The sequence below is a fragment of the Neobacillus cucumis genome, from assembly GCF_002860255.1.
In the GTDB taxonomy this organism is placed as follows: Bacteria; Bacillota; Bacilli; order Bacillales; family Cytobacillaceae; genus Neobacillus; species Neobacillus cucumis_A.
This window is the reverse complement of sequence record NZ_PGVE01000035.1, coordinates 115,344-173,014: the sequence shown is the minus strand read 5'-3', so window position 1 is coordinate 173,014 and position 57,671 is coordinate 115,344. Positions and strand designations below refer to the sequence as shown.

The 57,671-nt window shown below is 39.7% G+C and carries 56 protein-coding genes and 1 other annotated feature (2 of these 57 cut by a window edge); of the genes, 2 read left to right on the top strand and 54 right to left on the bottom strand.

From position 1 onward, the window contains the following. The 15 genes from ffh to CVD27_RS08175 form a co-directional block, all read right to left on the bottom strand. Nucleotides 1-307 carry the start of a signal recognition particle protein gene (gene ffh, locus CVD27_RS08245; RefSeq protein WP_101647414.1) on the bottom strand. The gene continues 1,043 nt to the left of window position 1, outside the view, so the window shows 307 of its 1,350 coding nt (coding positions 1-307); it begins with the start codon at nucleotides 305-307; its stop codon lies beyond the left edge, outside the window. 12 nt (nucleotides 308-319) lie between these two features. Next, nucleotides 320-652: a putative DNA-binding protein gene (locus CVD27_RS08240; protein WP_101647475.1), complete on the bottom strand. Its 333-nt coding sequence runs from the start codon at nucleotides 650-652 to the stop codon at nucleotides 320-322. A 100-nt stretch (nucleotides 653-752) separates the two neighbouring features. After that, nucleotides 753-1,739 (bottom strand): signal recognition particle-docking protein FtsY, encoded by a 987-nt coding sequence (gene ftsY, locus CVD27_RS08235; protein WP_101647413.1) that lies wholly within the window; start codon nucleotides 1,737-1,739, stop codon nucleotides 753-755. Between the two features lie 17 nt (nucleotides 1,740-1,756). After that, the gene (gene smc, locus CVD27_RS08230) at nucleotides 1,757-5,323 is read right to left on the bottom strand and encodes a chromosome segregation protein SMC (RefSeq protein ID WP_101647412.1); all 3,567 of its coding nucleotides are present in this window, start codon (nucleotides 5,321-5,323) and stop codon (nucleotides 1,757-1,759) included. 54 nt (nucleotides 5,324-5,377) lie between these two features. Then, nucleotides 5,378-6,115: a ribonuclease III gene (gene rnc / locus CVD27_RS08225; protein ID WP_101647411.1), complete on the bottom strand. Its 738-nt coding sequence runs from the start codon at nucleotides 6,113-6,115 to the stop codon at nucleotides 5,378-5,380. Between the two features lie 171 nt (nucleotides 6,116-6,286). Next, nucleotides 6,287-6,520, bottom strand: a complete 234-nt coding sequence (gene acpP, locus CVD27_RS08220; protein WP_098528750.1) for an acyl carrier protein — start codon at nucleotides 6,518-6,520, stop codon at nucleotides 6,287-6,289. Between the two features lie 70 nt (nucleotides 6,521-6,590). Further along, on the bottom strand, nucleotides 6,591-7,334 hold the full coding sequence (fabG, locus tag CVD27_RS08215) for a 3-oxoacyl-[acyl-carrier-protein] reductase (protein WP_101647410.1): 744 nt from the start codon (nucleotides 7,332-7,334) through the stop codon (nucleotides 6,591-6,593). Then, nucleotides 7,331-8,278 carry an ACP S-malonyltransferase gene (fabD, locus tag CVD27_RS08210; protein ID WP_101647409.1) on the bottom strand — a complete coding sequence of 316 codons (948 nt, stop codon included), beginning with the start codon at nucleotides 8,276-8,278 and terminating at the stop codon, nucleotides 7,331-7,333. Before fabD ends, fabG begins: the two co-directional genes overlap by 4 nt. 10 nt (nucleotides 8,279-8,288) lie before the next feature. Next, the gene (plsX, locus tag CVD27_RS08205; RefSeq protein ID WP_101647408.1) at nucleotides 8,289-9,299 is read right to left on the bottom strand and encodes a phosphate acyltransferase PlsX; all 1,011 of its coding nucleotides are present in this window, start codon (nucleotides 9,297-9,299) and stop codon (nucleotides 8,289-8,291) included. 12 nt (nucleotides 9,300-9,311) lie between these two features. Continuing rightward, nucleotides 9,312-9,875 carry a transcription factor FapR gene (gene fapR / locus CVD27_RS08200; protein WP_101647407.1) on the bottom strand — a complete coding sequence of 188 codons (564 nt, stop codon included), beginning with the start codon at nucleotides 9,873-9,875 and terminating at the stop codon, nucleotides 9,312-9,314. Nucleotides 9,876-10,054: 179 nt separating this feature from the next. Beyond that, complete coding sequence (gene recG / locus CVD27_RS08195; protein WP_101647406.1) at nucleotides 10,055-12,103, bottom strand: ATP-dependent DNA helicase RecG; 2,049 nt, start codon at nucleotides 12,101-12,103, stop codon at nucleotides 10,055-10,057. Further along, nucleotides 12,100-12,984: an L-serine ammonia-lyase, iron-sulfur-dependent, subunit alpha gene (gene sdaAA, locus CVD27_RS08190; protein ID WP_101647405.1), complete on the bottom strand. Its 885-nt coding sequence runs from the start codon at nucleotides 12,982-12,984 to the stop codon at nucleotides 12,100-12,102. Before sdaAA ends, recG begins: the two co-directional genes overlap by 4 nt. 64 nt (nucleotides 12,985-13,048) lie before the next feature. Next, complete coding sequence (gene sdaAB / locus CVD27_RS08185; RefSeq protein WP_101647404.1) at nucleotides 13,049-13,711, bottom strand: L-serine ammonia-lyase, iron-sulfur-dependent subunit beta; 663 nt, start codon at nucleotides 13,709-13,711, stop codon at nucleotides 13,049-13,051. 128 nt (nucleotides 13,712-13,839) lie between these two features. Beyond that, the gene (locus CVD27_RS08180; RefSeq protein ID WP_101647403.1) at nucleotides 13,840-15,522 is read right to left on the bottom strand and encodes a DAK2 domain-containing protein; all 1,683 of its coding nucleotides are present in this window, start codon (nucleotides 15,520-15,522) and stop codon (nucleotides 13,840-13,842) included. A gap of 15 nt (nucleotides 15,523-15,537) precedes the next feature. Next, on the bottom strand, nucleotides 15,538-15,900 hold the full coding sequence (locus CVD27_RS08175; RefSeq protein WP_101647402.1) for an Asp23/Gls24 family envelope stress response protein: 363 nt from the start codon (nucleotides 15,898-15,900) through the stop codon (nucleotides 15,538-15,540). 288 nt (nucleotides 15,901-16,188) lie between these two features. On the opposite strand from CVD27_RS08175, the gene rpmB reads away from it, so the two are divergent. Continuing rightward, on the top strand, nucleotides 16,189-16,377 hold the full coding sequence (rpmB, locus tag CVD27_RS08170; protein WP_007087786.1) for a 50S ribosomal protein L28: 189 nt from the start codon (nucleotides 16,189-16,191) through the stop codon (nucleotides 16,375-16,377). A 156-nt stretch (nucleotides 16,378-16,533) separates the two neighbouring features. On the opposite strand, the gene spoVM is transcribed toward rpmB, so the two are convergent. The 17 genes from spoVM to CVD27_RS08085 all read right to left on the bottom strand — a co-directional run bounded on the left by spoVM (nucleotide 16,534) and on the right by CVD27_RS08085 (nucleotide 34,455). Further along, nucleotides 16,534-16,617, bottom strand: a complete 84-nt coding sequence (spoVM, locus tag CVD27_RS08165) for a stage V sporulation protein SpoVM (RefSeq protein WP_098528769.1) — start codon at nucleotides 16,615-16,617, stop codon at nucleotides 16,534-16,536. A 103-nt stretch (nucleotides 16,618-16,720) separates the two neighbouring features. After that, complete coding sequence (locus CVD27_RS08160) at nucleotides 16,721-17,368, bottom strand: thiamine diphosphokinase (protein ID WP_101647401.1); 648 nt, start codon at nucleotides 17,366-17,368, stop codon at nucleotides 16,721-16,723. A gap of 52 nt (nucleotides 17,369-17,420) precedes the next feature. After that, nucleotides 17,421-18,065: a ribulose-phosphate 3-epimerase gene (gene rpe, locus CVD27_RS08155; protein ID WP_101647474.1), complete on the bottom strand. Its 645-nt coding sequence runs from the start codon at nucleotides 18,063-18,065 to the stop codon at nucleotides 17,421-17,423. Nucleotide 18,066: 1 nt separating this feature from the next. Next, entirely contained in the window at nucleotides 18,067-18,948 is an 882-nt protein-coding gene (gene rsgA, locus CVD27_RS08150) for a ribosome small subunit-dependent GTPase A (protein WP_101647400.1), read from the bottom strand. Between the two features lie 97 nt (nucleotides 18,949-19,045). Next, nucleotides 19,046-21,025: a Stk1 family PASTA domain-containing Ser/Thr kinase gene (gene pknB, locus CVD27_RS08145; RefSeq protein ID WP_101647399.1), complete on the bottom strand. Its 1,980-nt coding sequence runs from the start codon at nucleotides 21,023-21,025 to the stop codon at nucleotides 19,046-19,048. Continuing rightward, the gene (locus CVD27_RS08140) at nucleotides 21,026-21,778 is read right to left on the bottom strand and encodes a Stp1/IreP family PP2C-type Ser/Thr phosphatase (protein ID WP_101647398.1); all 753 of its coding nucleotides are present in this window, start codon (nucleotides 21,776-21,778) and stop codon (nucleotides 21,026-21,028) included. It lies immediately after the preceding gene. 4 nt (nucleotides 21,779-21,782) lie between these two features. Continuing rightward, nucleotides 21,783-22,874, bottom strand: coding sequence for a 23S rRNA (adenine(2503)-C(2))-methyltransferase RlmN (gene rlmN / locus CVD27_RS08135; RefSeq protein WP_101647397.1), 1,092 nt, complete (start codon nucleotides 22,872-22,874; stop codon nucleotides 21,783-21,785). A gap of 3 nt (nucleotides 22,875-22,877) precedes the next feature. Next, nucleotides 22,878-24,227, bottom strand: coding sequence for a 16S rRNA (cytosine(967)-C(5))-methyltransferase RsmB (rsmB, locus tag CVD27_RS08130; RefSeq protein ID WP_101647396.1), 1,350 nt, complete (start codon nucleotides 24,225-24,227; stop codon nucleotides 22,878-22,880). A 1-nt stretch (nucleotide 24,228) separates the two neighbouring features. Then, the gene (gene fmt / locus CVD27_RS08125; protein WP_101647395.1) at nucleotides 24,229-25,170 is read right to left on the bottom strand and encodes a methionyl-tRNA formyltransferase; all 942 of its coding nucleotides are present in this window, start codon (nucleotides 25,168-25,170) and stop codon (nucleotides 24,229-24,231) included. Continuing rightward, nucleotides 25,167-25,652, bottom strand: coding sequence for a peptide deformylase (gene def / locus CVD27_RS08120; RefSeq protein ID WP_101647394.1), 486 nt, complete (start codon nucleotides 25,650-25,652; stop codon nucleotides 25,167-25,169). The genes fmt and def overlap by 4 nt, the downstream gene beginning before the upstream one ends. Before the next feature lie 164 nt (nucleotides 25,653-25,816). Then, complete coding sequence (gene priA / locus CVD27_RS08115; protein WP_101647393.1) at nucleotides 25,817-28,228, bottom strand: primosomal protein N'; 2,412 nt, start codon at nucleotides 28,226-28,228, stop codon at nucleotides 25,817-25,819. After that, a complete protein-coding gene (coaBC, locus tag CVD27_RS08110; RefSeq protein WP_101647392.1) occupies nucleotides 28,215-29,438 on the bottom strand; it encodes a bifunctional phosphopantothenoylcysteine decarboxylase/phosphopantothenate--cysteine ligase CoaBC in 1,224 nt (407 codons plus the stop codon). Before coaBC ends, priA begins: the two co-directional genes overlap by 14 nt. Nucleotides 29,439-29,627: 189 nt before the next feature. Then, nucleotides 29,628-29,846, bottom strand: a complete 219-nt coding sequence (gene rpoZ / locus CVD27_RS08105; RefSeq protein WP_101647391.1) for a DNA-directed RNA polymerase subunit omega — start codon at nucleotides 29,844-29,846, stop codon at nucleotides 29,628-29,630. A gap of 1 nt (nucleotide 29,847) precedes the next feature. Next, on the bottom strand, nucleotides 29,848-30,462 hold the full coding sequence (gene gmk, locus CVD27_RS08100; RefSeq protein ID WP_101647390.1) for a guanylate kinase: 615 nt from the start codon (nucleotides 30,460-30,462) through the stop codon (nucleotides 29,848-29,850). 12 nt (nucleotides 30,463-30,474) lie between these two features. Then, nucleotides 30,475-30,738 (bottom strand): extracellular matrix/biofilm regulator RemA, encoded by a 264-nt coding sequence (gene remA, locus CVD27_RS08095; RefSeq protein WP_101647389.1) that lies wholly within the window; start codon nucleotides 30,736-30,738, stop codon nucleotides 30,475-30,477. Nucleotides 30,739-30,799: 61 nt separating this feature from the next. Then, entirely contained in the window at nucleotides 30,800-31,675 is an 876-nt protein-coding gene (locus tag CVD27_RS08090) for a YicC/YloC family endoribonuclease (RefSeq protein ID WP_101647388.1), read from the bottom strand. Between the two features lie 101 nt (nucleotides 31,676-31,776). Then, the gene (locus tag CVD27_RS08085) at nucleotides 31,777-34,455 is read right to left on the bottom strand and encodes a calcium-translocating P-type ATPase, SERCA-type (protein ID WP_101647387.1); all 2,679 of its coding nucleotides are present in this window, start codon (nucleotides 34,453-34,455) and stop codon (nucleotides 31,777-31,779) included. Between the two features lie 163 nt (nucleotides 34,456-34,618). Between CVD27_RS08085 and CVD27_RS08080 the strand changes: the two genes are divergently transcribed. Beyond that, nucleotides 34,619-36,328: an Rqc2 family fibronectin-binding protein gene (locus tag CVD27_RS08080; RefSeq protein WP_101647386.1), complete on the top strand. Its 1,710-nt coding sequence runs from the start codon at nucleotides 34,619-34,621 to the stop codon at nucleotides 36,326-36,328. An 88-nt stretch (nucleotides 36,329-36,416) separates the two neighbouring features. Here CVD27_RS08080 and pyrE read toward each other — a convergent pair whose 3' ends face one another. The 22 genes from pyrE to sigG all read right to left on the bottom strand — a co-directional run. After that, on the bottom strand, nucleotides 36,417-37,070 hold the full coding sequence (gene pyrE / locus CVD27_RS08075; RefSeq protein WP_101647385.1) for an orotate phosphoribosyltransferase: 654 nt from the start codon (nucleotides 37,068-37,070) through the stop codon (nucleotides 36,417-36,419). Continuing rightward, complete coding sequence (gene pyrF / locus CVD27_RS08070; RefSeq protein ID WP_101647384.1) at nucleotides 37,067-37,783, bottom strand: orotidine-5'-phosphate decarboxylase; 717 nt, start codon at nucleotides 37,781-37,783, stop codon at nucleotides 37,067-37,069. The genes pyrE and pyrF overlap by 4 nt, the downstream gene beginning before the upstream one ends. After that, a complete protein-coding gene (locus CVD27_RS08065; RefSeq protein ID WP_101647383.1) occupies nucleotides 37,755-38,696 on the bottom strand; it encodes a dihydroorotate dehydrogenase in 942 nt (313 codons plus the stop codon). The genes pyrF and CVD27_RS08065 overlap by 29 nt, the downstream gene beginning before the upstream one ends. Beyond that, a complete protein-coding gene (locus tag CVD27_RS08060) occupies nucleotides 38,693-39,466 on the bottom strand; it encodes a dihydroorotate dehydrogenase electron transfer subunit (RefSeq protein WP_101647382.1) in 774 nt (257 codons plus the stop codon). Before CVD27_RS08060 ends, CVD27_RS08065 begins: the two co-directional genes overlap by 4 nt. Continuing rightward, entirely contained in the window at nucleotides 39,463-42,669 is a 3,207-nt protein-coding gene (carB, locus tag CVD27_RS08055) for a carbamoyl-phosphate synthase large subunit (RefSeq protein ID WP_101647381.1), read from the bottom strand. Before carB ends, CVD27_RS08060 begins: the two co-directional genes overlap by 4 nt. Next, entirely contained in the window at nucleotides 42,662-43,753 is a 1,092-nt protein-coding gene (locus CVD27_RS08050; protein ID WP_101647473.1) for a carbamoyl phosphate synthase small subunit, read from the bottom strand. The genes carB and CVD27_RS08050 overlap by 8 nt, the downstream gene beginning before the upstream one ends. Then, the gene (locus CVD27_RS08045; RefSeq protein WP_101647380.1) at nucleotides 43,750-45,036 is read right to left on the bottom strand and encodes a dihydroorotase; all 1,287 of its coding nucleotides are present in this window, start codon (nucleotides 45,034-45,036) and stop codon (nucleotides 43,750-43,752) included. The genes CVD27_RS08050 and CVD27_RS08045 overlap by 4 nt, the downstream gene beginning before the upstream one ends. Beyond that, complete coding sequence (locus tag CVD27_RS08040) at nucleotides 44,996-45,940, bottom strand: aspartate carbamoyltransferase catalytic subunit (RefSeq protein WP_101647379.1); 945 nt, start codon at nucleotides 45,938-45,940, stop codon at nucleotides 44,996-44,998. The genes CVD27_RS08045 and CVD27_RS08040 overlap by 41 nt, the downstream gene beginning before the upstream one ends. A 161-nt stretch (nucleotides 45,941-46,101) precedes the next feature. Continuing rightward, on the bottom strand, nucleotides 46,102-47,406 hold the full coding sequence (locus CVD27_RS08035) for a solute carrier family 23 protein (RefSeq protein WP_101647378.1): 1,305 nt from the start codon (nucleotides 47,404-47,406) through the stop codon (nucleotides 46,102-46,104). Between the two features lie 169 nt (nucleotides 47,407-47,575). Further along, nucleotides 47,576-48,118, bottom strand: a complete 543-nt coding sequence (pyrR, locus tag CVD27_RS08030) for a bifunctional pyr operon transcriptional regulator/uracil phosphoribosyltransferase PyrR (RefSeq protein ID WP_101647377.1) — start codon at nucleotides 48,116-48,118, stop codon at nucleotides 47,576-47,578. 191 nt (nucleotides 48,119-48,309) lie between these two features. Then, the gene (locus CVD27_RS08025; RefSeq protein WP_101647376.1) at nucleotides 48,310-49,215 is read right to left on the bottom strand and encodes an RluA family pseudouridine synthase; all 906 of its coding nucleotides are present in this window, start codon (nucleotides 49,213-49,215) and stop codon (nucleotides 48,310-48,312) included. Continuing rightward, complete coding sequence (gene lspA / locus CVD27_RS08020) at nucleotides 49,187-49,678, bottom strand: signal peptidase II (RefSeq protein ID WP_101647375.1); 492 nt, start codon at nucleotides 49,676-49,678, stop codon at nucleotides 49,187-49,189. Before lspA ends, CVD27_RS08025 begins: the two co-directional genes overlap by 29 nt. A gap of 99 nt (nucleotides 49,679-49,777) precedes the next feature. After that, nucleotides 49,778-50,074, bottom strand: coding sequence for a hypothetical protein (locus CVD27_RS08015; protein WP_101647374.1), 297 nt, complete (start codon nucleotides 50,072-50,074; stop codon nucleotides 49,778-49,780). A 176-nt stretch (nucleotides 50,075-50,250) separates the two neighbouring features. After that, entirely contained in the window at nucleotides 50,251-53,022 is a 2,772-nt protein-coding gene (gene ileS / locus CVD27_RS08010) for an isoleucine--tRNA ligase (protein WP_101647373.1), read from the bottom strand. Nucleotides 53,023-53,100: 78 nt separating this feature from the next. Continuing rightward, nucleotides 53,101-53,338, bottom strand: a binding site (T-box leader). 50 nt (nucleotides 53,339-53,388) lie between these two features. Further along, nucleotides 53,389-53,904, bottom strand: coding sequence for a DivIVA domain-containing protein (locus tag CVD27_RS08005; RefSeq protein ID WP_101647372.1), 516 nt, complete (start codon nucleotides 53,902-53,904; stop codon nucleotides 53,389-53,391). An 84-nt stretch (nucleotides 53,905-53,988) separates the two neighbouring features. Continuing rightward, nucleotides 53,989-54,762, bottom strand: coding sequence for a YlmH family RNA-binding protein (locus CVD27_RS08000; RefSeq protein ID WP_101647371.1), 774 nt, complete (start codon nucleotides 54,760-54,762; stop codon nucleotides 53,989-53,991). Between the two features lie 31 nt (nucleotides 54,763-54,793). Then, the gene (locus CVD27_RS07995; RefSeq protein WP_101647370.1) at nucleotides 54,794-55,057 is read right to left on the bottom strand and encodes a YggT family protein; all 264 of its coding nucleotides are present in this window, start codon (nucleotides 55,055-55,057) and stop codon (nucleotides 54,794-54,796) included. 5 nt (nucleotides 55,058-55,062) lie between these two features. Continuing rightward, a complete protein-coding gene (locus tag CVD27_RS07990) occupies nucleotides 55,063-55,548 on the bottom strand; it encodes a cell division protein SepF (protein WP_101647369.1) in 486 nt (161 codons plus the stop codon). A gap of 12 nt (nucleotides 55,549-55,560) precedes the next feature. Next, the gene (locus CVD27_RS07985; protein WP_101647368.1) at nucleotides 55,561-56,238 is read right to left on the bottom strand and encodes a YggS family pyridoxal phosphate-dependent enzyme; all 678 of its coding nucleotides are present in this window, start codon (nucleotides 56,236-56,238) and stop codon (nucleotides 55,561-55,563) included. A gap of 6 nt (nucleotides 56,239-56,244) precedes the next feature. Beyond that, complete coding sequence (pgeF, locus tag CVD27_RS07980; protein ID WP_101647367.1) at nucleotides 56,245-57,063, bottom strand: peptidoglycan editing factor PgeF; 819 nt, start codon at nucleotides 57,061-57,063, stop codon at nucleotides 56,245-56,247. A gap of 70 nt (nucleotides 57,064-57,133) precedes the next feature. Beyond that, nucleotides 57,134-57,403: a YlmC/YmxH family sporulation protein gene (locus tag CVD27_RS07975; protein ID WP_101647366.1), complete on the bottom strand. Its 270-nt coding sequence runs from the start codon at nucleotides 57,401-57,403 to the stop codon at nucleotides 57,134-57,136. A gap of 88 nt (nucleotides 57,404-57,491) precedes the next feature. After that, nucleotides 57,492-57,671, bottom strand: partial view of an RNA polymerase sporulation sigma factor SigG gene (gene sigG, locus CVD27_RS07970; protein WP_040204876.1) — the 3' end only. It continues 600 nt past the right edge of the window; the window shows 180 of its 780 coding nt (coding positions 601-780); its start codon lies beyond the right edge, outside the window — the gene reads right to left on this strand; it ends in the stop codon at nucleotides 57,492-57,494.

Genomic DNA, 57,671 nt, shown 5'->3' with positions numbered 1-57,671 from the left:
CCGTCGGCGGACGATTGGAAGCAGCAATTTTGCTATGTTCGCCCCCCATTAACTCGGTTAGTTCCTCGTTAACGATTTTGATAATCTGCTGTCCAGGAGTTAAACTCTTTAGGACCTCTTGCCCTACAGCACGATCACTGACTTTTTTAACAAAATCTTTAACAACTTTGAAGTTAACGTCTGCTTCTAGTAGTGCAAGTCGGACTTCACGCATCATTTCTTTGACATCCGCTTCAGATACTTTCCCTTTTCCACGGATCTTTTGGATTGTATTTTGCAGTCGGTCGGCTAATCCTTCAAACGCCATTCATGCCGCCTCCTAATCTAATTTCTCAAGCTCAGTCACAATTTTTAATAAAGCTTCTTTTGATGGGTTCTCCTCGTTAAGCAATTGTTTCATGTCCCTGATCAGTCTGGTGCGCTCTTGAAATTTCTGAAGTAATAACAGCTTTTCCTCATACTCCTCGAGCATTGCCTCTGTCCGTTTAATATTATCATAAACGGCCTGTCTGCTGACGTCATACTCTTCAGCAATTTCCCCCAGAGAGTAATCATCTAAATAATAGAGAGACATATAGCTTTGTTGCTTTGGAGTTAACAGCGAAAAGTAAAAATCATATAGATAATTCATTCGCGTTGTCTTTTCAAGCATCATGCCAGTATTCCCTCCAATACCAATGTTAAGTGAAAAGCCTTTACAAAAAGTAGTTTACAGGGTCATATCCTATCTGTCAAGAAAATACCTTTACAACCTATTCTGTTTTTTCCACTTGATCGGCAAATAATCCGTAAACATATTTTTCTGCATCAAATTCTTGTAGATCATCCATTTTTTCACCAAGACCCACAAATTTAACAGGGATCTTTAATTCATTCCGAATGGCAAGAACGATACCGCCCTTTGCCGTACCATCCAATTTGGATAGGACAATTCCACTGACGTTTGTTGCTTCCTTAAACGTTTTTGCCTGAATCAGAGCATTCTGGCCGGTTGTCGCATCAAGAACTAAAATAACTTCATGCGGAGCACCAGGAATCTCGCGTTCAATGACACGTTTTACCTTTTCTAACTCTTTCATTAAGTTCACTTTATTTTGAAGACGTCCGGCGGTATCACACAATAAAATATCGGCATGGCGTGATTTAGCTGCTTGAATGGCATCATACATAACTGCTGCCGGGTCAGAGCCCGCTGCTTGCTTAATCACTTCGACACCAACTCTTTCCCCCCATACCTCAAGCTGTTCAATGGCACCGGCACGGAAGGTATCCCCTGCCGCCATCAACACTTTCTTACCTTCACTCTTAAACTTATACCCAAGTTTTCCGATGGTTGTTGTTTTGCCAACCCCATTCACTCCAACAAATAGAATTACCGTTAATCCATCGGGCTGAATGTTTAATTTCGATGATTGTTCTTCACCGGAATTATAAATGTCAACAAGCTTCTCGGAAATGACACTTTGTACTTCTTGAGGATCTTGAATGTTTCGGCGTTTTACTTCCATCTTGAGATCATCAATTAGCTCCATAACCGTTTCAAAACCAACATCCGCCTGAATTAAAATTTCCTCTAGTTCTTCAAAAAAATCTTCATCGACTTTTCGATATCTTGCCACAAGGTCGTTTACTTTTCCGGAAAAACTATCTCTCGTTTTCGTTAAGCCTTCTTTAAACTTTTCCGTTACTGTATCCGTAGATTTTGAGATTTTTTCTTTTAATTTTTTAAAAAAGCTCATATTTTCACTTCCTTAAATTATGATTCAACAAGTTCTTTTGTATCCTCGAGGCGGACAGATACGAGTTTTGAAACCCCTGATTCCTGCATGGTTACCCCGTACAGAACATCAGCCTCTTCCATCGTGCCTTTTCGATGGGTAATGACGATAAATTGTGTTTCTTCACTATACCGTTTTAAATATTGGCTGAAGCGGTGTACATTTGCCTCATCCAAAGCTGCTTCTACCTCATCAAGAATACAGAATGGAACAGGCCGTACTTTTAATATAGAGAATAACAAAGCAATAGCCGTTAGTGCACGTTCTCCTCCGGATAGAAGTCCAAGGTTTTGAAGCTTTTTGCCTGGCGGCTGGGCAACAATTTCAACACCAGTATTCAACAGATCTTCCGGTTCAGTAAGAACTAAATCCGCTCTTCCTCCTCCAAAAAGGGTCCGGAATGTCGGTTCAAAATGTTCGCGAATCCCTTCAAAGGTTTGTTCGAATCTTCTTTTCATTTCTGTATCCATTTCCTCAATAACCTTATAGAGAGTATCTTTTGCCTCTTGAAGGTCTGTTTTTTGTTCATTTAAGAACTCATATCGTTCAGAAACCCGTTCATATTCTTCAATTGCTCCTAGGTTAACATTGCCAAGCTCTTCAATCGCCAGCTTGATCAATTTTACTTTTTTCCTTGCTTCTTCAACCGGGATAGTTAATGGATATTGTTCTTTTGCTCCATCAAAAGAGAGGAGGTATTCTTCCCTTAGCTGCGAAAGTCGATTTTCGAGTTCCACATCCAAACGGTTGATTTTTACTTCCTCATCCTTTAAGACTACAATCATCCCTTTATGAAGTCGCTTTAACTCTTTTGCATCTAACTCCGTATTCTCAAGTGAGTCTTGCATGGATAAACGTTCTTGTCGTCTCTCCGTAATTAACTGTAAGGTCGCTTCTTTATCCTGCTGTTTTCGTTTAGCAGCAGCTTCTAATTGCTCTTCCCCTGAGGAACTATTCGTCATTTCTGATGTTAAAAGATTCAAATCCTCGGTAAAAATCGTCAGTTTTTGCTCACTGTCTCTTAAATCATCACTGAGTTGAGTCAGGCGTTCTTTTGCATGAATAAACTGCTCGTTTTTAGAAGCAAACTCTATTTTTAATTCATTGATTTCATTTGTCAACGTTTCTTTTGAGCTCAAATCATTTGTTTTTTGTTCTGTCAGCGTAGCAATTTGGGCATCCAGCTCAGCAATGGTTATTTTAAAGGATTCAAAAGCAGATGTTAATTCGCTTTTCCTTTTAAAAAGGGACTCTTTCTCTTCCGTTAATTGTCCTTTTTCAAGGTCATAAAGTGCTAAACGGTCATTTAGGTTCTTCTCTTGAAGCTCTGCCTCGCGTAGGTCCCCTTTGATAGATTGCTCACTTAGTCTCAGCGACTCGCCATTTTGACGAATCTCATCCACTTGTTTTTCAACTTGTTGAACTTCTGCTTTTAATCTCTTAACCGTTGTTTCTAAGCCTGTCGTTTTTGCTTCCATTACGACTAGATTTTCCTTTAAAGTTTCAAGTTCACCTTTTCTCGTTAACAAGGATGTCGTTTTTTGCTTCAGCGCCCCACCGGTCATGGAACCCCCAGGATTAACGATATCTCCATCCACTGTCACCATTCTTGCCCGATATTGAAGTATTTTAGCTAATTCATTCGCTCCCTTTAAGTCCTTCGTTATGACCACATTTCCAAGCAGATTATTCATAATTTCAGTATATTTCGGGTCAAATTTAACAAGGCTAACCCCGGTCCCAATTAAGGATGGATGGTTCTGAATGGCAGACAGCTGTGCAGCTGATAAAGTTCTCCCTTTAATAACGCTTAAGGGTAGAAATGTGGCTCGGCCAAATGAATTTTGCTTCAAATATTGAATAGCCGTCCGTGCATTCTGCTCAGTATCTACCACAATATGCTGAAGCGCACCGCCAAGGGCTGTTTCTATTGCGGTTTCATACTCTTTTGGAACGGTTACAAGCTCTGCTACCGCCCCCTCGATTCCTTTTAACTTATTTTCACGAGCCTTAAGGACCTCTTTAACACCTTGAAAAAAGCCAGCAAAGTCTTCTTCCATCTCTTCAAGCATTTCTTTTCTTGATTTTGCCTGCTGAAGCAGCTGGTAGGCTTGATACAAGGTTTTTTCTTGCTTCTCATAATTATTTTTAACAGCCTCAAGTTCACGCTGTCCTTCACGGTACGCAACTAAATGTTCAGCTAGTCTTTTTTGAACCTCATCTAAGGCTGTTTTGATTTCCAGTTTTTTACTTTGAGCCGTAAGACGGTCCTGCAAATATTTCTCGTTTTCGGTATCAAGCCGGATAACTCTTCGTTCTTGCTGATCTAATTGCTGGTCAATATATTTTATTTCGTTTTTCGCGCCAGCTTGGTCGTTTAATAAATCAATATACTCACTTTTTAAGCCTTCAATTTTTTCTTCTATATTCTCTGAAAATAAAGGCAGCTTTTCTTGCCGTTCTTTTAATTCGAATTGCAATTTTTCAACTTGTATCGTTAGGTCCTTTACTGTTTCAGCCTGTAGGTCTCTATTTTTCCTTAGTTGAATGATGCGGTCAGTAAGTTCAGAGATATTCGTTTTTAACTGTTCTTTATTTTGAGCAGCATTCTTCTTCCGTTCCTTTAGTACTTCTTTTCTTCCCTCAAGCTTTTCGAGTTCTTCACTAGCATGTAAAAGCACATTCTGCAAATCAGTGATGGACTCGTCCATGGCAGCAATCTTGTCCCTTGTCTCGACCATTTCTGCTTCTTTCACTTGCAATTCGGAGGAAAGTTTTAGTTCTTCCTGTTGGTGCTCCTCTAATTGCTTAGAAAGTTGTTCCCATTTTTGATGGAGGTCTTCTATCTCAAAAACAGTTAACGCCACCTCAATCTTTTCAAGCTCTCCTTTTTTCTCTAAAAAGTCTTTTGCCATAGATGCTTGAATTTTCAGCGGCTCCACTTGGCCCTCAAGTTCATGTAAAATGTCATTCACACGATTTAAATTATCTTGTGTTTCAAACAGTTTTACTTCTGCTTTTTTCTTACGATTCTTATATTTCAGAACCCCGGCAGCCTCTTCAAAGATTGTTCGGCGTTCCTCTGCCTTGCTGTTTAATATCTCTTCTACTTTTCCTTGGCTGATAATAGAAAAAGCTTCCCGGCCAAGACCAGAATCCATAAATAAATCAATGATATCTTTAAGACGGCATGACTGTTTATTTATAAAAAAATCACTATCACCTGAGCGCGAAACCCGTCTAGTCACACTAACTTCATTAAAATCAATCCCTAATCCTTGATCGGTATTATCTAATGTCAGTGTCACTTCAGCAAAATTCAGAGCTTTTCTGGAATCGCTTCCGGCAAAGATAATATCTTCCATTTTGCTGCCTCTTAAAGACTTGGCAGATTGTTCCCCCAATACCCAGCGAATAGCATCCGTAATATTACTTTTGCCGCTGCCATTGGGACCAACTACAGCCGTTACTCCAGGAACAAAATCAACTTCAATGCGCTCAGCAAAAGATTTAAAGCCAATAATGTCCAACCGTTTTAAAAACATTTCTTTTATCCTCCCTACGCTGCACGGGGATTTCTCCTGCAAACATTGTCATTTCTACGTTGTTTTTGTTTTTAATACCTTAAGGGCCATTTCAGCCGCATGCTGCTCGGCTTCTTTCTTCGATTTTCCAGTGCCTACACCAAGCTCTGCCCCATTAAGTGATACTCTTGAAACAAATTCCTTATTATGGGCAGGCCCTTTTTCCTGAAGGACACGATATTCGATTATACCCGCTCCATCGCGCTGAACAAGCTCTTGTAACTGACTTTTAAAATCCATCACATGAGAAAAAGCACCGGCATTTATTTTAGGAAAGACCACTCTTTCAAGGAATTCGACTACTTTCTCAATTCCCTGATCCAAATATAGTGCACCAATGAAAGCTTCAAATACGTCTGCTAGAAGGGCAGGCCGTTCCCTTCCGCCAGTCATCTCTTCACCTTTGCCCAGTAAAATATGCTTGCCAAATTCAAGTTCATTAGCTAGTGAAACCAGTGAAGGCTCACATACGATAGCAGCACGCAGTTTCGTTAATTCTCCTTCAGTCATCGTAGGATATTTTTTAAAAAGGAATTGTGAAACCGTTAATTCTAGGACAGCGTCTCCTAAAAATTCAAGTCTTTCATTATCTTCGAATGGCTTTCTGCGATGCTCATTCACATAGGATGAATGTGTAAATGCTTGTTTTAATAATTTTTCGTTTTCAATCGTCACTCCGATTGAAGTCTGAAAATCCTTAAATTGATTTTCTTTTGCGCGATTTACCTCTTTATCTTTACCGTTCTTGCGCATGAATTTCTCCACCTTGCATTTAATTTACAAACTACTTACTAAGAGTTTAAAAAAGTTTTTATGAAAACGCAAAGAAACTTGGCAGATAGTTTTGCCAAGTTCACTGCCAAGTTCTATCATACAGAATAAAGCTCCGTTTGCAAACGGAGCTTTTGAATAAATCTAACGGGATTATTTACTGCTATTTATGTAATTAACAGCATCACCAACTGTACTGATTTTTTCAGCATCATCGTCAGAAATTTCCATATCGAACTCATCTTCTAATTCCATTACTAGTTCAACTACGTCAAGGGAATCAGCGCCAAGATCATCTTTAAATGAAGCTTCAAGCTTAACTTGAGACTCATCAACACCTAAACGGTCAACGATGATTTTTGTAACACGTTCTAATACCTCTGCCATACTTGTTCACCTCCCCTCAAGCTATTATAGAGTATTTCATTAAAAAGATAAATCTAAAATAAAATTATTTTCACATCACCATGCCGCCATTAACATGGAGCGTCTGACCAGTGATATACGATGCATCATCAGATGCGATAAAGGCGGTTATTTTAGCTATATCCTTAGGCTCCCCTAATCGAGCTAAAGGAATTTGTTTTAACATTTCTGACTTTACTTCTTCAGATAATTTATCTGTCATGTCAGTGGTGATAAAGCCAGGAGCGATAGCATTTACTGTGATATTGCGTGATGCCAATTCTTTGGCTGTTGTTTTCGTTAAGCCAATGACTCCAGCTTTTGCTGCCACATAGTTGACTTGACCTGGATTTCCGCTTACACCGACAACAGAGGCAATATTAATAATCCGGCCAACTCGCTGCTTCATCATTTGTCTTGTCACAGCTTTTGTACAGAGGAATACACCTTTTAGGTTGGTATTGATTACATCATCCCATTCCTCTTCCTTCATTCTCATTAATAAATTATCTCTTGTAATACCAGCGTTATTAACGAGAATGTCTAGTCTTCCGAAACGGTCTACAGCTGCTTTTACCATTTCCGTCACTTCTTCAGAATCTGCAACGTTACATTTTACCGCAAAAGCATCTCTGCCAAGAGCCTTAATTTCATCCACAACCTCATTTGCTTTTGCTTCACTGCCGGAAAAATTTACTGCAACATTAGCACCTTGTCTTGCTAATTCTAAAGCAATTTCTCTGCCGATTCCTCGGGATGCACCCGTAACAAGAGCTGTTTTCCCATCTAAAATCATAGTTTTTCCTCCTTTAAGGCGTCTAATACAGTCTGAGCGCTTTCCTCATCCGACACTGAATAAGTTTTAACAGTCTTATCAATTTTCTTGATTAATCCTGATAGTACTTTACCAGGGCCAATTTCAATGAATGTATCAACCCCAAGGCTGATCATTTTTGCTACGGAATCTTCCCATAGTACCGGAGAGTAAAGTTGTTCTATTAATTTATCTTTAATGTCTAAATTTGCACTAATTGGTTCTGCCGTAACGTTTGCAATCACTGGGATTTCGGCATCCTTCATTTCTATTTGATCTAGAACTTCACGTAATTGATTCGCTGCCGGTTTCATTAATGCTGAATGGAACGGTCCGCTTACCTCTAGAGGCAATACTCTTTTAGCGCCTGCTTCTTTTGCCTTAGCACCAGCATTTTGTACGCCTTCCCTTGAACCGGAAATAACAATTTGACCAGGACAGTTTAAATTTGCTAAGGAAACAGGGAAACCCGTTTCATTCACTTCATCTGTCACTTTTTGAAGCGCATCACGATCTAATCCTAAAACAGCGGCCATTGAACCCTCACCATTAGGAACAGCATGTTCCATAAACTCTCCCCGTTTGCGAACAGCGTAAACCCCATCTTCAAAAGATAGTACCCCTGCTGCAACCAGAGCCGTATATTCTCCTAAGCTGTGCCCTGCAACAAAATCAGCCTTAATGCCAGAACGTTGAAAGTAGTCTAAGATAGCGATACTCGTTGTTAACAATGCCGGCTGTGTATTATACGTCAACGTCAACTCTTCTTTTGGACCTTCAAAGATTAGCTCAGATAAAGGTACATTTAGCTTTTTATCTGCTTTTGAAAAATAATCCATAATGTCAGGGTGTTTTTCTGCTAACTCTTTCCCCATTCCTACCGTTTGTGAGCCTTGACCAGGAAAAACAAAAGCTATTTTACTCATATTAACACCTCTATTGTTCTAATTTTACTGAATCTGAATCTGACTCTTCTACTGCTTTATGAATTAATTGGACAACATCGTTACCTACCATTTCCCTTGTCTGCCTGATTGCACTATAAATAGCTTGGGCGTTGGATGAACCATGTGCCTTAATGACCGGTGCTTTTAGTCCAAAAAGAGCGGCACCGCCATACTCTGAATAATCCATTGTATTTTTCAATTTCATTAGGTTTGGTTTTAAGACGGCTGCAGCCAGTTTACTTGTAAAACTGCTCATTAACGCAGTTTTTAGCATTTTAAACATCGATAGGGCGGTGCCTTCAAGTGTTTTCAACACCATATTACCGGTAAATCCATCGGTCACCACAACGTCTGCCACACCTTCGAGTAAATCCCGTGCCTCGACATTTCCAACAAAATTCAAATTACTATTTTTCAATAGAGTAAACGCACTTTTGGTCAGTTCATTACCTTTCTTTTCTTCCGTACCAATATTTAGAAGCCCCACTCTTGGATTTTTCAAACCTCTAACCTTTTCACTATAAATGGAACCCATGATGGCAAATTGAACTAAATGTTCAGGCTTTGCATCGGCATTTGCTCCCACATCGAGAAGAAGAAAGCCCTCTCCGCCAATGGTTGGAAGTGTAGGTGCAAGCGCAGGCCGATCGATTCCTTCAATGCGTCCTACAACAAATAGTCCAGCCGCCATTAATGCACCTGTATTCCCTGCTGAGATACAGGCGTCAGCTAAGCCATCGGTAACTTGTTTTGCTGCTAGAACCATGGAGGCATCTTTTTTACGGCGAACAGCTCTTACTGGTTCATCCGTTCCAAGTATAACTTCCGTTGTATGTAAAATAGATATTCTTTCGTGACTCGTAAGTGTTTCCTTGATTTGTTTTTCGTCCCCCACAAGGGTAATATGTATATCAGAAAAGGACTGAACAGCCTTCATTGCACCTAATACAATTTCTTTTGGGGCATGATCTCCGCCCATGGCATCGATTGCTATTTTCATGTGTCTCATCCCTTAATTATTTTTCGAACGATACATTTCAAAATCTCCGGTAAAAACTAGTTCATTATTGACAAAACTTTTTACTTCTACGGATGTTCTTCCGGAATCATCTATTTTTGTTACCTTGGCTTTGGCAATTACACGTTCATTTAAATTGACAGATCGTTTAAATTGAATATTTGCCTTGGCCGTTAAAGCCAATTCGTCATTAATGACAGCAACAGCAAGTGAATTAGCCTGTGCAAAAACATGGTGCCCTCGAGCAATATTATTACGCTTAAAAACATGTTCTTTTTTTACATCAAAAATAGAGATGGCATTTTGGTCTAGTTCAATATGGATAATTTCACCGATTACTTCTTCTAATGGTAAGGAGCGGACTTCGTCATCAAAACGTTTCTCCGCAACAGTTTTAATTCGTTCACGAAGTTCCGGTATCGATAACTCCAAGCGGTCGAGACGGATGGTCTGAACACTAACTTGAAATTTTTCCGCTAGTTCTTCATCTGTTATAAAAGGATTATCTTTTATGGTAGAAGTTAATAATTGTTGTCGCTCTTTTTTGCTTCTTCTCATGATTTTCACACCGTCCGAGCTCTTATGACTAGGTACTAAGAGTAGTATAAAATTTAAAAAAGCAGATTGCAAGATTAATTTTATTTTTGGAAAATCAGAAGTGCCCGGTTTACTACAGAAGAATAGGGTCACCGGGCACTAAAAAGACGCTATTTTAGTTTAAGCAAAAACTTTATTGACTAATCAAGTTTCTCCCCTTCTAACACGCCTGATTCTTTAATATTATCTCGTAAGTATTGATATTCAGGGTCTGTCCAAAAAGCTTCTGAACTTATCAGCATGCTTGCGTCACTTCTGGCTGTTTCCAGTGCACGATAATCATGCACCATATCAGCTACCTTAAACTCAGGTACTCCACTTTGTTTTCTCCCAAAAAAATCCCCTGGTCCTCTTAGCTCTAAATCTTTCTCACTTAAAACAAAGCCATCGTTAGTTTCAGTCATAATCCGCATTCTTTCTTGGCCAACTTCTGATTTTGGACTTGCAAGCAGAATACAGTAGGACTGAGCGCTTCCTCGTCCCACACGACCGCGCAGCTGATGCAATTGGGAAAGACCAAAGCGCTCAGCATCATAAATAACCATCATTGTCGCATTAGGCACATTTACCCCAACCTCGACAACTGTTGTGGAAACAAGAACTTGAACGTTATTTTCACTAAACGCCTTCATTACTGTTTCTTTCTCTTCGGATGATAAACGGCCGTGCATAAGACCAACTGTAAAACGATCTTGAAAAAAGTGGCTTAAAGTCATATGAACATCGATCGCGTTTTGAACATCCAGCTTCTCTGACTCTTCAATTAACGGACAAATCACATAGGCTTGATGGCCTTTCATTAATTCTTTTTCAATAAAACCCAAGACACGTTCAAGCATTTCAGGTTTTGCCCAATAAGTCTCAATTGTTTTTCTTCCGGCAGGCATTTCGTCTATGATTGAAACATCCATTTCACCAAAAACGGTAATGGCAAGCGTCCTAGGAATAGGAGTTGCTGTCATGAATAAGACGTCCGGATTTTCGCCCTTTTCTCGTAAAATCCTCCGCTGCTCCACCCCGAAGCGGTGCTGCTCATCTGTGATTACAAAGCCGAGCTTGTGAAATGTTACCTCATCCTGGATCAGTGCATGGGTTCCAATTAAGATATCTATCTTTCCTTCTTTTAATTCTTGAAGGATTTCACGTCGCTGTTTACCTTTTATGGAGCTTGTTAAAAGTTCGCATCGTACATTAACAGGTTCTAATAAATTTTTTAACGATTCTGCATGCTGCTCTGCTAATATTTCTGTTGGCACCATTAGTGCCCCCTGATAGCCTGCGGTTACTGCAGCATAAAGCCCGATAGCTGCTACAACCGTTTTACCAGAGCCTACGTCCCCTTGGAGCAGTCTATTCATGTGATAGGGTGATTTTAAATCTGCTAATAATTCATTAACAACCTTCTTTTGGGCATTTGTTAATGGGAATGGAAGACTATTGATCAGTTCCATTAGTTTCGCCAAGTCATATTTTTGCTCTATTCCTGGAGAATGTTCGCGTTCAAACTTTCTTAATGCTTGCATTTTCAACTGAAACAAAAGAAATTCTTCATAGACAAAACGCCTTCTAGCTTGTTTTACTTCCTCCGGATTATTAGGAAAATGCATGATTTTTAATGCATCATGTTTGCCCATAAGTCGATACTTCTTTAGAAAAGTTTCTGGAAGTGTCTCTTCAATATACTTTCCATATTGTTGAAAAGCCAGATGGATAAACTTTCGCATCCCTTTTGTTGTTACTTTGCCCCTCAATGAATACACTGGTTCAAAGGCGTTTGCCTTCGTGTTATGTCCTATTTGCATTTCATTTGCTGTAATTGTTTGCCTATGCGCATCCCATTTTCCTGTTACCGTAATGGTTTCATTCATGTTGATTTTATTTTTCAAATATGGCTGGTTAAAGAAGACGACTTTTATCAGATATGCTCCAACAAATAGCCGGATTGTCAGCTTTGATTTCTTTCTCCCAAAATAGTTAAGAGAAGGCTCACTGTGAACCTTCCCTTCGACTGTCACTTTCTCATCATGCTGTACTTCGGTTAGATCTTTAAGTGAGTAGTCTTCATACCGATACGGAAAGTATTCTAATAAATCCCCAATTGTATATATCCTCATTTCCGCAAAGGATTCTGCCGTTTCTTCCCCTATTCCTTTTAACGCGGTTATTGATTGATTTAGTTCTATACTCACTTTTCTTTGAGCGGTATACCGAAGATCTTTGATTCTAATGCACGACCTGTCGGTGTAGCCGCCAACCCTCCCTGCGCTGTTTCTTTTAAAGCAGTCGGCATCGATTGGCCGATTCTATACATCGCATCTATTACTTCATCACATGGAATACGGCTAGTAATTCCTGCTAATGCCATATCAGCGGCAACCATGGCATTGGCTGCCCCCATTGCATTTCGCTTCACACATGGAACCTCCACAAGGCCAGCAACAGGATCACAGACTAATCCAAGCATATTTTTTAGTGTTATGGCCATTGCCTCTGCACATTGTGCTGGGGTGCCACCCGCCATTTCGACGATGGCGGCTGCTGCCATACCAGCTGCCGAACCCACCTCTGCTTGACAGCCGCCGGCTGCCCCAGAGATGGATGCATTATTGGCTACAACAAACCCAAAGGCACCAGAGGTAAACAGGAACGAAATCATTTGCTCTCTTGTTGGATTGAGCTTGTTTTTAACTGCAAATAAAGTTCCCGGAACAACTCCTGCAGAACCTGCGGTTGGAGTTGCACAAATAGTCCCCATTGCTGCGTTTACTTCATTCGTAGCAACGGCTTTACTTACCGCATCAAGAATGGTTTCACCTGATAAAAAGTTACCTTTTTCAATGTATTTTTGTAAAAGAACCGCGTCACCCCCAGTTAAACCAGAGTGAGAGGTCACTCCTTTTAGTCCTCTTTCTACCGCCTGCTCCATTACAGTTAAGTTTCGGTCCATAAATGAAAGCACTTCTTCTCTCTTACGTCCTGTAACTGTCACTTCCTGCTCAATCATAATTTCAGATATTTTTTTATTTTGGCTGTTGGCCAATTCCAATAATTCAGCAACATTACGAAACACAAACATTCCTCCCCTCAGTTTTGTCTAGCTCAGCGCCGCTAAACGGGCGCTTCCGCTTTTCGTATCAATCTACAATTTTTGTTACTTTTAGTATGTTTGGAAGCTGTTCTAGTTCGATTAGTATTTTATCATCTATATTTTGATCTACTTCAATTGTCATAAGGGCCATCTTGCCAATATCTTTGCGAGCCACTTCCATATGGCCTATATTTAACTCGTATTTAGCAAGAATATTGGCCACACTGGCAATCGCACCAAATCGATCATTGTGAACAACTAAAATCGCTGGATGATTCCCAGAAAGCTTTAGTTCAAAGCCGTTTAATTCAATGATTTCAATTTTCCCTCCGCCGATTGAAATTCCTACCAATTCTAATTCACCATTATGATCTCCCATAATGACCCTTGCGGTATTCGGGTGGTCTGTAACGGCATCTTCTTCAATAAAACGAAGCTTCATTCCTTTTTGTTTAGCAATATCTATCGCATGAATAATTCTTGTATCATCTGTATCAAAATCTAGTAATCCGCCAACAATAGCAACGTCTGTACCATGTCCTTTATATGTTTTAGCAAATGAGCCGTATAAAGAAATATTTGCCCATTTTGGCTCTCTGCCAAATAGACTTCTGGCAACTCTCCCAATTCGTGCGGCACCTGCCGTATGTGAACTGGACGGCCCAATCATAACTGGACCAATGATATCGAACACACTTCTATATTTCATTAGGTACCTCTCCCTTAGTGCCGTTCTATCGATATAATACGTGTTCCTTAAGAAAAATGATTCATCCTTAAGAGCACAAAAAAAGAAGGGAAAAACCTAAAGGCCCCCCCTTCTATTTTAGCTCTTCCTTATTCAATTGAAAAGATATATGAATATAATGGTTGTCCGCCATCGTGAATTTCAATTTCAACATCTTCATAATTCTCTTCAACAAAAGAAGATAGCTTAGCAACTTCTTCCTCCGTCACATCTTCACCAAAGATAATCGTTAAAATTTCAGATTCTTCATCAAGCATCTTGTTTAACAGATCTTCAGCCACTTGTCCTTTATCTTTGTTCTTAACGACTATTTTACCCTCAGAGATCCCCATGAAATCATCTTTTTCAATTTCTAAACCATCAATGGAAGTATCGCGGACAGCAAAGGTAATTTGACCGGTTTTCACATGACTTAATGCTTCCTTCATCGCCGCTTCATTCTCTTCCACCTCAGCAGCAGGGTTGAAAGCTAAGAGAGCTGAAAGTCCTTGTGGTACCGTCTTAGAAGGAATAACATATATTTCTTCCTCCGCAACATCTTTTGCTTGCTCTGCAGCCATAATGATGTTTTTGTTGTTCGGCAAAATGAATACCTTTTTCGCACGAACTTCCTTAACCGCTTTCACGATATCCTCCGTACTTGGATTCATCGTCTGTCCGCCTTCGATTACAGCATGTGCCCCGATGCTTTTAAATAATTCCGCAATCCCTGAGCCCATTGATACGGTAACAATTCCATATTCTTGTAATTCCTTAGGTGCTATTTCTGCTTGAGCTTTTGGTGCTGCGTGTGTTTCACCCACAATATTAGAATGCTGTTGACGCATGTTCTCAATTTTCATATTGATTAAATTTCCATAACGCTGACCATATGTTAACACTTCTCCAGGCTGTTCGGAGTGAATGTGGACTTTAACTACGTCTTCATCAGCGATCACTAATAGAGAATCACCGTAGTTACTTAAATCGTTACGGAAGGTCGTTTCATTAAACGGATGTTTCGCGATTTTTTCCTGCTCAAATCGAACCATGAATTCCGTACAATAACCAAAGACGATATCGTCGGTGCTGATGTGTCCTTGAACACTTTTATGGTGCTCAGCACTAACTAATTCAGCCATCGTTGGATGTAAGTCTGAAGATTCCGGCAGACTCTCACCCTTTAATTCAGCTAGAAAGCCTTCATATACAAACACAAGTCCTTGGCCGCCGCTATCAACTACGCCAACTTCCTTTAAGACAGGTAGTAATTCAGGTGTACGTTTAAGGGATGCCTTTGCTTCTTTTACTACTTCTTCCATAATATAAATAATATCTTCTGACTTTTGAGCTGCAGCCACGCCGCTCTTAGCAGAATCTTTTGCAACTGTTAAAATTGTCCCCTCTACAGGCTTCATTACAGCCTTATAGGCGGTTTCAACTCCTGCTTCCAAGGCGTAGGCAAAATCTTTTCCCGAAATGACGGCTTTGGACTCCACTGCCTTTGAAAATCCTCGGAATAATTGAGAAAGAATGACCCCTGAATTCCCGCGTGCTCCCATGAGCAGCCCTTTTGATAAAGCAGTTCCAACTTTTCCAATATGTTCTTGAATATTATTTTTTACTTCCTTTGCCCCGGAAGTCATAGATAAATTCATATTGGTCCCGGTATCACCGTCGGGTACAGGAAAAACGTTTAATGCATCAACCATTTTGGCATTTGAAGACAAATGATTGGCACCCTGAATCACCATCTCGGCAAAACGTTTTCCATCTAAAGCAGTTATTGACACTAACTTTCCTCCTCACTAAGGGTTCGTCACACGAACTCCCTGAACGTAAATATTAACCGAGTCAACGGCAAGTCCAACTGTCTGATCGAGGGTGTATTTAACCTTTGATTGCACGTTGTGGGCAATTTCGGAAATTTTGGTTCCATAGCTGACAATAATGTACATATCAATATGTAATACCTCGTTTTCTTGGCGTACAATGACACCGCGAGTAAAGTTTTCTTTACGTAGTATTTCCGTGATTCCATCTTTAATTTGGTTTTTAGAGGCCATACCGACGATTCCATAGCATTCAATTGCCGCTCCTCCAGCAATTGTTGCAATTACTTCATTTGAAATATCAATTTGTCCGTACTTTGTTTTTAATTCAATGGACATGAATCGTTCCCCCTTTTGGATAATTGCTCTTTGACTACAGTCATTTTACTATAGTCAACCCAATATTGAAAGCTATACTTGCCTGTTACTATAAGTGCATTTAGAAAATACCTATGTCAAGGAATTTTTCTTGAAAGGTTTGTACACAACTATTGCAATCAATTTGGTTGTGTGATAAATTATTAAGGTATCTCAAGTCTAGAAAATTTTTAATTTAATTTTCTATATCCAGATGAAGCATCTAATGATGTTTCTTAAAGCTTTTGGTAGTTAAGGAGGGAAATCATTATGCCACGTAAATGTGTAGTAACTGGAAAGAAAACAACAACTGGTAACGCACGTTCTCACGCTATGAACGCAAACAAGCGTACATGGGGTGCTAACTTACAAAAAGTACGTATTCTTGTTGACGGAAAGCCTAAGCGTGTTTGGGTTTCTGCAAGAGCGTTAAGATCCGGTAAAGTAGAACGCGTATAATCGTGTGAGCATCCAATTAGTTGGATGCTTTTTCTTTTTAAAAAATTACTGTTTTAAACAAACTGGGACAAATTTCAACTACCTTTTAGTATGACCAATTTGGTAAATAAAAAGCACCCAATATATAGGGTGCCAACTCATTTTACAGGTATTTTTCTATTCCCCTTTTTTAAAGGCCCCAATCATCGCCCGGACAAGTCCGCCTAAGAATTTCGGCAGTTTAATTGTATAAAATTTCATACTGTCCCTCCTCACCAATCTACAACAGCTTATTTTAAAGCCACTTTTTTCGCACGCCTTACATAGTATTCAAACGAACGAAATCAGTACCATGAAATGCATATTAATCGTTACTTCTTATCACTATTAATATGCCTTTGGAAAATGAAAAAGTACCATAAACATCAATAAGTTCATTACTAATACATAGTGTGGAACCGAGATAAATATGACGGTTTTTAAGCGGAAATTTAAAGCCTTCAAGAGTGAGATCAGTAACATCAAGGGTTAAAGGGACAAAGGAAATATATTTTTTTGAAGCCATTTTTTCAATGGTATAATGCCCAGGCTCTTTAATAAAAACAATATTTTTTTGATCAATCATATAAACGTTGGCCGGATTATTTTCTTTAATTGGGGATAAGAGCAATTGGACATTTGCCAATAGATGATCCAGTCTGCCCCCAGTGGCACCAAACAGCCGAACCGTTTTAGGTTTTTGGGCAAGAGCCCAATTGAGGGCAAGTTCCAAATCCGTTTCATCTTTTTCGGGTTTATATTTTTTTATACCTGCTACCTGATGCTCAATGATTGAAAGTTCTTCTTTATTTACAGAATCAAAATCACCAAAGGCTTTAGCTGGGGTTATGTTTCTGTTAATCAGATGAAAAACCCCCCGATCAACTCCTACCCAAATGGCATCATCCTCTTGATAAGCCGTTAAATCAGGCAGCAATTCTTCTGGACCTCCGGCAAGTATATTGATGATCATAAAACATTCCCCCTATACATTAAACGAAAAAGCCAGCTTTAAAAGCCTGGCTTTACCCTCGAAGTTGTGAAATTGCCTGTTTATAATCCTCTTGATTGTATACTGCAGAACCCGCAACAAGGACATTGGCACCTGCTTCGATACATTGTCTTGCGGTAACAGGATTGACACCGCCATCCACTTCAATCTCGATATTAAGCCCTTTTTGTTCAGCCATTTCTTTAACCCTTCTGATCTTCGGAAGGACTTCAGGAATGAAGGTTTGCCCCCCAAAACCTGGATTGACAGTCATTAACAGTACCATATCAATGTCTCCAATAATATGTTGAATAGATTCTACTGGAGTGGCAGGATTAAGGACAACACCAGCCCTAACACCAAAGGATTTGATACTTTGGATGGTACGGTGAAGATGACGGCATGCCTCAACATGAACTGTAATATAATCGGCACCGGCTTTAGCAAAAGCCTCGATATATTGGTCTGGATTTTCAATCATTAGATGTACATCAAGCGGCAGCTTTGTAACCGGGCGTACAGCCTCAACAACAAGCGGCCCAATCGTTATATTTGGCACAAAGTGACCATCCATCACATCAATATGGATGTAATCTGCTCCAGCCTTATCAACTGCAATAATTTCTTCCCCCAACTTTGAAAAATCGGCTGAAAGTATAGAAGGTGCTATTTTCACCATGTTAATACCTCGGCTTTCTATCTTTAATTTCTTGCAGGAAATCCACATAATGCTCATAGCGATAAGACGGAATTTCCCCTGATTCCACAGCTGACTTTACCCCGCATTTAGGCTCAGTTACATGCAAACAGCCGCGGAATTTACAATTCTCACTTGCCCTTTGTAATTCTGGGAAACAAAATGTTAAATCTTCCACTTCAATATTATTGAACTCTAGAGAACTAAAGCCCGGTGTATCAGCTATTAGTCCATTGCCAACCTTGATGAGTTCAACATGTCTAGTTGTATGTTTCCCCCTGCCAAGATGTGATGAGATATCATTTGTTTTTAACTCAAGATCCGGCCTTAACACATTCAGCAAGGAAGATTTTCCGACACCTGATTGTCCGGCAAAAACTGATATCTTGTTTTCAATATGTGGATTTAATAATTCAATCCCTGTTTCCGTTTCCGAAGATGTTAGAATGACCTCGTACCCCGCAGCACGATATTGGTCCGCATATTTTTCAATCTTCTCTTTTTCCTCATTATTAGTGAGATCCATCTTTGTAATACAAATTAAGGGTTCAATGTGATTAAATTCAACCAAGACAAGAAAACGATCTAAGAGAACGGTACTAAAGTCTGGTTCAACCGCTGAAAATACCAGTATAGCTTGGTCCACATTGGCAATCGGCGGCCGAACTAATTCATTTTTACGCTCTTTCACTTCTAAAATATATCCTTCTAAATCATTTTCAGCTTGAAATACAACTTCATCACCCACAAGCGGGGTTATTTTGTTCTTCCGAAAAACACCGCGGCCGCGGCATTGGATAAGATTGTCATTCTGAAGAACATAATAAAAACCGCTTAATGCTTTAACTATTTTTCCTTCAGGCATAGCTACACTCCTTGCCCTTTTACTTACAAAACAATTAATTTCTCCTTTAAAATCTACGCGATTTCCGTCCTTCTTATACAGTAGAAGACCATCCTATTTATTCTGTATCAGCATAGTCTTTATTTTCATCAATAATAACCTTGGTGTCGCGAATGACTTTGTAACCGGCCTTCTTGCCGTATGGAATCATTAACTTAATTTGTTTTTTCGTATTTTCAGTAATATAAAAGGTCTCAGCAGGTTCTGTCATGCTATGGGTCATATCCTCAATATAAATGGTCACTAGTTGTTTCTGGCCTGGTTCTCCAGGTACTGCAGGTTCATATGGAATGGTTAATTCAATAATGACTTCTTTTGGTGGTTTATCCTCTTTCCCTTTGGATATTACCACCTTAACCTTATCACCTTTTTGTAATTCTGTCCCTGGTGCTGGGCTTTGAGAAATCACCATTCCAGCAGGAATATTCTCATCATACCTTTCTTCTGAAGAGTCCAGGGTTAGTCCCACTAAGGAGGCATAGCCTTGAGCACCTTTTAAATTGTATTGGGTTAAATCCTTTAAGACAATTTTTTCTGGACCTTTACTGACTTCAAACTCAAGGACCGTTTCTTCTGGAACAACCTTATCCCCGCTGGATAAATTCTGGCTAAGAATGGTTCCTGGGTCACTGTCATCGTTCGTCTCCGTTTTCAGAATATCTTTAAAACCTGCATTTTCAAGTAAACGGACAACATCCTCGTATTGCCGCCCAACATAATCTGACAGTTCATATTTCTCTTTACCTGTACTTACATAGAGCGTGATCTTTGAATTTTCTTTTACGGTACTTCCACTATCAGGGTCTGTTTTTATCACATTACCCTCTTTTACTTCTTCATCCGTGATTTCAATTTTATTACCTGCTGCTAACCCTTTTAACTTAAGCTTGGAAATCGCATCATCTACATTCATCCCGCTTAAGTCAGGTACCTTAACCTCTTTAGGGGCTAACATAGGAGGTAAGATTGTAAAAGTTAATAATGCTAGAATGGCAAGTACTAAAAAAGTAGATATTAAAATTATCGGCCACTTTTTCCGTTTTTTTACGTTTGTATAGCCTATATTTGAAGTATCTTTCTGATTATAGGTTGCTTTTTCATTATTATGGACTAAGGTTTCATCAAGATTTTTCAATGGCTGACTATCTGTTATTATCGGAATTGCCTTAGTGGCATCATCGTCTACCGGTATCGTAAACTTCGGTTCATCCATACGCTCTGGATTGAGGGCTGTTCGCAAGTCCTCTTCCATTTCATCCACACTATTATATCGATGAAACGAATCCTTTGCTGTGGCCTTTAAGACAATATTTTCAACACTTTGCGGGATGTTAGGATTCCATCTTCTCACTGAGGGTGTTTCTGATTGAAGATGTTTTAACGCAATTGACACTGCTGATTCTCCCGAAAATGGCAGCCTGCCCGTCAATAATTCAAACATCACAATACCTAATGAATAAATATCGGATTTCTTGTTTGCCATGCCTCCTCTAGCCTGTTCTGGAGATAAATAATGCACGGAACCTAAGACCGAATTCGTCTGGGTAATGCTCGTTGCACTAAGAGCCATCGCAATACCGAAATCTGTAATTTTTACATTCCCCTCGTGGTCTACCAAAATATTATGTGGTTTTATATCCCGATGGACAATATGGTTTTGATGGGCATGGGAGATCGCTGAAGTAAGCTGTCTCATAATTCCAATGGCATCCTCAACTCGAAGTGGAGATTTCTGCTGTATGTATTGCTTTAGAGTCTGACCATCAACAAATTCCATCACAATATAATAAAGATCGTTTTCCTCGCCAACGTCGTAGATATTTACTATATTAGGATGAGCAAGACTTGTCGCTGATTGTGCTTCACGGCGGAATCTACGGATAAATTCATCATCATTGGCAAAATCAAGGCGTAGCATTTTAACCGCAACATCTCGGTCCAGGATCATATCATGAGCTAAGTAGACATTTGCCATGCCTCCTCCGCCAATCATATCCAATATTTTGTAGCGGCCGTTTAATCTTTTTCCAATAATCATCTAAGCATCATCCTCGCTGATATTAGAAAACTCTACAATAGCCAGTGTAATGTTATCCTCTCCGCCGTTTTCATTTGCAAGTAAGATAAGTGTGCCTGCTTTTTGTTGTAAATTTTCTTCATTTTGCAGAATTTCAATCATTTCTGCTTCATTCACTTTATTGGAAAGACCATCAGAGCAAAGTAAAAGGAAGTCTCCTTCTTCAAAAATAATCGTTTTAATATCCATTTCGACTACTTTTTCCGTTCCCAAAGCCCGCAATAAAACATTTTTCCTAGGATGATGTTCAGCATCTTCTTTTGATATTTGTCCGGATCTAACCAATTCATTCACAAGGGAATGGTCTTCGGTAATTTGTTTAAATCCAGATTCATTCAGAATATATCCACGGCTGTCACCAATATTTGCAATTGATGCAAAAGTGTCTGTAATGATCGCAGCCACTATGGTTGTACCCATTCCGTCACATTCAGAATGATTGGTTGCATGATCGAGCAATAAAAGATTTACTTTTTGAATTTGCTCTTTCAGCCATCCTTCTGCATCACTAGCCGTATTAATCCCTTCGGATGCTTCCCATTCTGCTTTTAATGCTGTAATCGTCATTTCACTTGCTACGTCACCTGCACGGTGACCGCCCATCCCATCAGCTACAATGGCAAGGCGGTAACCGTCCTTATTACTAAATACACCACCAGCATCTTCATTATGAAGACGAACTCTCCCTCTATCTGTTTGAAATACTGCTTTCATCCCTTCACCTCGTCTCTTCTTTCCGCTCCTTTGCACGAAGTTGTCCACATGCTGCAGCAATATCTGACCCCTGCTCTCGGCGGATGGTTACATTAATACCTAAATTTTTCAACGTTTTTTCAAAAGCAAAGATTTTATCCCTCGGAGTACGAACATAATCCCTTTCAGGGACATAGTTAACAGGAATTAAATTCACGTGACATTTTATACCTTTTAAAAGAGCTGCTAATTCTTCGGCATGCTCTGTTGAATCATTCACACCGCCAAAAAGGCCGTATTCAAAGCTTACACGTCGACCTGTCTTATCGATATAATACCGTACTGATTTCATTAAGTCATCAAGTTTATATGCCTTATTAATTGGCATTAATCTAGAACGAAGTTCAGTATTTGGAGCATGGAGCGAAATGGCAAAATTAATTTGCGTATTTTCATCAGCGAATTGATAGATTTTTGGAACAATTCCACTGGTCGAAACTGTAATATGGCGCGCCCCAATATTCAATGATTTGTCGTGATTGATAATTTTTAAAAAGGCCAACATGTTATCGTAATTATCAAACGGCTCGCCAATTCCCATAATAACAACTGAATCTACCCGCTCATTTGTTTCATCTAGAGCTTGTTGTACTTTAACTACTTGGGCAACAATCTCACCCGCTTCCAGGTGTCTTTTTAACCCTCCAAGTGTGGATGCACAGAAGGTACAGCCAATCCGGCAGCCTACTTGGGTAGTCACACAAATGGAGTTCCCATAATCGTGACGCATTAGTACGGTTTCAATAGAATAACCATCTTGAAGTTCAAATAAAAATTTAATAGTTCCATCTGATGAGGTCTGCTGGATAATCGTATTCAATGTTGTAAATTGAAAAAATTCATCTAATTTTTCTCTTAAGCCTTTAGATAAATTGCTCATATCTTCAAATGACTTAATTCTCTTTTTGTAGAGCCAATCGAAAATTTGCTCGGCACGGAACGGTTTTTCACCATTCTCCTCAAGCCAGTCCTTTAATTCATGAAGCTGAAGTGAATAAATCGATTTTTTCTTTATGTCCAATGTTGTTTTTGTCTCAGTTGTATTTAATTGTTCCAACTGTTACACCTTCTTTCTTAATGCTGCTATATAGAACCCATCAGAGCCTATATCCTGCGGGAAAATTTGTATATCAAAGCCTGTAATTAATGGTTGAATGGCTTCAGGCATCCTGCTTTTAAAAGTAGGGTCGCCTTCGAATTCCGGATGATTTTCCAAAAACGTCTTAACCGTATGTTCATTTTCCCCTTTATCTACAGTACAGGTACTATAGACAAGAATACCGCCTTTCTTTAGCAGCGGGGTAACAGACTCTAATAGGTTTTGCTGAATAGTGCTTAAACGTTCTATGTCTTGTTCCGTTTTTGTATATTTCATGTCAGGCTTCCTTCTCATGACCCCAAGTCCAGAACAAGGTGCATCGAGAAGAATCCGGTCGAATGATTCAAGCTTAAATTTATCTTGTAAGTGTCTGGAATCAGATACACTTGTTATGATATTTGATAAACCTAAACGTTTGGCATTATCATTGATTAATCTTACTTTGTGCTGGTGAAGGTCAACCGAAATCACTTCACCCGTATTATTCATTTTTTCTGCAATATGGGTGCTTTTCCCCCCCGGTGCCGCACATGCATCGAGAATATATTCATCTTCCATTGCACCCAATGCATAGGCTGCTAGCATGGAACTTTCGTCTTGAATGGTGTACATTCCATAATTAAAAGATATAGTCGAAGCTAAGTTCCCCTTTAACGACCTAATCGCTTCAGGGATAATCGGACTTTTTTCAATTTGAAATCCATCCTCTTCCAGTATCGCAACACATTCATCTCTTGAAACTTTCGTAAGATTCACTCTTGCTGTTTGCATTGGTGCAGTTAAATTAATCTCACACATTGCCTTCGTCTTATCATAGCCAAATTGGTTTACCCATCTGGTTACAAGCCATTCAGGATGACTTGTTTCAAGTGATAATCGCTCAATTGGGTCTGATACATCATTCAAAGAAGGAAGCCCGTTTCTTTGAATGCTCCTAAGTACTCCATTTACCAAACTGGCTATTCCTTTATGCCCTCGTTCTTTGGCAATCTCAACCGCTTCGAATATGGCTGCCCGATCCGGAATTCGATCAAGATAAACCATTTGATAGAGCGTTAGTCTAAGTAAATGATGAATCCAATTAGCTAATTTTTTATTGTCTTTGATGAAAGGCTTTAAGTAGAAGTCCAGCTCCATTCGTCTTTGCAAGGTTCCATACGTCAGTTCGGTTAATAATCCCACATCAACAGCGGACAATTGGTTCTTTTCAATCGTGCTGTTAAGTAGTAAATTGCTATATGATTGATTTTTCTCAATGGTCACTAAAAGGTCCATTGCGATTGCTCGTACATTTCTTTTCTTAGAGGTCATCTTAATCTCCCAGCTTACTGCCCAATGTAATTTTTGAACCAGAACCTCTTAAAAATTGTTCACTTGGCATTTTAGTTTTCCCTGAAGGCTGTAGTTCCATAATTTTAATAGCAGTCTCGTTTCCAGTTCCGACCGTGAAGCCATCTGATTCTATTTTTAAAATCGACCCAGGTTCACCTTTTAACCCAGTAATCTTTTGAGACTCCCAAATTTTTAAAACTTGACCATTCATGGTAGTAAAAGCAACTGGCCACGGGTTTAATCCACGGATATGGTTATAGATTTCTTCTCCCGTTTTCTCCCAATTAATCTTTTCTTGCTCACGTTTTATGTTGGTGGCAAATGTAGCTTCCGCTTCGTTTTGAGGTTTAGGAGTAAGCTTGCCTGCCAATAAAAGAGGCAAAGTTTCCGATAATAGTTCCGCACCTGCTGCACTTAACTTTTCAAAAAGTGTACCAACATTATCTTCTTCGGTAATCGGCACTTCTACACTTGTTAGGATGTCACCCGCATCTAGTTTCTCCACCATATACATAATGGTTACACCCGTTTTCTTTTTACCTTGAATGATCGCGTAGTGAATCGGTGCTCCGCCGCGAAGTTCCGGTAATAATGAAGCATGTACATTGATACAGCCGAATTTAGGAGCAGCTAACAGCTTTTTAGGTAAAATTTGCCCAAAAGCAGCCGTAACAATTAAGTCTGGTTCTAATGCAAGAATTTTTGCAAGTTCCTCTTCTTGGCGGATCTTTTCCGGTTGAAAAACGGGGATGCCATGTTTGACTGCCTCTACCTTCACAGGAGGTGGAGTTAACACTTTTTTTCTCCCTACCGGACGGTCTGGCTGAGTTACCACTCCAATAATTTCATAGCCGTCCTTAATCATTTGCTGTAAAACAGGTACTGAAAAATCGGGGGTTCCCATAAAAACAATCTTGGTCATTCACTTTCTACTCCTTTTAACTCATCATCCTCAAGATATCTTGAAACCTTTGTTGTAAAAAGAATTCCGTCGAGATGATCGATTTCATGCTGGATGGCTCTAGCTAAAAAACCTTCAGCCTCAAGCGTGTACTTTCTACCTTTACGGTCAAAAGCGTCAATCTTTACAAAGTTAGGCCGGGTTACCTCTCCATATAATCCAGGAAAGCTAAGACAACCTTCAGGATCTGTTTGTTCTCCAGATGTTTCGATAATGCGGGGATTTATCATTTCGATCGTGCCGTGGTCATCATCGATATCTACAATGGCCATTCGCCCGTCAATGCCTATTTGGGGGGCAGCAAGTCCAACCCCATCATATTCAATCATCGTGTCATACATATCATCAAGAATTCGAGCTAATTTTTTATCAAAATTCACTATTTCCTTGCAGGTTTTTTCTAAAATCTCTGCAGGGTGAATTACAATTTTCCTTATTGCCAATTTTGTTCCTCCAATTTGCCAAAACTTGTCAGCTGTATATTTATTCTTATTACACTTTGAGAAATGTCTAGCTATAGTACCCCTGGTTAAGGTGCTTCCGCTTTTCTTATCATTTTCACCCAAAACAAGAAAACATAACCTTTTCTATAGGTAAATGAAAAAAGCTACATTAAAATAACTGGATTGACATCGATAGAAACAAGCAAACCACTTTTCGCATCCTTTTGATATTGATCAAGAATCGTTTTAAGGGTTTTGCCTAGGTACGGTTCCCGCTTGTATTTTATCAAACATTGATAGCGATATCTATTATTTATCCTAGGGATAGAGGATGCAGCCGGTCCTAATACTACGGCTTTATCTGAAACTTTTGAACGAACAAAGTTTACCATTTTCTCAGTAGCCGAAACGACCTGCAACAAGTTTTCATGACTCACCGTAATCAATGCGAGATAATAAAATGGGGGATAATGATGCAGTTTTCGAATCAGCATTTCCCGTTGATAGAATAGGTCATAGTCCTGGCGGGCAGCTAGCTCGATACTGTAGTGTTCAGGTGTATAAGTTTGAATAACCACTTCACCAGGAAGTTGATGCCTTCCCGCCCGTCCACTCACTTGTGTCAGCAATTGAAACGTTTTTTCGGAAGCACGGAAATCCGGTAAATGAAGCATTGTATCTGCTGAAAGTACACCAACTAAAGTAATGTTTGGAAAATCTAATCCTTTTGCAATCATTTGTGTCCCTAGTAAAATATCGGCTTTTCCATCTTTAAAGTCATTGAGGAGTCTCTCATGAGCACCTTTTCGGCCTGTTGTATCAACATCCATACGAATGACTCTAGCCTCAGGAAGAATTTTCCCCAGTTCTTCTTCTACTTTTTGTGTGCCGGTTCCGAAGTATCGAATATATTCACTGTTACATTCAGGACAATTGTTTGGTACATAGCTTTCATAACCGCAATAATGGCATTTCATCTGTTCATTCACACGATGATAGGTTAAGGAGATATCACAATTTGGGCAATTTACCACATAACCGCAATCTCTGCACATGATAAATGAGGAGTGGCCCCGCTTATTTAAGAATAATACAGATTGTTGTTTTTTTTCGAGCCGGTCCTTGAGCATTTCGAAAAGTTTACGGGAAAACATCGAACGATTACCTTCGCGGAGCTCTTCACGCATATCTATAATTTCAACCGAAGGAAGCTTTTGATTATTCATTCTGCTCGGTAAAGATAAAAGCTGGTATACCTTCTTTTGTGCCCTTGCAAACGACTCAAGTGAAGGCGTAGCACTCCCAAGAACAACCGGGCAGTTATAAGTCTTTGCTCTTTCTATTGCCACATCCCTTGCATGATACCGGGGCATTTCTTCCTGCTTATAACTTGTTTCGTGCTCTTCATCAATGATAATAATGCCGATATTCTCAAAAGGAGCAAAAATGGCTGATCGTGCTCCGACAACTACTTTAACTTCCTTTCGTTGTATCTTACGCCATTCATCGTATTTTTCACCAGCAGATAAACCACTGTGCAGAACAGCTACTAGATCACCAAATCTTCCTTTGAACCGATTAACCATTTGAGGGGTTAGCGCAATTTCTGGTACAAGGACAATTGCTTCTTGACCCTTTTCAATTACTTCCTGTATGGATTGCAAGTAAATTTCCGTTTTTCCGCTCCCTGTGACACCATATAGCAAAAATACCTCATGTTGGTCCTGTTCAATCGAACGGAGAACCGGCCCAATAGCCTGCTGCTGGGAATCTGTTAAAAGCAGAGGCTTTGTTCGTTCGAATGTTCGATGTCCATATGGGTCACGATATACCTCTTTATCAAACTCTATCAATAAGTTCTTTTCGACAAGGGCTTTTATCGTGGAACCTGAAGTTTTTAGTTCATCTGCTAATGTTTTTAATTCAACCTCATGATAATTTTCCGCAAAGAACTGCAAAACCTGCCTTTGCTTTTCTGCGTTGGCCGGTATGGTTTCAACTGCCTCTTTTAATTGATTTAAGTTTACGCTTGGCCGAACGAATTTCCGATGTTTTTTTCTGACTCGTTCCTTCACTACATAAACCACTTCTAAATGACCGTTCGCGGCCTCACGCTGTAATAAAGGGACAATCCCCATTTTTAATGCTTCGTCCCAGTCAAGTTCACCGTCATTTTCAAAGAAGGCTTGCAACTTTGAGGGTAATTCGATGACAGCCCCCCTGTTTGCAAGCCTGACTTTTTTTTCATATTTTGCTTTTAATGCTGCCGGCAGCATTACTTGATAGGCAAAAATTTTAAAACAAAGCGTTTTTTCAGTTAGCCAGGTGCCAAGCTCTAACAACTCATCATTTAAAACAGGCTTTAAATCCATGGGCTCAATAATCTCTCTTAACTTGTTCACATCTGAATCCGTTTTTAATTCCACAACAAAGCCTTGTATATGTCTTGGACCAAATGGAACAATGACCCTCATGCCCGGCTGAATGGTTCCCCTCCACTGCTCAGGAATCAGATAATCGAACGCCCGGTCTGTTTGTTTCGCCGGTACATCAACTATTACGCTAGCAATTTCCATGTGTTCCCATATCCTTACAAAGTGAAGTAATTTCCTCAATAATTTTACCGGCCACTTCATTTTTGGACATCAGCGGCAAAGGAATGACCTCTCCAGATCGTTTGAAAAGCGTGACAATGTTTGTATCTGTGCCAAAACCGGCACCTTCAGCTTTTACATTGTTAGCAACGATCATATCGGCATTTTTCCTAATTAATTTACTTTGTGCATATTCTTCGAGATGATCCGTCTCTGCTGCAAATCCAACTAATATTTGATTTACTTTTCGCTTCCCTAGCTCAAACAAAATATCATTGGTTCTTTCAAGTTCAATGTTTGTATCTCCAACCTGTTTTTTTACTTTATGGTCAAAGGTAATTTTCGGCCGGTAATCAGCGACTGCGGCTGTCTTAATGACCACATCAGCATTATCATAATATTTCAAGACTGCCTGGTACATATCTTCCGCACTTTCCACTTTCACAAGCTCAACACCTTGAGGGGGGGTTAATGAAACAGGGCCTGAAACCAATATGACTCGTGCTCCCTGTTTTACTGACTCTTCAGCCAAAGCATACCCCATCTTTCCCGAGGAATGATTAGAAATAAACCGAACTGGGTCTATTTTTTCACGAGTTGGACCTGCCGTAATTACGACTTTTTTACCTTTTAATTTTTTATGCTCCTGTGGATTAAAATAATCTTCGATTAGTTTTACAATCTTTTCAGGCTCTTCCAGACGTCCCTTCCCAACATATCCGCAGGCAAGGTAGCCTTCACTAGGCTCAATAAATTGACAGCCATATTCCGCTAAAGTAGCCAGGTTCTTTTTAACAGCAGGGTGATCATACATATGTACATTCATAGCAGGGGCAATCCACACAGGTGAGGTGGCTGCAAGTAATGTAGTTGTAATCATATTATCCGCGATTCCACAGGCTAGTTTGCCAATTGTATTTGCTGTAGCTGGAGCAACAAGAATCAAATCCGCCCAATCTGCCAAATCAATATGAGCAATCACTTGCGGATTTTTTTCATCAAATGTGTCTGTAAAAACTTCATTGCGGGATAAGGACTGAAAGGTTAAGGAGGTAACAAATTTTTCAGCCGATTCACTTAAAATAACTTTCACGTTAAATCCTGCTTGTACAAGCTTACTTGTAAGTGCTGCTCCTTTATAAACAGCAATTCCTCCTGTGACACACAATAGGATGTTGCGTACCTTACTCATTTTAAAAGCCCCCACTCTAGTCCATTACTTTTTTCTTTTATTATGCTAGAAAAAATTGATTTTTTCATCTTTTTACTTACGAAAAAACGTTCTATTTACCTAAAGCAAAATAAAAAGGCTGACATTGGAGGTGATTCCCTTTTGTCAGACCTTCTTTCCTTTTTTATATGCTGCCTGATGGCCGTATCTTTACTCAGCAGATGCTTCTGCTTTTTTTGAAATCCGATAAGTTAGTTCACCACTATAAATTTCCTCTAATGCTTTCCCTACATATTTATAAGAAACATATTTAGGAAGTCTTTCATCTTTTAGCTGAGACATCACGCGGGCGCGCTTTGCAGCTACAGATACAAGTGAATATTTGGAATCAATTTTTTCTAATAATGAGTCAATAGATGGATATAACATATTATTCAACCTCCAATAATTTTTTATAGCGATGTTCGACTCTTTCTCTTCTGCAATGCTCTGCCGTTACAATCGCTTTAACGCGTTTGCAGGCAAGATCAATCTGATCATTTTCCACAACATAATCATATAATTCCATCATTTCGATTTCTTCACGAGCGGTTAACATCCGATTATGGATGATATCTTCTGTTTCCGTCCCTCTAGTTACAATCCTGTTCTTAAGTTCGGTTAAACTTGGCGGCATAAGGAAAATAAACAATCCTTCTGGAAACTTCTCACGTACCTGACGGGCACCTTTTACTTCAATTTCTAAGAAGACATCCTTCCCGGCATCTAATGTTTCGCGAACATAATCGACAGGTGTTCCATAGTAATTGCCGACAAATTCGGCATACTCTAATAATTTCCCCTGTTCAATTAATTGTTCAAATTCTTCACGAGTTTTAAAGAAGTAATCCACCCCATTCACTTCTCCTTCACGTGGAAGTCTTGTTGTCATGGAGATGGAATATTCAAAAGCGGTATCTGGATGAGAAAAAATCTCTTTTCGGACTGTTCCCTTCCCAACACCAGATGGTCCAGACAATACAATCAGCAACCCTTTTTCCTGCATATTATGAAAATCCTACCCTTCATCAATAATTTCATCACGGTCCGTTAAGCGATTGGCAACCGTCTCCGGCTGTACAGCTGAAAGAATGACATGGTCACTATCCATAACGATTACAGCGCGTGTCCGTCTGCCATAAGTAGCGTCAATCAACGATCCCCGATCCCTTGCATCTTGAATAATTCGTTTAATTGGCGCAGATTCCGGGCTGACAATGGAAATAATGCGATTGGCAGATACAATATTACCAAATCCAATATTGATTAATTTAATCGACATGGTTACTCATCCAATCATTAATATTATATTTTGACCGTGTTAAACAGTTTCTAAACAAAACCTATTCGATATTCTGAACCTGTTCTTTCAGCTTTTCAAGTAAACTTTTTATTTCAACCACTTTTTTAGCAATATTTGAATCATTTGCTTTTGAACCGATGGTATTGGCTTCTCTGTTCATTTCCTGAACAAGAAAGTCAAGCTTTCTCCCAATGGGCTCATTTTCATTTAAAGTCTGAAGGAATTGCTGAATATGGCTTCTTAATCGTGTAATTTCTTCATTAATATCTGCTTTATCAGCAAATACAGCTACCTCTGTTAAAATTCTGGTTTCATCTAATTGGCCATTTACAAATTCCTGCATCCGTTTGGTTAAACGTTCCTTAAAAGCTTGAACAACAATAGGAGCAAATTTTTGTAGCTCAGTTACATTTGTTTCCACTTGGGCAGTAATCGCAAGTAAATCTTTTTTTAATTCCTCACCTTCAGCCATCCGCATTTGCTTTAGGAAACTTGCGGCTTCTTCTGTGGCCGATAGGACAAGTTCTTCAATCTCTTCATTCCCTGCGTCACTTTCTTCAATATGTAATAGTTCTGATCGGTTGAGCAGATCCTGAATGGTAATCGTTCCTTCAATTCCATATTTATTTTTTGCTTCATTCAAAAATTGAAAGTATTCCTCAATCAGTTTCCAATCAGCCTGAACCTTCCTTGAGACCATTCCTTCACCGTCAACACTGACATACACCTCTACCCGGCCGCGGCGGATATGCTGACTTAAAATCTTTTTCATTTTATCTTCTATTTTTAAAAGTTGTCTCGGCATACGGATATTTATTTCAGAGAATCGATGATTAACTGTTTTGATTTCAACATTCACCGAAAACGCCTCTGACTCTGCCTTTCCTCTGCCAAAGCCTGTCATACTAATAACCATCACTTACACATCCAATCTTTGATAATGATCGGCTCTTTATTTTTTAAAAATAACAAAAGGTAATAGAATGAATTCTATCACCTTTTGGATTATAACACACTTTATTTTGTTTTTCTTAACAAAAATGATCCAGCTAGTAAAAAAGTTGGTACAGAAGATAAGCCTAAAATTAACAGCCAATCTTTTGCTGCTATAGGAAGTGTGTGGAAAATTGGTTGTAACGGCGGATAGTAAATAGCTACTAGCATTAATAATAAAGATGAGATGACCGCCCATACAAGATATTGATTTCCAAACGGATTTCTTGATAGTACAGATTTTTCACTGCGGCAGTCAAATACATGAATGAGTTGTGCCATAACAAGAGTTGCAAAGGCAACGGTCTGTGCATATGGCAGTTGACTAGGATCATTATGATAGACAATCATGAAAGCTAAGAGGGTAACAAGCCCTATTAGGAATCCACGAGAGACCACTTTCCAGCCAAGCCCGCGCGAGAATACTCCTTCATTTGGACTCCGTGGGCCCCGCTTCATGACATTTTCTTCAGGTTGATCCAAGCCTAATGCCATCGCTGGAAGCCCATCTGTCACCAGATTTACCCAAAGAATCTGAATTGGTACGAGTGGCAGAGGTAAAGCCAATAGCATCGCGAAGAGCATAACCAAAATTTCACCAACATTGGACGCCAGCAAGTATCTGACAAACTTACGGATATTTTCGTAGATGTTTCTTCCTTCTTTAATGGCTGCTTTGATGGTGGCAAAATTGTCATCCAATAAAATGAGTGCAGATGCTTCTTTTGCAACGTCCGTACCGGTGATTCCCATAGCAACACCGATATCAGCAGCCTTAATAGCCGGAGCATCATTTACACCGTCACCTGTCATGGCAACAATATGTCCTCTGTTTTGCAATGCTTTCACTATTTTTAGCTTATGTTCTGGAGAGACCCTTGCAAACACAGAGACATCTTCAACTACCTCTTCAAGGTCTTCCACTGTCATATTCGCTAGCGCTTTACCGTCGAGTACCTTGCTCTTTTTGGTTAAAATTCCAAGTTGAGCGGCAATCGCTTTAGCAGTAATGACATGGTCACCAGTAATCATAACTGTTTTAATGCCAGCTTCCTTACATTCTTTTACTGCCGCTTTGACTTCAGGTCTTGGCGGGTCGATCATTCCTTGAACCCCGATAAAGGTTAATTTTTTCTCTGCCTCATGGTCGCTTAAAATCAAAGTATTAGCAGGGATTGGTTTAAAGGCAATCGCTATTGTTCTTAATGCCTGGGAAGCAAGTCCATTGATGGCATCCTGAACCTTGCTATGTGTTTCCTTACTTAAGTATTGGTTTCTCTCATCCCAAAGAATGGACTCACAGATACCTAAAACAACATCTGGTGCTCCTTTTGTGACAATAAAATGACGTTCCTGTTTGTCTTTTACATGTATACTCATCATTTTTCTGGTAGAGTCAAATGGAAATTCATTTACTATTGTAAAGTCTTCTAATAGTTTGTGACGATCAAATCCCGCTTTCATTGCGCTTACAAGGAGTGCTCCCTCAGTTGGGTCTCCGTCAAGAATATATTCGTCGTCTTTCATTGCCAATTCTGAATGATTACACAACATTCCAAAAATCAACATTTGCTGTAACGATTTTTCTTCTCTAGGCTGGACAGTTTGTTCATTTCGATAAAAGTTTCCTTGAGGCTGATAGCCAACACCGTCAACTGTCCACGTTTGACCCCCGCTCCATAGATGGGTGACAGTCATTTTATTTTGGGTCATGGTTCCGGTTTTATCAGAACAAATAACAGAAGCACAACCGAGTGTTTCAACCGCCGGCAGTTTTCTTACAATGGCATTTTTCTTAATCATTTTTTGTACACCTAATGATAAGGCCACTGTCACAATGGCCGGCAGCCCTTCTGGTATAGCTGCAACTGCAAGGGAAACACCAGCAAGGAACATTTCATATAATTCATGTCCTTGTAATACGCCGACAATGACTACTAGAACGGTCAATAATAAGGCCACTGTAATTAATATCTTTCCAAGCTGCTCTAAACGGCGCTGGAGCGGTGTATCTTGCGTCTCGGCATTTTGCAGTAAATCCGCAATTTGTCCCATCGCAGTTTTCATCCCAGTTGCAATAACAACACCTAATCCGCTTCCCCTTGTAATCATCGTCCCCATAAAAGCAATGTTTTCCATATCTCCGATCCCGGGGTTCGGATTGCTTAACGGATCAATATGCTTCGCAACGGGTACGGACTCACCCGTCAATGCGGATTCTTCAATTTCTAAGCTCTTTGATTCGATAACACGGACATCTGCACCAATTCTGTCGCCGCTTGCAAACTTAATAATATCGCCAATTACAATTTCTTTAGAAGGTATCTTAATCCATTGACCATCACGCATGACGGAAACCTGCGGCGCTGATAACTCTTTTAAAGCTTGGAGCGATTTTTCCGCGCGCCGTTCCTGGTAAAAACCTAAGAATCCGTTAATAATGACGATTGCTATAATCGCAATTGCATCAATGTACTCGCCAAGCAAGCCTGAAATCAATGTTGCAGCTAACAGCACTAATACCATAAAATCTTTGAATTGGCTGAAAAATAAGAGTAAAGCCGATTGCTTTTCTCCCTCCTCCAATTCATTAAGACCGTGCTGTTTTACCCTTTTCTTTACTTCTTCCTGTGATAATCCAGAAGAAAAGTCGGTTTCTAGAGCCTTTTCTACTTGATCTAACATCATTTCATGGAATTTCATCCGACCATCTCACTTCCCCCTTTTATAGACTTGCTCTAAGGAAAGCTTATTCAGGGTCGTCCAAAAAAATGCTAGATGAAAATGTTATTGATGGGTAAATTAAGACAGATTTTAGCCAGATAGGATATAATTGAAACATAGCTTCTAGAAAAGGATGTTTTCCATGTCATTTGATGGTTTATTTACAAAAGCAATGGTGGATGAGCTAGTTCGCACACTTAAGGGCGGACGGATAAACAAGGTTCATCAGCCTTATAAAAATGAAGTGATTTTAACGATTCGTGCAAACGGAATAAATCAAAAATTATTATTATCTGCCCACCCAAGCTATGCAAGGGTTCAATTCACAAATGAAGCCTATGATAATCCAAGTGAGCCGCCTATGTTTTGTATGCTTCTTAGGAAGCATATTGAAGGACATATATTAGAGGATGTATATCAGGTTAATAATGATCGGATCATTGTGTTTGAAATTAAAGGCAGAAATGAAATTGGTGATATCAGCTACAAACAGTTAATCATAGAAATTATGGGGCGTCATAGTAATATTGTTTTAATCGATAAGACCCGTAATATCATTCTCGATAGCATCAAGCATGTTTCTTTTGCTGTAAACAGCCATCGGGCGATTCTTCCTGGACAACCCTATATCAACCCGCCGGAACAAAATAAGGCCGATCCGTTTACAGCGGTTGAAGAGGATGTGTTAAAGAAGATTGATTTTATGACCGGAAAGCTTGATCGCCAGCTTGTTGATCATTTTGGCGGTGTTTCCCCGCTATTTGCAAAGGAAGTCATTTTTCAAAGCGGGTTAGCCAATCGCACCACTGTACCGGCTGCGTTTATAAGAATGATTAAAAAAATTAGCTCCGATGATATTGCTCCGTCCATTATGAATTCTAATGGGAAAGAACTATTTTATTTATTTCCGATTGAGCATGTAAAGGGAGAAGTAAGAACCTTTTCAACACTTAGTGAAATGCTTGATCGATTTTATTTCGGGAAAGCCGAACGGGATCGCGTGAAGCAGCAAGGGAACGACATTGAGCGCTTTATCATCAATGAAAAAGAAAAGAATGAGAAAAAAATTGATAAACTGAAGCGTACATTAGAAGAAGCAGAAAAAGCGGAAAAGTTTCAACGATATGGAGAGTTACTAACAGCTAATCTATATGCGGCGAAAAAAGGGATGAAAGAAATCGAGGTTCTTAATTATTATGATGAGCAAGGGGGCATGATGGTGATTCCACTTGACACTCGAAAAACACCATCAGAAAATGCTCAGAAGTACTTTTCTAAGTATCAAAAAGCTAAGAACTCCATCTCCATTGTAATGGATCAAATTGAAAAAGCTCGTGAAGAAGTAGAGTATTTTGAAAATTTACTTCAGCAGGTCCAAGCAGCCTCTCCTAAAGATCTTCAGGAAATCCGTGAAGAACTTGTGGAAGGTGGATATTTACGGGAACGACAAAAAAGAAACGGGAAAAAACTTCAAAATAACAAGCCAGTACTGGATCATTTTGTTGCGTCTGATGGAACAGAAATTATTGTTGGAAAAAACAACAAACAAAATGATTATTTAACTAATAAGCTGGCAGCCCGAGATGAAATTTGGCTTCATACAAAAGATATTCCAGGGTCACACGTAGTGATTCGCAGTAAGGAACCATCAGATGAAACGATTCTCGAAGCTGCAAATTTATCAGCGTATTTTAGTAAAGCACGTAATTCCGGTTCTGTGCCTGTCGATTATACAAAAGTCCGTTATGTAAAAAAACCGAATGGAGCAAAACCTGGGTTCGTCATTTATGATAATCAACAAACGGTTTATGTCACTCCAGATGAGGAAATGGTTTTAAAATTGAAAAAATGATGCAGAAAAAGGGAGCCATTTTATTATGTTGGCTCCCTTTTTCTATTTATCAGCACTTTTTACATTTTTTTGTTTGATCAAGATAGTTTTATTTTATCAGAGATTCTGCTTCTTCGAACTTTTGGCTCCAGACAGCTGGATCTTTACTCCATAAAAGCAGACTTTCTTGATTTTCTGCACTTACATAACCCTTAGAAATGGCCACTTCAATTAAGGTTGAAAAATCAGTTAATGAAAAACTCTTTATATTTTCTTCTGCAAATACTTGTTTTCCTTTTTCAAGGCCGTATGTAAAGATGGATACGACCCCAAGAACGTCACAGCCCGCTTCTTTCAAAGCATGAACCGCTGTAACCACACTGCCTCCAGTGGAGATTAAGTCTTCGACCACAACGACCTTTTGGCCAGCCTCGGCTTTTCCTTCAATTTGGTTGCCCTTCCCATGACCCTTAGCTTTTGAACGAACGTAGCACATTGGAAGGTCCATCAGGTCGCTTACCCATGCAGCATGAGGAATGCCAGCAGTAGCAGTTCCAGCAATAACTTCAGCTCCCGTGAAATGTTCTTCTATTAGCTCTTTCAGACCTGCAGCAATGGCTTTCCTAACCTCTGGATAAGAAAGTGTTAGACGATTGTCACAATAGATTGGGGAACGAAGTCCTGATGTCCATGTAAACGGCTCCTCTGGCTTTAAGGCAACCGCATTAATTTCTAGTAGTTTTTCTGCAATTAAGTGTTTCATTGTTTTACTCCCTTCCATGCTTCCATCCATTGATCATAAGTATTTAGCGGTTCCAGTGAACGTGTAATGGACCGTCCAACCACGATCGAACTTACCCCCATTGTCCGAGCTGCTTCAGGTGTTGTCACGCGTTTTTGGTCTCCTACTTGGTCTGAAGCCATCCGAATTCCCGGACATACTGTCAAAAATGATTGTCCTGCCTTTTCCTTAATCAAAGCAGCTTCCCATGCTGAGCAAACAACCCCATCTAAACCTGCTTGTTTAGTTATGGAGGCATAATGAAGAACCGATTCCTTCAAGGAGATCGGAATTAGCTGTTCTTTTTGCATTTGTTCCTCAGATGTACTAGTTAATTGAGTTACAGCGATACAGTTAGGACGCGTTCGTCCAGCGGGGGTCCCTGCCTCTAGCCCTTCAAGTGCCGCCTGCATCATATCTATTCCACCTGCAGCATGAACATTGACTAAATCACATTCTAATCGGGCAAGACCCTTCATCGCACTTTTCACTGTATTAGGAATATCATGAAGTTTTAAATCTAAAAAAATACGATGTCCTTGCTCTTTTAATTGATGAATGATAGAGGGACCTTCCTGGTAAAACAACTCCATCCCCACTTTAACAAAAAGCTCTCTGCCCGCAAACGGCTTTAAAAATTGGTTTACTTCATTCATGCCGGCAAAATCAAGCGCGATTATAAGCGAGTTGTCCATTTTCTTTCCAGCTCCTTCCTGTACATTCACTGATATGTTCAAATCCTAGTTTTTCAAGTAGTTCAGGCAGTTCCTCGATGATCGTCGGACAAACAAACGGATCAACGAAATTGGCGGTTCCAACTGCAACTGCACTAGCTCCAGCATAAAAATACTCGATAACATCACCAGCCGTCTCAACGCCGCCCATTCCAATGATCGGAATCTCAACAGCCTGGCTGACTTCGTGAATCATCCGAATCGCCACTGGCTTTATTGCTGGGCCGGACAATCCACCTGTTCGATTAGCCAGAATCGGTTTGCCGGTTTTTAAATCAAGTCTCATCCCAATTAGGGTATTAATCATGGTCAAACCATCCGCACCACCAGCTTCCACCGCCTTGGCCATTTCTACAATGTTCGTTACATTTGGTGACAGCTTTACATAGACTGGTACCTCTGAGACCTCTTTTACCTTACGAGTTAATTGCTTAGCAATTTCAGGTATGGTTCCAAAAGCAATCCCACCTGTTTTTACGTTGGGGCAAGAGATATTCAATTCTAGTGCATGCACATTTGGTGCTTTGGAAATCTCACGAGCAACCTCAACATAATCCTCTTCAAGCGATCCGGCCACATTTGCAATAATGGGAACATCATATTGAGACAAAAATGGCAGTTCTTCGCTTAGGACCTTTTTAAGTCCAGGGTTTTGCAGACCAATGGCATTTAACATTCCCGCAGAGGTTTCGGCCACACGCGGTGTTGCGTTTCCGAACCTAGGTTCAACGGTTGTGGCTTTAATCATAATGGCACCAAGTACGCTCAAATCATAGAATTGGCTGTACTCTCTTCCAAACCCAAAGCAGCCGGAAGCAGGCATAATGGGGTTTTTTAAGTTTAAACCTGGCAATTCGATGCTCAATCGATTCATATCAATACCTCCCCGGCTCGGAATACAGGACCATCACTGCAGACTTTTTTATAAGAAACTCCTGTTGGATCGTCTTTCTTTTTACATACACAGGCAAAGCAGGCACCAATGCCGCAACCCATTCGTTCTTCTAAAGATAAGAATACTTTTTTATCAGAATAATTTTGTTCAATAGCTCTTAACATCAGGGTCGGCCCGCATGTATAGATACAATCAAACTGCAATTCTTTCATTACATCTGTTACAAAGCCTTTTATTCCATAAGAACCATCCACAGTCGTTACATAGGTTTCCCCATTTTTTAAAAATTCCTCTTCGTAAAAGACTGCTGAAGCCGTCTGGAAACCAAGTACATGGATGACTTTTACACCTTTTTCAACTAACTGATTTGAGAGTTCATATAATGGAGGAACGCCAATTCCACCCCCAACAAGTAAGACTGTGTCACCGATGCTTATCTCGTCCACAGAAAAGCCATTACCTAGTGGACCAAGGATGTCAACGAACATCCCTGGTCTTAATTCTGCCAGCATGGAAGTACCTCTTCCATCTTTACGATAAATCATTGTTAAACTTTTCTGTTCAAAATCGTACGAGGAAATACTAATTGGTCTTCGTAACAGTGGATCCAAGCCATTTGATACTTTAATATGGACAAATTGACCTGGTGACGTGATTTGCGAAACCAACTCGCCATTTATGGTCAGCTCATAGATATCTGAAGCTATTTCTTTTTGGCTTAGAATTTTGCATAACTCTTTTTGGATCATGCAAACACTGCCTCCTTTTTCATCGCTGCCATTGGTTCTGCTGAGAAATTCATGGATTCAATCACTTTTAGGATCGCATCAGCCGTGTCTAGTGAAGTTAAGCATGGAACTCCATTTTCAACAGCTTCCCGGCGAATTCTAAATCCGTCACGTTCCGGCTGTTTGCCTTTTGTTAATGTATTGATAATGAACTGTGCTTCTCCATTATGGATTACATCTAAAAGTGTTTTTCCTTCCGCACCAATTTTTCCTACCACTTTCACTCGCAGGCCTGCAGATTCTAATACAGCCGCTGTTCCGCTTGTTGCCATTAATCGATATCCGTTCTCTGAGAAACGTTTCGCAAGTTTTAAGGCTTCCTCTTTATCCTTATCAGCTACAGTAAACAATACTGTACCAAACTGCTGGATTTTCATACCTGAGGCAACTAAACCTTTGTATAGAGCTTTTTCAAGTGTAACATCCTTGCCCATTACTTCTCCGGTTGACTTCATTTCAGGTCCAAGCGTGATATCAACACTCTTTAGTTTTGCAAAGGAGAATACCGGAACTTTGACGTATACTCCTTCTTTTTCAGTGACAAGACCTGGGATGAAGCCTTGGTCAAGAATGGAAACCCCAAGAATGGCTTTTGTCGCAATTTTGGCCATTGGAACATTCGTAATTTTACTTAGGAAAGGAACGGTTCGGCTGGATCTCGGGTTAACCTCTAGTACGAATACTTCATCTCCTGCCAGTACATATTGAATATTTAGTAATCCAATAATGTTTAAGCCCTTCGCTAATCTCTCTGTATACTCGACAAGGGTTTGTTTTACCTTCTCACTAAGAGTTTGCGGCGGGTAAACCGCAATCGAGTCACCAGAGTGGACCCCAGCTCGTTCGATATGTTCCATGATGCCTGGGATTAAGACATTGGTGCCATCACAAATCGCATCCACCTCAATCTCTTTTCCTGTTAAATAACGGTCAATTAAGACTGGATGTTCAGGGTTAACTTTTACAGCGTTTTGCATGTAGTAAAGCAATTCTTCTTCACGATAGACAATTTCCATTGCTCTTCCTCCAAGCACATAGGAAGGACGGACAAGGACCGGATAACCGATCTCACCGGCAATTACAAGTGCTTGTTCTACTGACATAGCTGTTTTTCCTAATGGCTGTGGAATATTTAACTTCTCAAGCGCCTGTTCAAATTTATCACGATTTTCTGCACGATCTAAATCTTCTAGGCTTGTTCCAAGAATTTTCACGCCGTTTTCAGCAAGCTTAGCCGCCAAGTTAATGGCAGTCTGACCGCCAAATTGTACAACTACTCCAATCGGTTTTTCTAAATCAATAATACTCATTACATCTTCGATGGTTAACGGTTCGAAGTAAAGCTTGTCGGAGATACTGAAATCGGTAGATACCGTTTCCGGATTATTGTTAATGATAATCGCTTCATAACCTGCTTCTTTAATGGCTTTTACAGAGTGAACTGTAGCATAATCAAACTCGATGCCCTGGCCGATTCGGATGGGTCCAGATCCTAGAACAATCACACTATTTTTCTCCGTTACAATCGACTCATTTTCGTCTTCATATGTGCCATAGTAGTAAGGTGTTGCCGATTCAAATTCAGCTGCACAGGTATCAACCATTTTATATACTGGGTTCATTCCAAGATTTTTTCTGATATTATAAATTTCTCTTTCAGATACATTCCATATTTGAGCAATTTTTTTATCGGTAAAGCCCTTTTGTTTTGCATCTTGTAAGAGTTCCGTATCAAATGGGTTGGATGCAAGGACGGATTCAAGTTCAATGATTCCTTCCATCTTCTTTAAGAAGAATAAGTCAATTTTACTCCACTCATGAATGGTATCTATGGTTAATCCACGTTTTAACCCTTCTGCGATGTAAAAGAGTCGTTCGTCGCCTGCTTTGCGAATCCTCTTCTCAAGTAACTCATCATCGATCTCAGATGCACCATTTAATTCGAAATGGTAAACACCTGCCTCAAGGGATCGGATGGCTTTCAACAAGGATTCTTCAAATGTACGGCCAATCGCCATAATCTCTCCAGTTGCTTTCATTTGTGTTCCTAGTGAACGGTTACCCGATTCAAACTTGTCAAACGGCCATCTTGGGATTTTTGTGACAATATAATCTAGTGCCGGCTCAAAGCTTGCGTAAGTTTTTCCTGTAACCGGGTTTAACATTTCATCAAGTGTTAAGCCGACCGCAATTTTAGCTGCAAGCTTAGCAATTGGATAACCTGTTGCCTTTGACGCTAATGCCGAAGAACGGCTAACACGTGGATTTACTTCGATAATATAGTAATTAAAGCTATATGGATCTAGGGCAAGCTGGACATTACAGCCGCCTTCAATTCCTAAGGCACGAATAATTTTTAATGAAACGTTGCGAAGCAGCTGGTATTCCCGGTCACTTAATGTCTGACTTGGAGCTACGACAATGGAATCCCCTGTGTGTACACCGACAGGGTCGATGTTCTCCATATTACAAACCACAATTGCATTGTCATTTCTATCACGCATTACTTCATATTCAATTTCTTTGAAACCAGCAATACTTTTTTCTAGCAGACATTGAGTTACAGGGCTGTGTTTTAGTCCGCTTGTGACGATTTCTTCTAATTCCTCATCGTTATGGCAAATTCCTCCGCCTGTTCCACCAAGGGTAAACGCAGGACGTACGATTACAGGATAACCAATTTTTTCAACAAATGCTTTCGCTTCCGATAATTCATGGATAATTTCACTGTCAGGTACAGGTTCATTAAGCTCATTCATAAGGCTGCGGAACAGGTCACGGTCCTCCGCTTGATTGATCGCAGAAAGTTTAGTTCCTAAGATTTCGACCTCGCATTCTTCTAAAACGCCTGATTTTGTTAAATCAACAGCCAGGTTCAGACCTGTTTGCCCGCCAAGTGTTGCGAGCAGTGCATCTGGACGTTCTTTACGAATGATTCTGCTGACAAATTCTACTGTTAATGGTTCGATATAAACTGCATCGGCAATCTCAGTGTCTGTCATGATTGTAGCTGGGTTCGAGTTTACTAAAACAACTCGATACCCCTCTTCCTTTAATGCGATACAGGCTTGTGTGCCTGCATAGTCAAATTCTGCAGCCTGCCCAATGACAATTGGTCCTGATCCGATTACTAGTATGGATTTAATATCTGTACGTTTAGGCATTTGCTGTTACCTCCTGTTTGTGCTTTTCCATCATGTCAATAAATTGGTTAAATAAGCCGTTGGCATCTTCTGGTCCCGGTGATGCTTCTGGATGGTATTGAACCGTAAAAGCTGGATAATCTAGATGTTTTAGTCCTTCAACTGTACCGTCGTTCACTGCAATATGGGTAATTTCTAATTTTGTATTTTTAATTGATTCTTCCTCAACTGTGTAGCCATGGTTTTGTGAAGTAATCGCGACTTTTCCTGTAGCTAAATCTTTAACCGGATGGTTTGAACCGCGATGACCGAACTTCATTTTTTCTGTATTGGCTCCACACGCTAGTGCAAACAACTGATGCCCTAAACAAATTCCAAACAGTGGAACTCGGCCTAATACACCTTTTAGCATGTCAATTGCTTCAGGTACATCCTTTGGATCCCCAGGTCCATTGGATAACATAATTCCGTCTGGACGTAACTGGAGGATTTCGTCTGCTGTTGTATGATATGGAACAACAACCACATCACAATCACGGTGATTAAGTTCACGTAAGATACCGTGCTTCATTCCAAAATCAACAAGGACCACTCTCTTTCCGCGTCCTGGGCTTGGATAAGCGTTTTTGGTAGATACTTGTTTCACTTGATTTGTAGAAAGAGGTGTTCTTCTTAATTGCTCTAAGACCTCGTTTGGATCCTTCTCAATACTGCAGATAGCCCCTTTCAGTGTTCCGTATTGACGGATAATCCGGGTCAATTTACGTGTATCAATCCCTGCAATCCCCGGAATTTTTTTCATATCAAAGTATTCATCCAAGGTATATTCATTTCTCCAGTTGGATGGGAAGTCTGCTGCTTCTTTTACAATTAACCCCTTTACAGCAGGATTAATTGATTCGAAGTCGTCCCGATTAATTCCGTAATTTCCGATCAGTGGATAGGTTAATGTGACAATCTGCCCGCAATAAGAAGGGTCGGATATGATTTCTTGATAGCCTGTCATACCTGTATTAAAAACAACTTCACCAATTGTTTCTGTATCACTGCCAAAGCCTTTACCGATAAAAATTGTTCCATCTTCTAATATAAGTTGTTTTTTCATACCAACACACATCCTTTTTCCCAAGCAATTTCTCCTCCAGCGATTGTCATCTCAGGCCAGCCTTTACATTTCCAACCGCCAAATGGTGTATTTTTTCCTTTTGATAAGAATTCTTCTGTGTTTATTTCACGTTCTTCTTCTAAGTTCAATAGTACTAAATCTGCAGCCGCTCCTACTTCAATTTTTCCGTATGGAAGTCCAAATGCTTCCGCAGGCTTGACTGTTAGATAGTTTATTAATTCTTCAAGGGTCATGATATTCTTTAGGACAAAGTGGGTGTATAGCAGCGGGAACGCTGTTTCCAGCCCGACAATACCGAAAGGTGCAAGGGTCATTCCCTCCGCTTTTTCTTCTGCCGTATGTGGCGCGTGATCAGTTGCAATGAAATCAATGGTTCCGTCTAAGAGCCCTTCTATTAAGGCTTTGCGATCCTCTGCATCGCGAAGGGGCGGGTTCATTTTAAAGTTAGCATCAAGGCCAGGAATATCATCTTCAGATAATAATAAGTGATGTGGAGTTACTTCTGCAGTTACCTTAATGCCTGCTTTTTTAGCATCTCTAACAACCCGTACTGATTCTTTTGTACTGATGTGGCAGACATGATAGTGACAGTCTGCTGCTTCAGCTAGCAGTACATCTCTTGCAATTTGAACAGATTCGCAGATAGATGGAATTCCATTTAAGCCATGCTTCTTCGCGAATGAGCCATCATGGACAGAACCTTTATTGATTAATGTATTTTCTTCACAGTGAGCAACAATCGCCATGTCCAGTGCCGCTGCTTTACGCATCGCATCAAGCATCATGCTTGCAGATTGTACGCCAACCCCATCATCCGTAAAAGCAAATGCACCATGAGCCTTTAGCCCTTCAAAGTCCGTTAACTCCTGACCAAGCTGTCGAATCGTAATGGATGCATAAGGCAGCACCCTTACCTTCGCCGTATTCTTAATTCGGTCTTGCAAGTCCTCCATGTTACTAATGGTGTCAGGCACTGGTCTTGTGTTAGGCATGTTGGCAATAGTGGTAAATCCGCCTCTTGCTGCGGCTAGTGTGCCTGTTGCAATGGTTTCCTTTTTTTCTCCGCCTGGCTCACGGAGGTGAACATGTAAATCGATAAATCCTGGTGAAACTAATTTTCCCTGCGCGTCGACTGTGCGATCCACAACCGTACTGATTTGAGCCTCAATCTTTGTAATTTTGCCATCTTCTACTAAAATATCAGCTTGTTTTGTTTCTCCATTAGATGCTATGTAGCACGCGTTTTGAATAAGTAGTTTCATATCCGTTTCCTCCTTCAAGACTTTCGATTGATCTTTTTAGTGCTGCCATTCTGACATATACACCATTTTCCATTTGCTTAAATATCCTTGATCTTTTGCACTCTACAAGACTATCAGCGATTTCTACGTTTCTATTAACTGGGGCAGGATGCATGATAATACTGTCCTGCTTCATCATCTTTTCCCTTTCAAGCGAAAGTCCGTATTGTTTGTGATACTCATTTGCAGTAAAGCTGCTCTTTTGTTGATGGCGTTCATGCTGCACTCTCAGCAGCATAACAACATCGGCTTCTTGGATTGCATAATCAATAGGTCTGTACTTAGACATATCTGCACTGCGGGAGTCAAACCACTCTTCAGGACCTGAGAAAATCACTTCAGCCCCTAACCTTGTAAGGACATCAGCATTAGAACGGGCCACCCGGCTATGACGAATGTCTCCGATTATTGCGATTTTTAATCCAGCAAACTGACCAAACTCTTGATGGATGGTCATTAAATCTAAAAGCGACTGTGTAGGATGATGACCGCACCCATCTCCACCATTGATAATTGGTATATTCACTTTGCCTACTAATTCATCAAAGTAACGGTCTTGATCATGACGGATCACGACTGTTCTTACACCGATTGATTCTAATGTTTTCACTGTATCGTATAGTGTTTCGCCTTTTTGAACACTTGATGTCAGCACTTCAAAGTGAATAACATCAAGACCTAACCTTTTTTCAGCTACTTCAAAGCTGCTTTTCGTTCTTGTACTAGGTTCAAAAAATAGGTTGGCAGCAAATATTTTCTTTTCTGGATGCCACTCCATTCCCTTTTTAAAGTTATGAGCATCGTTTAAAATTTGATAAATCTCATCCACCTTTAATTCATTCGTGGTTAATAAGTGATGTAACATCCATTTCCCGCCTTTCAATGATAATAAAAACACCCTGACCAATTGGGATCAGGGTGTAATCAGACTACACTTTAACAAAGGCTAGGAAATACCCTATTCTTTGTTAAGCTTCACACCCTTTTAAGCCTCTCTGGACTTCCTTTAAAAGGTTATCTTTGTATTTATGCAGTTTGCTTATTTGCATCTTCTGCCTCAAACATATTTTCATCTGCCGCTTGTCTTCCAGGCAAAATTAGATTTAAAAGTACTCCGATGATGGCAGCTAAAGCCATTCCTTGAATTTGGATATTGAATGGAAGTTTCACAATCGCTCCACCGATTCCGAGAACCAAGATTACTGATGAGATGACAAGATTACGTTTATCACCGAAGTCAACCTTACTATCAACAAGCATTCTCAATCCTGATGAAGCAATGATTCCGAAAAGCAGGATGGATACACCACCCATAACTGGGGTTGGTATCGTTTGGATTAATGCTGTCACCTTACCGATGAACCCGAAGATAATCGCAATAACAGCTGCACCTGCGATGACGTATACACTGTAAACTCGAGTAATTGCAAGAACCCCAATGTTTTCTCCATAAGTCGTTTTTGGAGGACCGCCAATCAAGGCAGATATAATTGTTGCGGTTCCATCTCCTAAGATGGAACGATGTAGACCCGGATTTTTAATATAGTCACGGCCTACCACCTTACTTAAGACAAGCTGATGACCGATATGCTCAGACAGTGTAACCACTGCAACCGGTACGATAAGAGCGACAATATCCCAAGTGAGTTTTACCTTATAGCTCACAAAAGGAATCACGAATTCAGGCATTTCAAACCAATTTGCTTTTAAGACCGGGGTGAAATCTACAACCCCTACTATTAGTGCATAAATATATCCAACAATAATTCCAGCTAAGATAGGGATAATGCTTAACATTTTTTTAGCGTAGATCGAGAAAACAATTGTTGCCGCCAAAGTTACTAAGCCAACAGAGAAATGAAGCATGCTATATTTCCCAGCAGGGTTATTCATAGCCATTCCAACAGCAGTTGATGATAATGCTAAACCGATGACAATGATTACTGGACCTACAACGATCGGAGGTAGTATATTCATAACCCAACGGTGTCCAGACTTGCTAATTACTAGTGCGACAATCCCGTATACGAGTCCAGCGATAAAGGTTCCAACCATTGCAGCACCAGGTCCGCCTGTTTCATTTAGTACTTTTATCGGTATGATGTAGGCAAATGATGAACCTAGGTAAGCAGGAACCCTGCCTTTTGTTATCAAAAGAAAGGCCAGTGTTCCAAGTCCACTTGAGATTAAGGCAAGCGCCGGGCTTAATCCAACAAGATATGGTACAAGTATGGTCGCTCCAAACATGGAGAATAGATGCTGTAAACTTAAGGTAAACCATTGACCTGGTTTTGGAATATCTTTTACGTCTAGAGTAGGTTTGTTATTCATAGTGTGTTTCTCCCCCAAAAATATGGTTTATCATTATTGTCTTCTTTTTCGCCATAAAAAAACCCTCATTGTGTAGATGAGGGTACAAAGAGGGTATAGAAATGCCATAGAATGAATGGCTTTTCCCCTTTGTCAGCCTCACAGGACTGCCTTTTAAAAGGGCTGCTATTTATTTGTCAAAAATACTTACTTGGTCAATGTTATCAACTTCAACTAGTTGAACAACAATTTTTTCATCGCTGGATGTTGGTACATTTTTACCTACATAATCCGCTCTAACTGGTAGTTCACGATGACCTCTGTCAACAAGGACTGCCAGTTGAATGGAAGCAGGCCTACCTACATCCATTAGAGCATCGAGTCCAGCTCTAACTGTTCTGCCTGTATATAGTACATCATCAACAAGAATGACTTTCTTTTCACTGATTTCAACGGGTATATCTGAACCCTTTACAAGTGGTTCTTGGTTTTCCGTCTTTTTCGTCAAATCATCCCGATAAAGGGTTATGTCAATCTCACCGACTGGGATTGGACTTCCTTCAATTTCTTCAATTCGTGAGGCTAGGCGTTTTGCCAAATAGATTCCCCTTGTACGAATGCCTACAAGCACACATTCCTCAATACCTTTATTTTTTTCAATAATTTGGTGAGCAATCCTTGTCAGTGCCCGACTGATGGCTTGTTCATCAAGGACCAGAGCTTTTTGGTTCATGTTACACCTTCTTTTTATTATCTTAAAATAAAAAACCTCTCACCGATCTTGGCGAGAGGAAGACATGTTAATTCAGTTACAGGCCTTGTCCTGCCTATAACATAACCGTTTCCTTCTCAGCCTCACGGGACTGAATTAAAGGCTTATTAAACTATACTCATATTAACCCATATCTAGGCTAACGTCAATCATTATTTACGAAGTTGTTCAAGAAGTTGCTCAAAATCTTTCGGTAACGGCGCTTCAAATTCTAAATATTCCTTTGTTCTTGGATGAGTAAATCCAAGAATGCCTGCATGAAGGGCCTGCCCCTCGATGTCCAATGTTTTTCTAGGACCATATTTAGGGTCACCGGCAAGCGGATAGCCAATATATTTCATGTGAACACGTATTTGATGAGTTCTTCCTGTTTCTAATTGGCACTCCACAAAAGTAAAATCTTTAAATCGCTCTAGCACATGAAAATGTGTAACAGCATGTTTGCCGTTATCAACAACAGCCATACTTTGTCTATCTTTTGTATCCCTGGCTAGCGGTGCGTCAATGGTACCAAAATCATGCGGAATGACCCCATGAACAATTGCTTTATATTTACGTGTTACAGTCTTCTCCACCAACTGATTAACAAGGCTTTCATGAGCCATATCGTTTTTTGCAACCATCAGTAGTCCCGAAGTATCTTTATCGATACGGTGAACAATCCCGGGTCTTAACACACCATTAATACCAGATAAATCCTTACAGTGTGCCATTAATCCATTGACCAATGTTCCAGTCATATGCCCAGGGGCAGGATGAACCACCATACCACGTGGTTTATTTACGACTAATACATCTTTATCTTCATAATAAATTTCTAAATCCATTTCTTCCGGTATGACATCTAATTCTTCAGGTTCTGGAATGGTTATTTCAATTACATCATTCAGACTGCATTTGTAGTTAGTTTTAACAGGCTGTCCATTAACTAAGACGTTTGCATCTTTGATCCACTGCTGAACCTGTGTACGTGACCATTCTTCGTCGAGACCTGAAATGACCTTATCGATACGGTCCCCTTTTTGGTCTTCAAGAATGGTGTGTTCCATTTTCTCCATATGATTTCTCCTTTGATCCCCGCTCATCTAGCAGCATTTGAATCATTAACAAAATAACACCGATTACTAATGAAGAATCGGCAATATTAAAAACTGGGAAATTATAGCTGAAAATATACGTGTGTATAAAGTCAACTACCTCTTTTCTAAGGACACGATCAATAAAATTACCAATCGCACCGCCCAGCATTAATGCTAAAGAAACTCCCAGCAGCATTTTTCCTCTTGCGGCTTTGTACAGATAATAAATAATAGCTACAATAACCACTATGGTAATAACATAAAAAAGCCACATTTGACCTTGAAGGATTCCCCATGCCGCTCCGCGATTGCGGTGAGATGTAATATACAAAACATTATCAATGATTGTAATACTTTCGCCTAAAAACATGTTCTTAACAATCAACCATTTTGTAAATTGGTCTAATAAAATTACAAAAATTGCGATTAAGTAATAAAACACTCTAAAATACCTCCAGATAAAGTCGACAAGAGTAAGCAACTTGCTTTTCTAATCTCCTCTGCATTTTAGCATACTTAATCGCATAACGACAATGTAACATTATAAAAAAGCAGTTGAAAGGGGCTTTTTGTAATAGTTTTCTAAATCCTCTGTGTCCTTAATGGACCTCATCGTTGGGATCATTTTTAGTAAATCCTCGGGGATAAATTCACCAGAGATCTCACATTGTCCAAATTTTCCTTCTTCGAATTTCTGAATTGCAGCATTAATGTCGACTAGTTCTGCCTTTAATATGCTTGTCAGCCAAGTTTGTTTTTGCTGCTTATTTAGTGAACTTTCGATTTCTTTCTTCGTTTGACGGAGTTCTAAAAACAGCTTTTCCTGCATGGCATTCATAGTTGTTACCTCCGTGATTTGTCATTTGTAATATTATCTCCGTACCTTGATTCCTGACTCGGGAAAACAATTGACAGCCACAACAACTATTAGTGAAAAAGGTAAATTTTAAAAGTACTTTTATTTTGAATAAAAATAAAAAGCCCCCTGCCTTTTTGGAACAGGGGGCTAACAAATTATGCTAAGTGTGAATAGTTTTCTTTTACAACATCAGCACAGCGAGGACATAGAGTATTATGCTCTGGATCTTGACCAACCTCTGGTGTAACAATCCAGCAGCGTTCACACGTCTCACCTTCCGCCTTAGTAACCACAATTGCTGTTGTATCTAATTTAACAGCATTTTCAGGCGCTTCGTCATAGCTTCCGGCAACTTCAAAACCAGAGACGATAAACAATTGCTTCAAGTCTTCACTGATAGAATCAATTAGAGCTTTGGACTTTTCATTTACATATAAAGTAACTTTAGCAGTTAACGATTTACCAATTACTTTTTGATTACGTGCCTCTTCAAGGGCTTTTAACACGTCGTCACGGAGTGTCATGAAAGCGGACCATTTTTCTTCTAGAGCTTCTGCTCCTGCTAATTCCTGATATTCAGGAAGGTCTGTTAATTGTACACTTTCTTCTTTGACTGCCGGAATAAACTTCCACACTTCATCTGCTGTATGTGAAAGAATTGGAGAAACCAATTTCGTTAAAGCTACTAATGATTCATAAAGAACCGTTTGGATGGCGCGTCGTTCATGGTTATCAGCTGCCTCAATGTAGAGGACATCCTTCGCAAAATCAAGATAGAATGCACTTAAATCAAGGGTACAGAAGTTATTAACAGCATGATAAATACCGGCAAATTCATAATTTTCATAAGCATTACGCACATATTTAATTAATTTATTTAGCTTTACAAGCATAAATTGATCTACTTCACGTAAATCTTCGTAAGCAACCTTGTTTACTGCAGGATCAAAGTCCGCTAAGTTTCCTAGCAAGAAACGGAATGTGTTACGGATTTTTCGGTAAACCTCTGCGACTTGTTTAAGGATCGCATCAGATACACGTACATCTGCCTGATAGTCGACAGAAGCTACCCAAAGGCGTAAAATATCAGCCCCTAACTGATTCATAACCTTCGCAGGTACAACAACATTTCCTATTGATTTACTCATTTTTCTTCCTTCACCATCAAGGGCAAAGCCATGGCTTAACACCCCTTTATAAGGTGCTTTACCCGTAACAGCTACTGAAGTAGATAGGGATGAATTAAACCAGCCGCGGTATTGGTCTGAACCTTCAAGATAAAGGTCAGCAGGTCGTACTAAATCCTCCCTTTCAAGCAATACTGCCTGGTGAGAAGAACCAGAATCAAACCAAACATCCATGATATCTGTTTCTTTTGTGAACGTTCCATTTGGACTCCCAGGGTGTGTAAAACCTTCTGGAAGCAAATCTTTTGCCTCACGTTCAAACCAGATATTTGAACCATTTTCGCGGAAAAGATTAGAGACATGTTCAATCGTTTCATCCGTGATAATTTCTTCCCCATTTTCCGCGTAGAATACTGGAATTGGAACACCCCAGACACGTTGACGGGAAATACACCAATCGCCCCGGTCACGAACCATATTAAATAACCTTGTTTCGCCCCATGCAGGTACCCATTTTGTTTCTTTTACCGCTTCTAATAGATCATCCCGGAAATCTTTAATGGATGCAAACCATTGCGCAGTAGCACGGTAAATAACCGGTTTTTTTGTTCTCCAGTCATGTGGATAGGAGTGAGTAATAAACGTTAACTTAAGCAAGGCGCCAGCTTCTTCTAAGGCTTGAACTATCGGCTTATTAGCTGTATCGTAAAATAACCCTTCAAACCCTGTTGCCTCAGCTGTCATAACCCCTTTATCATCCACAGGACATAAAACATCTAAACCATATTTTTGGCCGACATAGAAGTCATCCTCACCATGACCAGGAGCAGTATGAACGCACCCAGTACCTGCATCAGTTGTAACGTGTTCTCCTAACATGACTAAAGAATCACGTTCATATAGTGGATGCGAAGCAAGGATATACTCTAAATCAATACCTTTAACTTTTTGAACAACTTCTGTTTCTTCCCAGCCAACTTCTTTCGTGAACGTTTCTAGTAGTGCCTCAGCCACAAGGTACTTATTTCCATTCGCAGAAACCACTACATAGGTAAGATCAGGATGGACCGAAATTCCAAGATTTGCTGGAATGGTCCAAGGAGTTGTGGTCCAGATGACAATCTGTGTATCTGTATCTAGGACGCCCTTTCCATCTTTAACCTTAAATCCAACATAGATAGATGGAGACTTTTTATCTTGGTATTCAATTTCAGCCTCAGCTAATGCCGATTCACTAGATGGAGACCAATAAACTGGCTTAAGACCTTTATAAATGTAGCCTTTTTTCGCCATCTCTCCAAACACTTTAATTTGTTGTGCTTCATATTCAGGTTTAAGAGTAATATATGGATTTTCCCAATCTCCTCTAACACCTAAACGCTTAAATTGAGTCCGCTGATTATCAATTTGTTCTAAGGCGTACTTTGTACAAAGCTCACGGAATTCAGCAACCGTCATTTCTTTCCGTTTTACACCTTTGTTGGTTAATGCCTGTTCAATCGGCAAACCATGCGTATCCCAACCAGGAACATATGGAGCATGATATCCGCTCATAGATTTAAAACGGACAATCATATCTTTTAGAATTTTATTAAGGGCATGACCCATATGAATATCTCCATTAGCGTACGGTGGACCGTCATGCAATACAAACATTGGTCGTCCTTTTGTCCGTTCCTGTACTTTTTGATAAATATTCATTTCTTCCCATTTTGACTGAATTTCAGGTTCTCTTTGGGGAAGATTGCCACGCATCGGAAATTCCGTTTTTGGCATTAATAACGTGTCTTTATATTCCATTTTCCACTTTCCTCCTACAATCCTTGTTCATATACTCAGAATAGCCATTAGACCATAAAAAAAAACCCTCTCATCCCAAATAGGGACGAGAAGGTTTTATTCCCGCGGTACCACCCTGATAGATAATACCTATTCGTACTATCCTCTTTATCATTCGTAACGTGAATAACACGCCAAAGCCTACTGTCCCTTTTAGGGAGTTCAACCTGGAACTCGAGGGTGATCTTCCAATTTTTCGACTATATCAGGCTTTCACCATTCCTGACTCGCTGGAAAAGTTTTAGAAAAATTGTACTGTCCCTTTCATCGTCAATTTCCATTCTATTTACTATGTTTGTAAATTATATGCTAATAAAAAGCATTTCGTCAAGCTAATGAATCTTCTTCTTCATGAATCTTTAATTCTGTTGCATCTACTTCATACTCTAAAAGATGATCCCAATCATCCGTGTTCAGCATGTCAAGCTGCGCTTCAATTAACATTTTAAAACGTGTACGGAATACTTTTGATTGTTTCTTTAAATCTTCAATTTCAAGCGCAATTTTTCTCGCTTTGGAAAGAGATTCATTTACAATGCGGTCAGCATTTTTCTCCGCTTCTTTGATAATAAGCTTGGCTTCCTTTTGGGCGTTCCGTTTTACTTCTTCCCCAGCTTCCTGGGCGATTATAATTGATTTGTTAAGTGTTTCCTCAATATTTACAAAATGGCCTAGTCGTTCATTCATTTCATTGAGGCGCTCTTCCAATTCCCTTTTTTCTCTAAGAACTAATTCATAATCTTTAATGACTTGATCAAGAAATTCATTTACTTCATCTTCATCATATCCACGAAAACCCTTATTAAATTCTTTGTTGTGAATATCTAACGGCGTTAACGGCATTGAAGCCACCTCCATGCAATCTGTACTTCGATATGTATAAGCAAATATTCGACAAGTTTTCCGAAAATCCTGCTTGATTTGCAATTATTTTTGTTTTCCGATGGTAATTCTCCATTTGTCCTTTTTGGTTTTTCCATCTAACCCCATAATCTTGGCCCTGCCTTGTCCTCTAACAGAAATCATATCTCCCTCTTCACATTGAAAGGAAGGATTCTCAATTAATGTCCAATTAACTTTGACAAGCCCATGTTGAATAAAAGCAAGGGATTTTTGCCGGGATAAATTATACATTCCTGAAATAACCGTATCTAACCGTAAGGAAGATACAGTTAGATCCTTTTCATCCCACAACTCTGAAGAGGCAATGGCATTTTCGATATTCGTTTCGACCAATTTAACCCCTGCCCTGCCAATCGATTCGACATTGTTTTTTATAAATTGACTGATCTCAGTAGCAGCAAAAAATTGAACACGCCCCTCACTAATCAGTATGTCACCAAATTTCCCGCGTTTTAGACCTAGAGACATAAGTGTCCCTAAAACCTGCCGATGTTCAATAGTGACGAACTTACGAGGATATTGAATCTCAAATAAACTGATTTGGAAATCATCTTCATTTGGAACTAAATAATCCGGATAGATGAGTGCCCTGTTTCTTTCTAACCCTGAAGTTCCCCCAAAAAGTTCACATTTAACCTCCCCATGCTCACCAATTAGCATATTGAGAATGTGCTGCTCTCTAGGATCAAGAAAATCAGTTAGTTTAGGGGCGTACTGTTGTTCCACATTGCTTTTCCATTGTAAGACCTGGTCTATATATTCACGTTCCTCAGGCCGGAAATGCTGATAAATATTCATCTCTCTAAACACAACCTAATGTTAGTTATCTTTAAGCCAGCCACGTATAAACACTATGTAAACCACTGCTGGCAAAATTTAAAACAAGGAATGCCACAATTGGTGAAATGTCCATCATCCCAATAGGGGGAATAATTTTTCTAAATGGCTCTAAGTAAGGCTCACAAATCCTAGCCAATATTTGTCCAATCGAAGATTCCCTTGCATTTGGAAACCAAGACATCAATATATAAATAATCAAGGCCCAGGAATAAATCTCAATGATTTTCTGTAATACAGTAAAAACTAAAGCCATTCACATTACCACCTTGTATTTTGGTTATCGTGCTCAGGTAGAAGCTCTGATATATTCCCGGTTACTTCCACATTGTCAGGCGTACATAAAAATATGCTTGGGCCAATCTTTTGAATGTCTCCCCCAATAACATAGACAGCCCCACTTAAAAAATCTACAATTTGCCTGCCCTGTTCATGGTCGATACTTTGAAGGTTCACAACAACAGCACGGCGGTTCTTTAAATGATCTGCAATGACTGTTGATTCTGAGTATGTTATTGGTTCCACTAAGATTACTTTCGAAGATTTGTTTGCAGGTGTCGTTGTCATTGTCGTTGTACCTGACGTACTAACTGGCTTTGGTATGCTTTGGAAACTGACCACATTTTGACTTTTAATAACTGGCTGTTTTTGCTTAACGGGCACCGTTTTCTCTTCATATTCATCATTATTATCATTATATTCATCATCTAAAAAGAAAAATGTTTTTAGTTTGGATTTTAGCGTCATTTTCTTCACTCCTTAACCGTCTTCACCGACTAGTGCTGTACCTATTCTAATCATTGTTGCCCCTTCTTCAATGGCAAGGGCAAAATCGTTTGACATACCCATTGAAAGATTTTCACATGGGGCAGACTCCAACTGCATCGTCTGAACTTGATCACGAAGTTCTCTTAATTTTCGAAAGCAATCACGAAGAATCTGTTCATCATCCGTATAGGGAGCCATGGTCATTAGACCATCAACGACAATATTTTCAAATTTTGCAAGGGATTCAATAAAGGGAATGGCTTCCTTTAACGAAAGACCATGTTTTGATTCTTCACCTGAGACATTGACCTGGACAAGACATTTTATTTTTTTGTTAGCCCGCTTATTTATTTCTTCGGCAAGTGAAACACGATCGAGTGAATGTATATATTCGACCTTATCAATAATGTTTTTCACTTTCCGTGTTTGAAGAGACCCAATATAATGCCATATAGGCTTGTCCTGTAATACTTCCCACTTTTCTAACAGACCCTCATCACGGTTTTCACCGAGATTAGTAATACCTGCATTAAAAGCTTCCTGAGCTCTTTCAATGCTGACATATTTTGTTACTGCAATCAATGTCACTTCTTCCATTTTTCGATTGACTTTCTCACAAGCTTCATTTATTTGTTGACTAATTCGCTTAAGATTTTCAATTACTCTCATGGTGAACTAATTCTCCTTCCAGCCAATAAAACTCATCATTCTTCCTGTCTTGCCTTTGTCACGGCGGTGAGAGAAAAATTCCTCTTGATCGCAGCTAGAACATAATTTTGTCCATAGTATATTTTCCTCCGGAACACCGGAGGCAAGAAGAATCAGTCTATTTAAGTCCTGTAAATTAAGGGAATATTGCCCCTCTGTAAGTAAATTATAGGATAATGCTGCGCCTACTTCTAGTGATTTTTCTACAAAGTTAATAACATGCTGGTCAACAATATAACATTTTTCGCAAATAGAAGGTCCAATTGCGACAAAAATCTGTTCTGGTTTTATTCCCTCTTGTCCCCAAGCTTTAACCATTTTATTGGCGATCAGCCCAACGCTTCCTTTCCAGCCTGCATGAGCAACTCCAATCATCCTGCGTTCAGGGGCAATAAAAAAAAGAGGGACACAGTCAGCAAAACAAAGTGTTAACAGAATTCCCTCTTCATCCGTATAAAAACCATCAGTGCCTTTAAAGGCATTATCGTATGAATCGGATCCAGTTCCACGATCTTTTTTTGTAATTTTCTTCAAAAAGGTGCCGTGTGTTTGTTCAGCCCCCACCCAAGCGTTTAATGGGATTTGCAGCAATTCAGCCACTTTTTCTCTATTTGAACAAACATTCGTTAAATTATCACCAACATGAAATCCAAGGTTCAATGTTTCAAAGTATCCCTTGCTCGTCCCTCCGTTTTTGGTTGTAAAGCCAGCTACCAATTTCGGAAATTGTGTCATCCAGCTATCAATTGATAAATAGGATTCATTTTTTTTCACAAAGGGTTCCATCAAATTACCTCATTATGTTTTTCTATAGTTTACCATGAAAAGAATAATTGGTCACCGCGAAACACAAATATCAATCCTCTGGTTGTGCCCCAATCAATTCATTGCTGCCATTATATCTAACTAAAATGACGTCTTGACCAATCTTTAGAATATTTCTCCAGGGTATGACAATCTCTTCATCTTTACCAAAAAAACCAAGAACCCTGCCATTCCCGGAAATGATAACAGCTTCAATCTTGCCTGTTGTTAAGTTAATCTCAATATCCCCTATATTACCAAGCCTTTTACCATCCGCTACGTTCACGACATCTTTTATTTGGAATTCTGAAATTTTCACCATCCACCACTCCCGCTAACATACTATTATCACTATATGATTCAAGAGGCTTTTTTATCTATAAAAAATAAAGCTGTCCTGGTGGACAGCTTTAACTTTGAATATTCTTATTCATTTGTCTAATGGCCGCTTTCTCAAGTCGTGAGACCTGTGCCTGAGAAATTCCAATTTCATCAGCGACTTCCATTTGTGTTTTCCCTTGAAAAAACCGCTTTCGTAAAATCAGTTTTTCTCGTTCATTTAGTCTTCGCATGCCCTCCTTAAGGGCAAT

Coding starts and splice junctions, on each gene's coding strand:
- priA (WP_101647393.1), bottom strand. CDS start 28,228: ATGGAAATTGCTAGCGTAATAGTTGATGTACCGGCGAAACAAACAGAC.
- CVD27_RS08040 (WP_101647379.1), bottom strand. CDS start 45,940: ATGTTACATCACTTATTAACCACGAATGAATTAAAGGTGGATGAGATT.
- CVD27_RS08015 (WP_101647374.1), bottom strand. CDS start 50,074: ATGAATGCCATGCAGGAAAAGCTGTTTTTAGAACTCCGTCAAACGAAG.
- CVD27_RS07995 (WP_101647370.1), bottom strand. CDS start 55,057: ATGGCTTTAGTTTTTACTGTATTACAGAAAATCATTGAGATTTATTCC.
- pgeF (WP_101647367.1), bottom strand. CDS start 57,063: ATGGAACCCTTTGTGAAAAAAAATGAATCCTATTTATCAATTGATAGC.
- ftsY (WP_101647413.1), bottom strand. CDS start 1,739: ATGAGCTTTTTTAAAAAATTAAAAGAAAAAATCTCAAAATCTACGGAT.
- fabG (WP_101647410.1), bottom strand. CDS start 7,334: ATGATTTTAGATGGGAAAACAGCTCTTGTTACGGGTGCATCCCGAGGA.
- plsX (WP_101647408.1), bottom strand. CDS start 9,299: ATGAAAATAGCAATCGATGCCATGGGCGGAGATCATGCCCCAAAAGAA.
- CVD27_RS08045 (WP_101647380.1), bottom strand. CDS start 45,036: ATGAAACTACTTATTCAAAACGCGTGCTACATAGCATCTAATGGAGAA.
- CVD27_RS07990 (WP_101647369.1), bottom strand. CDS start 55,548: ATGACGCTAAAATCCAAACTAAAAACATTTTTCTTTTTAGATGATGAA.
- CVD27_RS08160 (WP_101647401.1), bottom strand. CDS start 17,368: ATGATCATCAATATACTTGCCGGAGGTCCAGAAGAATTGCTGCCTGAT.
- rsgA (WP_101647400.1), bottom strand. CDS start 18,948: ATGCCTGAAGGAAAAATAGTTAAAGCATTAAGCGGTTTTTATTATGTT.
- remA (WP_101647389.1), bottom strand. CDS start 30,738: ATGTCGATTAAATTAATCAATATTGGATTTGGTAATATTGTATCTGCC.
- CVD27_RS08140 (WP_101647398.1), bottom strand. CDS start 21,778: ATGAAAGCAGTATTTCAAACAGATAGAGGGAGAGTTCGTCTTCATAAT.
- rpoZ (WP_101647391.1), bottom strand. CDS start 29,846: ATGTTATATCCATCTATTGACTCATTATTAGAAAAAATTGATTCCAAA.
- CVD27_RS08035 (WP_101647378.1), bottom strand. CDS start 47,406: ATGAATAACAAACCTACTCTAGACGTAAAAGATATTCCAAAACCAGGT.
- fapR (WP_101647407.1), bottom strand. CDS start 9,875: ATGAGAAGAAGCAAAAAAGAGCGACAACAATTATTAACTTCTACCATA.
- CVD27_RS08050 (WP_101647473.1), bottom strand. CDS start 43,753: ATGAAAAAACAACTTATATTAGAAGATGGAACAATTTTTATCGGTAAA.
- carB (WP_101647381.1), bottom strand. CDS start 42,669: ATGCCTAAACGTACAGATATTAAATCCATACTAGTAATCGGATCAGGA.
- fmt (WP_101647395.1), bottom strand. CDS start 25,170: ATGACCAAGATTGTTTTTATGGGAACCCCCGATTTTTCAGTACCTGTT.
- sdaAB (WP_101647404.1), bottom strand. CDS start 13,711: ATGAAATATAGAAGTGTGTTCGATATCATTGGTCCAGTTATGATTGGG.
- gmk (WP_101647390.1), bottom strand. CDS start 30,462: ATGCAGGAAAAAGGGTTGCTGATTGTATTGTCTGGACCATCTGGTGTT.
- coaBC (WP_101647392.1), bottom strand. CDS start 29,438: ATGAGTAAGGTACGCAACATCCTATTGTGTGTCACAGGAGGAATTGCT.
- rpmB (WP_007087786.1), top strand. CDS start 16,189: ATGCCACGTAAATGTGTAGTAACTGGAAAGAAAACAACAACTGGTAAC.
- pyrR (WP_101647377.1), bottom strand. CDS start 48,118: ATGAACCAAAAAGCTCTGGTCCTTGATGAACAAGCCATCAGTCGGGCA.
- CVD27_RS08000 (WP_101647371.1), bottom strand. CDS start 54,762: ATGAATATTTATCAGCATTTCCGGCCTGAGGAACGTGAATATATAGAC.
- CVD27_RS08080 (WP_101647386.1), top strand. CDS start 34,619: ATGTCATTTGATGGTTTATTTACAAAAGCAATGGTGGATGAGCTAGTT.
- spoVM (WP_098528769.1), bottom strand. CDS start 16,617: ATGAAATTTTATACAATTAAACTGCCGAAATTCTTAGGCGGACTTGTC.
- CVD27_RS08175 (WP_101647402.1), bottom strand. CDS start 15,900: ATGTCCATTGAATTAAAAACAAAGTACGGACAAATTGATATTTCAAAT.
- fabD (WP_101647409.1), bottom strand. CDS start 8,278: ATGAGTAAAATAGCTTTTGTTTTTCCTGGTCAAGGCTCACAAACGGTA.
- ileS (WP_101647373.1), bottom strand. CDS start 53,022: ATGGAATATAAAGACACGTTATTAATGCCAAAAACGGAATTTCCGATG.
- rnc (WP_101647411.1), bottom strand. CDS start 6,115: ATGCGCAAGAACGGTAAAGATAAAGAGGTAAATCGCGCAAAAGAAAAT.
- CVD27_RS08090 (WP_101647388.1), bottom strand. CDS start 31,675: ATGGTTATTAGTATGACAGGCTTTGGCAGAGGAAAGGCAGAGTCAGAG.
- pyrE (WP_101647385.1), bottom strand. CDS start 37,070: ATGAAACACTTAATTGCAGAAAAACTACTAGAAATTAATGCGGTTGCC.
- rpe (WP_101647474.1), bottom strand. CDS start 18,065: ATGGTGAAAATAGCACCTTCTATACTTTCAGCCGATTTTTCAAAGTTG.
- CVD27_RS08005 (WP_101647372.1), bottom strand. CDS start 53,904: ATGCCGTTAACGCCGTTAGATATTCACAACAAAGAATTTAATAAGGGT.
- CVD27_RS08065 (WP_101647383.1), bottom strand. CDS start 38,696: ATGAATCGATTGAGCATCGAATTGCCAGGTTTAAACTTAAAAAACCCC.
- rsmB (WP_101647396.1), bottom strand. CDS start 24,227: ATGACCTCTAAGAAAAGAAATGTACGAGCAATCGCAATGGACCTTTTA.
- CVD27_RS07985 (WP_101647368.1), bottom strand. CDS start 56,238: ATGAGAGTAATTGAAAATCTTAAGCGAATTAGTCAACAAATAAATGAA.
- pknB (WP_101647399.1), bottom strand. CDS start 21,025: ATGATTATTGGAAAAAGATTAAACGGCCGCTACAAAATATTGGATATG.
- acpP (WP_098528750.1), bottom strand. CDS start 6,520: ATGGCAGAGGTATTAGAACGTGTTACAAAAATCATCGTTGACCGTTTA.
- CVD27_RS08025 (WP_101647376.1), bottom strand. CDS start 49,215: ATGGAGAAAATGGAACACACCATTCTTGAAGACCAAAAAGGGGACCGT.
- pyrF (WP_101647384.1), bottom strand. CDS start 37,783: ATGGACAACTCGCTTATAATCGCGCTTGATTTTGCCGGCATGAATGAA.
- CVD27_RS07975 (WP_101647366.1), bottom strand. CDS start 57,403: ATGGTGAAAATTTCAGAATTCCAAATAAAAGATGTCGTGAACGTAGCG.
- CVD27_RS08240 (WP_101647475.1), bottom strand. CDS start 652: ATGCTTGAAAAGACAACGCGAATGAATTATCTATATGATTTTTACTTT.
- CVD27_RS08060 (WP_101647382.1), bottom strand. CDS start 39,466: ATGATCCAAAAAGAGTTATGCAAAATTCTAAGCCAAAAAGAAATAGCT.
- smc (WP_101647412.1), bottom strand. CDS start 5,323: ATGTTTTTAAAACGGTTGGACATTATTGGCTTTAAATCTTTTGCTGAG.
- CVD27_RS08085 (WP_101647387.1), bottom strand. CDS start 34,455: ATGAAATTCCATGAAATGATGTTAGATCAAGTAGAAAAGGCTCTAGAA.